Below are 57,671 nucleotides of genomic sequence, written 5' to 3' on the forward strand. Positions count from 1 at the left end.
CGGCACCTGGCCTTTTTTAGTTCAAGATGGCTTGCGTGGTGAACTACGGTTGGTTTCCTTCCTGTTAGAAGAAATAAAATTGTTTTTGTTTACGCAATTGTGCAATATTGAATGACGAAAATTAAGGTTCTAAGAACCATATATTTCATTACATATTGTAACTTTTTGTAACTATTTATATAATCTTGATTAAAAATAGATTCAAAGAACTACGCAGAAAGCGCTAAACCAGGTGCTTGAACAAAGGCAAACCCGTACGAAAGTCGGGGACGCAAAGCCACGGGTCTTACTCCATGAAGCCTATTCATGGACTGACAGCCGGGTTGCTCATGGTGCTTGGTTTTTTGCTGTCTTAAGGAGGAAAAACATGAGGGGTAGCACTAAAAAATGGATGGCAGCTCTGCTTGCGGCAGGACTGCTGGGGGGAGTTATTCCGGAGGTACAGCGGGTCTCAGCGGAAACCGTATTCACCTATCAGGACGAAACGTCCCCGTTATCGATTAGCGGCGCAAACATCCGGATTTCGGGTGAACATGCGGTGTGGCGCGGAAACAGCGCCAAGCTGAAAGGGCAAATTTTTTACGGGAATACGAAAACCGGACAAAGCCAAGCGGTCACGACCCATGGAAAATTGACCGATTCTCCTTCCGTCGGGATCAACGGCAAAGGGGAAGCGGTCGTCGTTTGGATCGATAAGCGGAATGACAGCGGCACCGACGACAATTTGAACTGGGACGTATACAGCTACAATGTCAGCACGAAAACCGAAACCAAGCTGAACAAAAATACGGGACAAAACAGCGCGCCGCTGGCGGACGGCGATTTCGTGGTCTGGCAGACCTTTCCTTCCTATACCATGACCTTGTACAACTTGGCAACTGGAGAGTTAACCGATTTGGGGCGAGGCCGGGATCCTGTGATAAAGAACGGACGCGTTGTCTACAAAGGCGGCGAAGACGGAGATTTATACGAATATAACGTCGCCACGGGCAAACATAACAAAATCGTCGACCTGCCATATACCGAATATGTGGAGCGTTTTGTATATAACGGCGAAGAAATTTTATGGAAACAAAAAGATTTGGACGGAAACGGGAAGTACGTCTACATAGATCTCAGCAACAGCCCGCAGCCGGTCGATCTGACGAAGCCGGCCAAGGAAGGGCAACGCGAATATAAAGAAATGAGTATCTCCCATGGAACGGCCGTCTGGCTGGAAGCTTCCGGCGATGCGGCGATCATGCGGGCAGCCGATCTGAAAAGCGGGCAAATCTTCAGTTTGGGCCTGACGAAACCTACCGCTTTTATCGGCTTTAATGGGGAGAAGCTGACATTCGTCAACAACGGAACGTTGGTTAGCCGTGATATTATCCGGACCGAAAAAACGGAAGCCACGCCGGCAAACGGCAGCGGAACCGGAAGCATACCGGCTGATGGCATCGTTATCGGGCCGAAAGGAGGCGTGGCGGCGAAGGGACAAGCGTTCCAGCTTGAATTCGGCCAGGGAGCGTTCGCTTCTGATACCCGGATTACGCTTAAAAAAATTGGCAGCCTTCCGTCCGACCGTCTCGCGAGCGGCATGACCTGGACCGGCGTGGCGTGGAAGTGGACCGCGGACACGAAACCTTTGAAATCCGCTGCGCTAACCTTCCAGCTGGATGAGCCGCTGAAATATGCCGATGCGGCAAACCGCGCAGGCATTTACCGCTTTGACGAAAGCGCGGGACGCTGGGTATACAGCGGGGGAACGGTCGACGCGTTATGGAAAACGGTACGCGCGAAGGTTCAAGAGCCGGGCTTATACGGCATTTTCCTGTATGCGCCATCCTTTAAGGACATGAACGGCCATTGGGCGAAAGCGGAAGTGGAAGTGCTGGCCTCCCGGTGGATCGTGAACGGCATGGAAAACGGAGCGTTTGCGCCCGGGCAGCCGGTGACGCGCGCGCAATTCGCCAAGATGCTCGTTCAAGCCGCCGGGCTGGATGCGCAGCAGCCTGAGAATCGCCGCTCCTTCCGCGACGTCCCTGAGGGGCATTGGGCGGCCGACTCGGTCGAGCAGGCGGCGGCAGCGGGATGGATCAAAGGGTATGAAGGCGGCCTGTTCAAGCCGAATGCGCCGATCACCCGGGCGGAAATGATGGTCATGCTGGCGAATGCGGCAGGCCTTCGTAAAGACGAACAAAGCGATCTCCTCGCCGGATACAAGGACGCCGGATCGGTTCGGGATTGGGCCAAGCCGTCCGTACAGGCCGCGATTCAAAGCGGGTTGATCAAGGGCGACGGGGATCGTCTGAATCCGGGAGCAACATCGACACGGGCCGAGGCCGCAATGGTCATTTACCGCTGGCTGGCGATGAAGGGAGTGGTGTTCCATGATTAATCGGCTGAAACCCCGGGCGCTAAAGGGCTGCTTCGACAAGCTTGGGACCGTCGGCAAAACGCTGCTGGCGTTCATTATTTTGATCGCTGGGTTTCCTTTGTTCCCGTCCCAGCAATTGCCGAAGGCTTTTGCGGAAACGTCGCTGCAAATCGACCCGTATTCTTTTAGTTCCGTGTACGGAGGACAGACGGAGGTCAGTTTCAGCTTCGACAATCCCGATCCGAACGATACGACGCAGCAGTCGCATGAAACGGTCATCAGTCTGGAACAAAACGGTTCTACCGTTGCCGTACTGCACGAAGGAACCTATCCGACCCTGAATAAAAACAAGTACGTATGGGACGGAAAAGTCAACGGAAAGCCTGCGGCGGAAGGCAAATACGAGATTAAAGTGACGCCGAAACGATTTCCGAAAAACGGAAAAGCGGGCGAAGTCCAAATTTCGAACGCCAATCCGCCGGCGCCGAAGGGCATGGAAATCGTGCCCGATCCGGCAAGCGAGGAGCATGTCATCCGCGGAATCGCGGAAATCGGCACCAAGGTCGAGCTGAAGATGAAACGGATCCGCCGGGTGGGCGACGACACGACCGTAGACGACGGCAAAGTGGACACCCTCGCTTCGGGAATTCCGGTTCGTCCGCTCACATCGGATTGGGCGAAAAAAATCGCGGTGGACAAAACCTATTTTACCGATTTTCCCGAAAGAGCCGACAACAAGCCGCAGAAATACGTCGGCGAGTGGGAGATCAAGGTCAAACTCCCGGCATACGAAATTGCCGAAATTCAGGCGTTTGCGACGAGGGATCTGGACAAAAAGCGTTCGAATGCGTCGGACACGCTCAGCGTGCTGCGCTATAAAACGCCTTCATGGGGCGTCAATTGGGCGGTCGTCGCCAGCTATTATTATAATGTCATCGAAAAGGACGCCATCGTTCAGAAGATTGCCGACATCGCCGAATTTAACGGCTTCCCCGTGCAGGATTGCAGCGGCCAGGTTTGTTACGGGACCCTCGAAAAGGACATCAACCTGCTCATTCTGAATCCGCGGCAAGCCGGCGAAATCGGCAGGGATGACGACGAGAGAATTCAGGAGGAATTCGCGAACCGCAACGGATTTCCGCTTGCCGCCGCGTTTGACCCGATCAACCTTGCAACAGGGGATTTCACTTTTTATCAAACGAATATCGACGTCCCGGCGTTGATGCCGCTCGACATGACCCTTACCTACCACAGCCGCGACAGATACGACGGGGATTTCGGGGTCGGATGGCATCATACGTACGAACGGAAGCTGGAATTCCGCGAAGGCGGAATCCTGTACGCCGTGTCACCGGAAGGCGCAAGCTTCCGCTTTGAGCCGATCGGCGGCGGACGTTATCAAGGCATGGACGGCCAGTACGATACGCTCGTTCAACAACCGGACGGCACCTTCACCCAGGAGACGCCGCAGAAGTGGAAATACACTTACCGGAAAGACGGCAAGCTGCTGCGGATCGCCGATGCCAACGGGAATACCGTTCAGCTGTCGTATGCCGGCAGCCTGCTGACGGAGATTTCGACGGAAGGCGCGAAGCTGACGCTCACCTACGGGGACGGCGGCAAAGTGGTCCGGGTTACGGATCAATCGGGCCGGTATGCGGCTTACGAATACGATGCCGTGAATCACGACCTGAAGGCGATGATTTTGCCGGACGGCGCGCGGATCACTTACAAGTACGATGAAAAGCACCGGATGACAGAGATCGGCAACCCGAACGAGACGATGTCCCTCGTCAATGAATATGACGATCAGGACCGGGTCGTGCGCCAGCGCGATTTTTCCGGAGCTTGGGGGGATATCGAATACTTCCCGAATGAGAAGAAGACAGTGACTACCGATGCGCTGGGACGTAAAACCGTCCATTTCTACGATGATCGCTATCGCCAAACGGCCATCACGTACCCGGATGGAACGACCGAACGTTTCCTTTACGACGCGAACGACAATGTCATTCAAAAAACGGACCGTAACGGCAACGTATGGGAGTATATGTACGACGGCAGCGGCAACCTGATCCGGGCGAAGGACCCTGAGGGATACCAGACCGAAATCCGGTACAATGCCTTCAATCTTCCGGAGGAAGTGGTCGACCCGCTCGGGAATAAAACGGTGTTCGGTTACGACGGAAAAGGCAACCTGACAAGCATGACCGATCCGCTTGGCGGCGTCTCCAAAATCGTCGTCAACGACCGCGGCATCGCGGAAGCGGTGGTAAACCCTAACGGCGAAACGACGACGATCGAAAATGACGCGTCCGGTTTTGCCCGTTCCTTGAAGGACCCGCTCGGCAACCGGATGGAAATGGTCCGGGATCCTCTGCACCGGGTCACCGACATCATCGATGCGCTTGGACAGCGGACAAGCTTCGAATACGATCCGCGCGACCGGGTGACGAAACGAATCGACGCTTTGGGGCAGGCGGAACAGTTCGAATATGACAAGGACAGCAACCTGACCGCTTATACGGATACGGCAGGCTCCAAAACGAAATACGAATATGACAGTTATGCGCGGTTAGCCAAAGAAACGGACGCTTTGGGTGGCGTCACCCGTTACGAATACGACGGAGTGGGCAATCTCGTCAAAATAACCGACCCGAAAGGGGGCGAGACGGTATATGCCTACGACGACAACAATCGGATCGCGGCGGCGACCGATCCTGAAGGCAGCGTCACCCATTATGAATATGACGGCAACGGGAACCTGACCCTCCAGGTGGAAGCCAGCGGCGCGGAAACCCGGATCGCTTATGACCGGCGTAACCTTCCGGTTGAGATCAGGGATGCGGAAGGCGGCGTGACCCGATTCAGCTATGACGGCGCCGGACGTTTGACGCAGGAAACCGATCCGCTGGGCCATGCGGTTGTGTATGCGTATGATGCCTTGGGCCGACTGACTTCGCAGACGGATGCACTGGGACAGGTAACCGCCTATGCCTATGACGGTTCGGGCCGCCTTACTCGGATCACCGGTCCGAACGGCGCAGAATGGAAGATGGAATACGACGCACGCGGTTTGCTCGTGAAGACGATCGATCCGCTTGGCGGAGAGTCGACGGTAACCCGGGATGCGCTTGGGCGCGTCGTTCAGTCTGCCGACGAAGCCGGAAAAACGACGACCTACGCCTACGACCCGCTGAACCGGGTTACCCGCATGGTCGATCCGTTGGGCCAAGCCACGCAGTTTGCCTACAATGCCCACGACCTGGTGACCGGTTTGACGGATGCCAAGGGGCAGACGACGGCCTATGCTTATGACGCGCTTGGACGGCTTACGCAGGTCATGAACGCTTTGGGCAACAAGACGGCTTATGCCTACGATGCTTTAGGCAACATCGTCTCCAAGACGGACGCGCTCGGTCGCGCGACAGGGTATCAGTATAACCGCCGCGGCGACTTGATCCGGGAGATCGCTCCGGATCAGCGGATTACCGAGTTTGCGTATGACAGCGTCGGCAATGTGACGGGCATGACCGCTCCGGACGGCACCGAAACCAGCTACGCTTACGATTTGCTCAGCCGTTTGACCGGCATCCGGTACCCGGACGGCAAACATGTCGGCTATCAATATGACGCCGCCGGCCGCAGAACACAGATGACGGACAGTCTGGGCACGACGACGTACGCCTACGACGCGCTGAACCGGCTCATATCGGTCAAGGATCCGAATGCGCGCATGATTCGTTACGAATGGACGCCTACCGGCCAGCGCAGCCGCGTGGAATACCCGGATGGAACATCCGTCAGCTACCAATACGATCTGTTGGACCGCATGACGTCCGTGACCGACGCGGCGGGCCGAACCACTTCCTATGATTATGATGCCAGAGGGTTGCTTGTATCCAAGCATCTTCCGACGCTTGGGGAAAGCACGTATCGCTATGACGATGCCGGACAGCTCGTCAATCTGACCCATCGGAATCAATTCGGCAAGGTCCTGGAGAAGCTGTCGTATGCTTACGACCCGGCAGGAAACCTGGTCCGGACGGAGCGTATGTCGGACGGCAACGACGAAGACGATGCCGACGCAAACGACAAAGAGAAACGTATTATTACAGATTACGCATACGACGCCTTGAACCAACTCATTCAGGTGCAAAGACAGAACGCGGAAGCGGGTCTGCCATCCATCACGACCTACCAATATGACGCCGTCGGCAACCGGACGGCCAAGAGCAGCCATTGGGGCGACCTGGCCGATACGGAAAATTACACGTACGACGCAGCGGATCGGTTGCTTCAAATGACCAGCGGCACGGAAATCAACGATTACCGTTATGATCCGCGGGGCAACTTACTGGAGGTCATCCGGCAGCAGCTGAGGCTTCCGGAAACATTCTCGGTGACCGGGATTACGTACGCAGATCCAAGCGTTACAACGGACGTATACGATCCGGCGACAATGGATCCTGCAGGAGTTGATCCTACAGCAGTGGATCCTGCAGCAGGGCTTCCGACTCCTGGGCCGGGCGCGCCATTAAATCTGCTGGATTCCATCGGAAAATGGTCCGCTCCGGAGATCGTTCAGCAATATGTTTGGGACGGAGCAAATCGCCTGATCAAGCAGACGAACGAGCGTGGAGACGTCACGAAATATGCTTATGACGGCGATGGCAACCGGATGAAGATGACGATTGACTATGCCCATGGGGGCAGAGGCAACGGCAACGGTAACGGTAATAACGGAAATGGTAATGGTAACAGAAATGGCAATGGTAATGGTAACGGAAATGGCAATAACGGAAACGGAAATGGTAATGGTAATGGAAACGGCAATGGAAATGGCAACGGCAACGGGAACGGCAACAACGGCAATGGTAACGGTAACGGGAAGGACAAGTGTCATGTTGTACCGCCGGGCTTCATTCCGCCGGGACTAGCCAAAAAATGCGGCCAATACGACGAAGAATACCCGGATATGCATCCAGGCGGCCCACGGGACGGCTGGGAGAAACAGTACAAGAAAAAGCACTGGGAGCTGAACTTCACCAATGACGTCAGCCTGGAGCTTCCAGAGCCGCTGCAGGTCGCTGAAACGGATGACAGCAAGTGGAAGCAATCTTACGTATACGGAGCAGGCGGAGAACGGCTGAGCATGACCTACCTGCCGGCCTATGACCCGAACAACGGCTGGGAGCCGGTTCCGGGTGATGGCGGAGCCAAGCCGGGAACGCAGTCGAAGACGCTCTGGTATATGGAGGATGCGCTCGGCAGCGCCCTGGGCCTCGTAGAAAAAGACGGCCGCGTGTCGGCACGCTACCACTACGACGAATTCGGCATCCCGCTGGACGGCAAGAAGTTCGACCTGAACTGGCCGGGACCGGACAATTTGTTTGGATACACCGGTTTGGGATATGGTTATACTGACGGCCTGACATACGCACGAGCTCGCTATTATCAGCCGGAAATTGGACGGTTTATTAGCGAGGATACGTATAAAGGGGATCTAAACGATCCGTTGAGTTTAAATCTTTATACGTATGTAAAAAATAATCCATTAAGGTATACTGACCCTACTGGACATATTCCAACACCTTTGGAAGCTGCGTATATGGCGCAACAGATTTATGTAGTAACTGATGACGATATTAGTAAAGCTTCTGTTTCTGGTAACTGGACACTCATTGACATTAAACATGGGACTGACAGCATGAAAATGGGCGTATACTCAAGAGTAAAAGGCGATAGAACAACTGAATATGCGTTGATCAATAAAGGAACTACACCCACAAGCGTAAGAAATTGGGTAAATAATTTTCAGCAACCTTTCGGGTGGTCTGATGATATGAGAGACTCAATTAAAGAAGCCAAGTATTTTGTGGCAAAACATATGAACTCTGAAGTGACGATGGTTGGTCATTCTAAGGGAGGAGCAGAAGCAATTGTAAATGCAGTTGCTACTAATAAAAATGCCATTACATTTAATCCTGCTGATCCAAATCTAATTCAATATGATTTTAGTAAGGCAGGATATAAAGGCAATGTAACAAACTATGTGGTATCGGGTGAAATATTAAATTTTCTTTTTGGAGAAGCATCCGTAGGGAAAACAGAATATTTACCAAATCAACACAAGTGGACCACATGGGAATTTTTCACAAAAGGGGCTGATGCGATCATGAATAAGCGTCTTGAAAATCATTCAATGGAATCAGTAATTAGTGCCCTTAAGAAAAAAGGATATTTATGAAAAAAATATCAATTATTATAACAATTTGGCTAAGTTTTTCGGCGCTAGTGATATTTGTTATTTTTAGTTGGCCTTGGTTACTTTTGCATAATAGAATCGATTCACTACCGAATCCACCACAACCATCCATCACATATGGAGAATTTCCATTTCGATTGGAATATGAGTTAAACGGGCAACGAAAGGTTATTCAAGATACTTTAATATGTGAATTTGATGGAACTGGATGGGATGAGGGGCAAGGAAAGTATCGGAAATGGAAAGGATATTTAGCCAGTGGGAAAGAGAGACTATTACTATTGGAAGTCGATAATCCTGTTGCTCTAAGGAGTGATGGAAAAGTTGTGAAACAAGAAATCTATTATTCAGTAGGAAGTGCACGATATTACATGGGCGATATGAAAGAGTATGAAAAATATAAACAGTCTTTTCCTGATGCAAGTTATTTTGAACAATATGAGGACGGAAGTACTAGTAGCGGCGTTATTCAGTCCGATGAGTTGCTTAGAAAGTACAATATCAAATTAATAAGTTGGGATTATACGCAACCAATAAAGAACAATTTCGTCGCATCTAAGAAGTAATGGTAGTCCTAGTGCCACAATACGACTAACTCTCGTATTGTGGCTTCTTTTTGCCGTAAAATCGTCAACTATACAAATAACTACTCAAAGAGTATGAGTGGCAGCTGTTCAAGAGACCCCACCTAGTCACGATAGAAACGGGCGAGAGTCGTTATTACCAGCCGGAAATTGGACGGTTTATTAGCCAGGATACGTACAGAGGAACTTTAGGAAATCCGCTTAGTCAGAATTTGTATGCTTATGTGGAGAATAACCCCCTGATTTATGTGGATCCAAGCGGGCATGCGGGGCGCCTCTTTGACTTTCGTGGAGGTTCTGGAGGAGCCAGAAACTTTGGCGGTGGTGTTGAACGCGGCGGGGGCGTTGGATCAATAAGGGCTACAAATATAACCACCAAGCTTTCATCCGGACCTTATAAAGTTAGCGGTCCAAGTAAAGTTGTAGTCAAATATAGTTTGAACAATTTCCCTATTAAGGCTACCCCGAATAAAAGTTACTTTACTCCGAAGTATTTGAAGGTAGGTGAAGTAGCGAATAAGGGGACTATCCCTAAACTTGTTTATACAAGAGTTAATGTTCGTAATGGTGATGCCAATGTAAAAGGCTCTGGTCTAAATTATGCTCTTGGGAAACATGGTGGGGTAAATAAGCCTAACAAATCACAATGCTCTATTTCTCGTGACGAGTTAAAGAAACTTTTGCAATCGAAACAGGTTGTAAATTCTCCAGTAACTGTATCGCCGACTTCGGGAAATTTTGTACGTCAGGTTGATGTAGGTTACAAAGTTGGTAATTTACCAGTTAACAGGGGTGGTGCGCCGACGAGTACGATAACAGTTATTACTGATATAAAAGGTAATCTTGTAAATACTTTTCCAGGTGGGCTGGGATTCGGGGAGGATAGTATGTTTAAAATTATTTTAGAATTAGCTACTGGTGAACAGCTAGGGAAGGTGTATGAAGTTAGTAATGTGGAATATTTACAGCAAGATGAGGATGAATTTGAACTGTTGGGTGAGCTATCTACCTGTAGTTATGATGTTTTTTCAAGTAAAGACATGGATAAATTATTAAATGAACTTGAAAGATTGAAGGATAAGTTAGTTGACTCTAATGCAATAAAGCACATAGAAGAAATTAAATCATTAGCCCAAAAGTGCAAAGTGATTACTTGTAGCAGGTTAATTATCACACCTTTTTAATTTAATTAATCTGTTATATGACACTGATAAGCAAACAGGTTCTCACTTTTTTGGCGAGACTACCCAGTGCAGAATGAATCCAATATTAAACTAACAACACATCTAACCCATCTAATAATACATTTATTTTATAACCTAAATAACGTTATTACGGTACCTCAAACAGGTCGATTATGGTCAGATCCACCATGATTGACCTGTTTTTTTAGATAATGCCGCCGCTTTTACCAGCCGGAAATTGGACGGTTTATTAGCGAGGATACTTATAAGGGGACATTAGGAAATCCGAAGAGTCAGAATTTGTATGCGTATGTGGAGAAAGATGATTCAGACATCAACCAAATATGACGATTATTGGCAGTATCGCGTTTATTTTGGCAATATATTTAAACCTATATATAACGATCGAAACAATAATAGGGTGGCGATGGTTGGAAGATAATAAATATTACCAATCCCCTATCCAAGAATCAGCCAATAATGGTGCGAGTTATGAACGCAGGTTTAGGAGGGAGAGACAAAGCTTATTTTAGGGTTTCTGTTGGGAACAAAGGGGCTCTTACTTTAGATGGTAAACTGTCCAACGATATGGCTACAACGCATATTGATTTATCTGATAACTATATGGACCAAATTCTAAAAATGATTGATAATTATGTGAAGTCAGGTGGAAAGTAGGTGAAAGGAAATATGGAAGATATTCAAAACTACTTAAACTGTCTGTGGTCAGGCATTATTGAAAGACATGTTTTCGATATATTTAACCACTCAATCTTATTTAATATTAAGGTTATTAATAATGGGGAGCAATTTCATCATCAGCTGAAGTTTAACAATGTTAAGGCGTTCTACTATTTGAATGACCAATCCCCGTTTGACCCGGAAGGCGATGACTGTCTAGAACTCACATCCGTTACGTTTCTTAAAGAAAAATCAAAACAAATAAAAGTGAGTTGTGTTTCTGACGAATATCCCCATCTAACAACTAGGACAAACTTTTGCTTGGAAATTTGGGGAAGAGAGCTGATAATTGAAGCATCGGCTGTAGATATTGATGGAAAGTTGTTTGATGTAGGATTATCACATTAAAACTATCAAATGTCTTGAGGGGGCTTACCCTTTAAGGCATTTCTTTTACCCCCGCCCAGTGCCGAATAATAAATCCACTGGATAAGTCCAAAGGAACTTAACCCTCATCACCCCCTTAAGATATTCTAATATGCCTGTACGCTGTACGTACAGCCCTGTCTCGATATAGAGAGTGAAAAGGTCAGATGTCGCATATTCTAGGATACGGATTCTCGTGGGAATAAGGTTGTGACCAACGAAAGTGGAGGAATTGTATCAGTTCATTCTCCTGCTTAGGGTGGGGTTTACATTCCAAAACCCAAAAAATAAAATTTGGAGATGATAAAACGAAATGACTAAGGATGTTCTGCTAGAATTATCTAAAACATTAAATACAGAATATGAAATAGGGGTATGGTCTGAAACGAAGGATTTTTTTGAAAGACAAGATAATATCGAAAATTTTTCTGTCAAGTATAATGAAGGTCCCAATTCCGGCAGATAGTGCACAAAGGTTTGTATAAAGGAATGGTCAAGTTCCAACAACTTGGGGTGAAGCAGTCACCAATAGAATTAACAATCAAAATTCATCCTATAGAACAACTAATCCAAATGGCTCAAATATTACAGGATGGGATGGTAATTAACATGGAGATTAGGTTACCCGAAAAATCAGTGTTGCCAAATGGGTTTCGCTATCCGGAATCGTTATTTAAGGTGGTAAGGCTTAATTTAATAAACCTTGACCCATGGATTATTATGAACGGTGACCAAGTTGTCTCAAGGATAGAGGGGTTAAAGGAGCGGTATCCTAATAGAACACTTATTCCATTTGCGAGAAGATTAGATAACGATGATTTAGCTTGCTTTGAACCAATGAAAGGGGAAGGAGTGCAAGTAATTCATGACTTTGCTTCCTCTGGTTACGAGCAGAGGAAAGAGTACGCCGATTTTTGGGATTGGTTTAGGGATGCTATGAACGAAATGATTGAATTTGATTAAGGAAGAAGATGAACTATGGACTTTCCTAAACTTAGCAAAGAGGTTTCTTGTGCTTTAAGACATGCCCCTTGGGAGTATGAATTAGGGCTAGATAATGAGGGTTGGGTAAGCATAGAACAATTATTAATGGCATTACGCCTTGCTAAAACGTAAAGATTCAAACCCAGTACTGCTCAAGATAGAAGCTGAAAAGGCTTCAAATGAGGGGGTGAAGTTTTACCAAGGCAATAATTCTGTATGGTTGGCAGATTCTATTCCATCTATGTTTATTAAAGTAGAATCGTATCGTTAAAGATATTAAAACCTTGATTGGCTCTTTAGCCCGTCAAGGTTTTTCTTTGTTTTGGTGGGCGCTACCAAGTGCCGAATGACTCCATCATTCAACCAATAACTCATATAACCCATGTAAGACCCGTATAAAGATTTTGTCAGTTTGCTTGTACGCACATCAATGCTTGAATTTTATAACCCGAATAACGCTACTCCGTTACACCGAACAGGTCGATTATGGTCAGATACCACCATGATTGACCTGTTTTTTTAGCCGACGATAAATGTTCGTATGTCACATTTGACGTTATTTCAACGCCATTCACTTGATTTCGGACATGGCTCAATCCCTTATCCAATGCGTCTTCCGACGATTTCTAATGCAATTATGCGAATTTGCGAAAGCGGACATTATCGACGGCAATCCCTTGGAATTTTCAACGTCCTACCAGCAATATCCTCTCCTTCAAATTAGACGTTATGGTATCGCCGTATTTCCGCTTTTCTGTCCTATATCGCGGCGACCTCTGGGGAACATTTCGGCGACTACTCTTCTGTTGTATTCCATTAATAATACCGTCACATCTACGGCGATTATGGCGACATATCCGAGCGTCAAGGATATCGCTGATTATGTTGACTAAATATCGTGGGGGTAATACTACCCCCGGCGTTAGTCATCGTATTATTCGCATGAACTATGCCGTTTTAGGGAAGAAATTTCAAAAAAAGTTTGGGGGAACGTGAAATGTCGCGGACTAAGGATGCGCTGATTAAGCCGCGAAAACGGAGGGGACGGCAAGGGAATGCCATTAAACGACCTATTACGCAAGATTCGCCGCCAAGCCGTTTTACTGCCACAGTAATTTTATCGCGGGGGAAGGAGCGGCGACCAGAGTATTACCGTTATAACCTGTCTTATGAACGGTTATTAAATATGAAAACATGGTATGGTGTAGGAAAGGACGGGCAAATTTACAGATATTTTGATGACAATGCAGGAGGAGTTCACTTTGGTACTGTATCAAAAGAATCTGTGCCAAAGGACGTACTTAATCAACTGGGAGTTAAAAAGTAGTGGGGGAATAATATATGGTTTTCGGTGATCGTTCGCTTTTTGCTGTGGAGTTTGAACTTGACCAAGAATACAATGGCGTTTGGTTATTCGGCAAATTCTGCTATTGGATAAGGGGAAAGCGTATAGGTGATTATGAATTGGGAACTTCACTTCGTGACGTATTATTCTCGTTGGATACTTTAGTTCAAGATAATGGGAATAGAACACAGGTAAATCTATTTGAACTATCTCGAAGTGATTTGTTTACAAGATTGGATGGGGAGCTATTTGGTTATGAAAAAACACTGTATGATGAGGTGGCTATAAAAGAAAGTTGGGCCCGTTTTAATGTTGTTTTGCCTGTTGATATTTTTGATGGGTGTAAGGTATATCTTGTTGAGAATTTAGAAATGTCAAGAATGTTATTCAGGAATCTTAATGAAGTGGAAGTGCAAGAGGGGAATTTTGAGAAGGGTCTGTTTGATGAGGTTATATCACGAGCCCATCAGGAGCTAGCCATTCTTTACAACAATATAATTAAAAAATAGTTAATTCATCATCACTCATCACATTGTAAAACCTTGATTGGCCGAATGCTTTTCAAGGTTTCTTTTTTTAGTGGGCGTTACCCAGTGTGGAATGAACCCATCATTCAACCAATAATACATCTAACCTATGCAAATCGGCAGGGACTAGCCAAAAAATGCGGCCAATACGACGAAGAATACCCGGATATGCATCCAGGCGGCCCACGGGGCGGATGGGAGAAGCAGTACAAGAAAAAGCATTGGGAGTTGCACTTCACCAATGACGTCAGCTTGGAGCTTCCGGAGCCGCTGCAAGTTGCTGAAACCGACGACAGCAAATGGAAACAATCTTACGTATACGGAGCAGGCGGAGAACGGCTGAGCATGACCTACCTGCCGGCCTATGACCCGAACAACGGCTGGGAGCCGGTGCCGGGTGATGGCGGAGCCAAGCCGGGAACGCAGCCGAAGACGATTTGGTATATGGAGGATGCGCTCGGCAGCGCCCTGGGCCTCGTAGAAAAAGATGGCCGCGTGTCGGCGCGCTACCACTACGACGAATTCGGCATCCCGCTGGACGGCAAGAAGTTCGACCTGAACTGGCCGGGACCAGACAATTTGTTTGGATACACCGGTTTGGGATATGGTTATACTGACGGCCTGACATACGCACGTGCTCGTTATTACCAGCCGGAAATTGGACGGTTTATTAGCGAGGATACGTATAAGGGGGAACTGACGAATCCGTTAAGTCTTAACTTGTATACGTATGTTCTGAACAACCCATTAATCTATGTTGACCCGACAGGACACTGGAATGAGAAGTTAGGATTTAACTACGTAATAAACGAGATGAAAAATAAATGGGCTGTTGCACCTACTGGGGATGAAAGGGATTATTGGGCTCAGCAAGCAGAGGATTTAAGAAATCAGATTAGAGGATCACAATATTTCAAAAGCGGTTATTATACAGAAGCAGACATAATGCAATCCACTGATGTTATGATACCTATGGATAAAATCATGAAACGGGCACATGATATGTTTCCTGCTTTAAGTGCAATTCAAGGATTCACAGAAAGTGCCGCCCTATACATTGAGAATCATCCCGGTGAAGGAATTGCAGTTTCAGCAGGTATGGGTATTATGGAGATGGAATGACAGACCCTCAAGGGACTAAAGCAATAATTTACTACACAGTCATGTATAAAAATAATCAAGCGTATAACCTAGAGGTTCTATATGATAAGGCTTAAAATACTGTATTGCACTTTATGTATACTAGAGACCCCCTTGGCAACCTTCCGGCTATACCAAAGAAATGAGGTGGTGCGAAATGTCCGAACTAAGCCCTAAGGAACGACTTTATTGGCTTATGGAACTACTGATTAGAAAAGAAATAGAAACATCAAAATTCTGCGATGAGTTCTATCAAACTTATGAGCATGACCTTAACGAAGATTTAAGTGATATCGAGAAAACCTTATTTATGGAAATCTCTCATAAGGGTTCTAGATTCTCAGAATTCCATGAAGACCATTTGCAGTATCCCGGTGTTTATGTTACCGATTTGGACATTCGATCCTTGGTACTTGATTCTTGGACTAAGTTGAAAGGACGATAGGTTTTGATTAGCCATGTGGAGCAAATAATCCTCCATATGGCTTTTCTTATTTACTCCCTTCCCACCCAGTGCCGAATGAATCGGGCGGCATAGCTTGAAAGAACTTAACCCTCATCTTACCCGTATGATATTCCCTAAATATGATTGTACGCACGTAAATGCTTTAATTTTATAACCGAATCAGCGTTACTTCTAACTGGTTCATTATGGTCAGATACCACCATGATTGACCTGTTTTTTGTTATCTTCGCTTTCGCACGGTTTTTTCAAAAATGAATAGAATCTGTATACGTATGAATTGGGAGGATCTATCCCAACTAAATTTGCCGTTGAAGCGGATGACAGCAAATAGCTCCAGATGGAACTATTTCGCATTAAAGAAAGGAGGTTCAAATGTTTCAACTTAGCTTGTTTATAAAATGTAAAACTAATACTGAAGCATTAAGCGTGCTAAATGAAGTAATACGCAGATTGAGTGATGAAGTAACATCATTTAATCTGATTGAAAACGAACCTTACTGGAAGGTGGATGGTTGGTTCAAAACCACGTGTAATTTTGAGTTGATAGGCCCGTTCGATTATCAAAGGGCGGATAAAATACTGAGATTAATATCGGATAAGTGGTTGTGGGATAAGGGGAAAGCATCCGCCCATTCCAGTGTTAAAGAAATGTTAGCTGTTTTTTGCGATCCTATGATACAATTTTCAACTTGTTGGTTCGAAGATTTTGAGTAACCTTTTCAGGCGATTGCTTTAAAACCATGGGGTGAACAGCCCTATTCATTTAATCCATCCACTAACTAAGGGCGTGAATCTGGACCTTGATCGGTTTTTTGCCTTTCAAGAATCTTTTTTGGTGGTAGATTGACTCTTAATGAATGGAAAGTCTTACAGGAGAAGGGTGGTAAATGGGGACCGACGGTTTCCAACCGACAAAATGCACGTGAGACTTCAGCTATCGGCATAGCCGAATGACCGGGTATCGGCTGCTCATTTCTCTTGAATGGACTGGCAGCCGGTATCTATGTCCAACTTCTCTCCCCGTGCAAGCGGCAGCGCCCTGGGCCTCGTAGAAAAAGATGGCCGCGTGTCGGCGCGCTACCACTACGACGAATTCGGCATCCCGCTGGACGGCAAGAAGTTCGACCTGAACTGGCCGGGACCAGACAATTTGTTTGGATACACCGGTTTGGGATATGGTTATACTGACGGCCTGACATACGCACGTGCTCGTTATTACCAGCCGGAGATTGGACGGTTTATTAGCGAGGATACGTATAAAGGGACATTAGGAAATCCGCTAAGTCAGAATTTGTATGCGTATGTGGAGAATAATCCGCTGATTTATGTGGATCCGAGCGGGCATGCGGGGCGCCTCTTTGACTTTCGTGGAGGTTCTGGAGGAGCCAGAAACTTTGGCGGTGGTGTTGGATCAATAAGGGTTACAAATATAACCCCCAAGCTTTCGTCCGGACCTTATAAAGTTAGCAGTCCAAGTAAAGTTGTAGTCAAATATAGTTTGAACAATTTCCCTATTAAGGCTACCCCGAATAAAAGTTACTTTGCTCCGAAGTATTTGAAGGTAGGTGAAGTAGCGAATAAGGGGACGGGTGAAGTTGCCCAAAAGTCTGGCTCATTAAAACTGATTTGCAACTGTTTGGTGGTGGAAAAGGAAAGAACAATCTTAAACCTGACCCCAATGCAACCGGAGACCATACAGTCTTTAAGCGTGACCCTGCTACTGGCAATATTACAAATTATGAGACGTATAAAAACTCAGACTAATCCTATAAATCCAAATCCATTTGAATTTGAAAAGCGTTATGATGGGGTTGGTGGAAGCCACTATGATAAAGCAACAGGACAAGATGTTCCAACGCCGCATGTTCATGAGGCAACTAATCCTGGAGGGGCTAGAGCACCATATCCTGATGAAATACCAATAAGGAGATGAGTGAGTGGATTTATTGAAGTGGATAGAAGAATGGTTTGCAAATAATTGTGATGGTGATTGGGAACATTCACGAGGGATAAGAATATCTACCCTCGATAACCCAGGATGGTCAATTTACATCAATCTAGAGGGAACTTCATTAGAAGAAGCGGTTTTTCAACCAGTAGTAATTGAGCGTAGTGAGATTGATTGGGTTCATTGTAATATTCAAGAAATGATATTTCGAGGATTTGGTGGAAGTCGAAATCTGAATGAGTTGCTAAGTATATTCAAGCATTGGACTGAGACTTTTAGAAAGTAAGTTATATGATGACCACAGTGCGATTGCTCACTGTGGTCTTTTTTCGGTGGGGCTACCCAGTGCCGAATGAATACATCATTCAACTAATAATACAAATAACCCATGTAATACCCGTATAAAGATTTCTTCATTTCGGTTGTACGCACATCAAATGCTTTAATTTTATAACGAATCAGCGTTACTTCTAACTGGTTCATTATGGTCAGATACTACCATGATTGACCTGTTTTTTGTAATCTTCGCTTTCGCACGGTTTTTTCAAAAATGAATAGAATCTGTATACGTATGTGGGAAATAATCCGCTGATTTATGTGGATCCGAGCGGGCATGATGCCATAGTGCTTACTACCAGATTTAGCAATGGGTTTTGGGCATACCTCCCTATTACTCCAAAATAATAAAGGTGAATGGTCATATTTTTACTATGGTGATTACAGCGTCGATTTTTCTAAGGTTGATTCTAATGCACTTAAGAATTTGAAAAATCTAAAATCATGGGGCAAAAAAATCGACTTTCTGGAGTTGGTGGAAACGGATATCAATTCTCTACTTATATACAGGGGGATTTTAACAAATCCTATTTTGCTGCAACAAACATGGTCAATACCTACGAAAGCCTGAAGGAACTAGACGGTAAGAATCCCCAGTATAATTTGATAACATGCAGTTGTTTTACTAATTCAAAAGAGCTTTTATCCATAGGAACCCTGTATAATGGTGTCAGTATGGAGAAATTTATGGCCACAGTGACTTCGAAAGAACTGGAGTTTGCCGGTATTGCTGGGACCAAGGTACCTAATGTGGGTAATGCTGCTTTTGCAATGACTTTCTATAATGATGCTTTCACAAAAGATGATTATGCGCAGCAACTAAGCAGCGAAATGGAACGATACGAAAATATGAATTGGTTTATGAAGACAGCGCATCGTGCTAACTATCATATTTTCAGGCTAAATATACTTTTCGGCCAAAATCCTTAGAAAGGTGGTTCCTGTAATTGCTAAAAAGTATTTAATGCTTATAATTATTCTTGCCATATTAATTGGGGCTTTCTTACTTAGTTTCAAGATAAATGGCAATCCGTGGGAGAGAAGATCTTTTAAAAAGGATGTAGAATCATACATTAAGTCGAAATACCCTGATATTGAGATTAAAAATCAAAAGGTTTCGTATTCTTTCAAAGAAATGAAGTATCGTTCTTTGATTGTTACTGATTCTGATGTTTATTTTTTAGTTTGGCTTGATTATAATGATCATTTTGTTGATAACTACTACGTTTCAACGTGGGAACAACAAGCTGGACATCAAATTTCTAGAAAACTACAGAAGGTTGTTAATCTTAGTGCACCTATAACTTTAAAAATTTCCCTAAATAATGAACAGATGGTACCCTTTAAAGATCTAAATTCCTTTACACAATTCAAGGATCGAATGCATGACAAGGTACAGTTAATCGTTAACTATAGTGAAAGGGAAATTAGCGACGACTTATTAAAAGAGGGTTTTAAGGTAGTAGAATGGATAACTTCACAGAATTACGGAATGCAAATAGTCTTCATGTTCAAAGGTGAAAAATCAATACAAGTTAAGGAGGAGGATCTTCATAAAATCAGGGTATGGAAGGACCTCAGTAAATATATAATGTGAAATTCTTAAACATTCTTAACTGAAAAGTTCAGTCTAAGTTTGTCAGACACTGAATTACAATTGATATTTATAATGAGGCCTTGAGGGGGGCAATCCTCAAGGTTCTTTTTTATACTACGGTGCCAAATGAATTGGGAGGATCTATCCCAACTAAATTTGCCGTTGAAGCGGATGACAGCAAATAGCTCCAGATGGAACTATTTCGCATTAAAGAAAGGAGGTTCAAATGTTTCAACTTAGCTTGTTTATAGAATGTAAAACTAATACTGAAGCATTAAGCGTGCTAAATGAAGTAATACGCAGATTGAGTGATGAAGTAACATCATTTAATCTGATTGAAAACGAACCTTACTGGAAGGTGGATGGTTGGTTCAAAACCACGTGTAATTTTGAGTTGATAGGCCCGTTCGATTATCAAAGGGCGGATAAAATACTGAGATTAATATCGGATAAGTGGTTGTGGGATAAGGGGAAAACATCCGCCCATTCCAGTGTTAAAGAAATGTTAGCTGTTTTTTGTGATCCTATGATACAATTTTCAACTTGTTGGTTCGAGGATTTTGAGTAACCTTTTCAGGGGATTGCTTTAAAACCATGGGATGAAAGCCCGATTCATTTAATCCATCCACAAACTTAGGCGTGAATCTGAGCCTTGATTGGTTTTTTGCCTTTCAAGGATCTTTTTTGGTGGTAGATTGACTCTTAATGAGTGGAAAGTCTTACAGGACAAGGGTGGTAAATGGGGGCGGACGGTTTCCAACCGACAAAATCATCATCCCTGTATAATATTCCTCTAATATGCCTGTACGTACATGCAATGCTTGAATTTATACCCTAATGCATGGCTTGTTAAGAAGGAGAAGGGTGATGTAAGCGCAGAAGATTATCTGCTCCAAATTCCGGTGTAACGAAAACTATGATTTATCGAACGAATCAAAGAACAGGACAAATTGAAAATATGATTATATTATTGACACTAGTGGTTATTTGCCTGTTAGTGTACGGCCTTGGGAGGTGTACAAATGAGAGATTCAAATAAAATTATTCTTTTATTTCTCATTTTGAGTGTAGTGGTTGTCGTTACTCTTATAGGCCAACTTAATCTGGTTAACATTGTAATTGTTATTTTCTATTTCGGACTTCTTGCTTTCTTTTCTCGATATGTATCCAGCAAAAAATCAAAAAAATTAATAATTGGATTAAACTGCGTTACAATAGCGATTTTATTGCTTAAACACATATTATTTCCATAATGATTAGCACATGCACCGGCCACAATACGACTGATCATCGATTTCTTGTACTACAATGTAGCTAGAAAATTTTTCGAAAAAAATATATGGGGGGTGCTACATGTCAATTACAAAAGAGATTAAAACTTATGGTTTGTACCAAATTCCGCCGGGACTAGCCAAAAAATGGGGCCAATACATACTGACAATAAAACGAGGAATACCCGGATATTAAGATTATCGTTGCTATAGCAGAGGAGATAATACCCTGAAAAAAGAGGTGCAATATGGACTACTTCCCGTTTAACGAAGGCGAACAATGGGGATATATCGGTCGGGAGTGGGACGTTCTGATTCCTCCGATCTTTGAGGAAGCCGATTATTTTTCTGATGGATTAGCAGCTGTATTAAAAAATGGTTTATGGGGTTATATCGATATGGGTGGGAACGTGATCATAGACTATCAGTTTCAATCCGCAGAGAGGTTTGTTGAGGGAAAAGCCTGGGTAATGGCAGAAGAGAAATTCACATTACTGAATAAAAAAGGGGACGTGCTCAACCAGCTTCCAAAAGGTATTGCGGATCATATCGATGGTCTTTCCTCAAACTTGTATAGATTTAGCAGAGAAGATAAGTTTGGTTTCCTTGGCCCTGACGGAGAATTGCGTCTCGATGCTGTGTATGACGAAGCAAGTTCATTCATTGATGGGATAGCGCTTGTGTCAAGAGAAGGCAAATCCTATTTTATCAATACCGGGGGTTCAGTCATACTTGAAAGCCCGAAGTATAGACCTGTTGAAGGGTTCTCTGAAGGCTTGGCTCAGGTTCTTTTTGAAAATAGGCAGTATGGATATATCAATACGGAGGGGGAAGTCACTATACCTCCAAGCATGAGAATTGGCAGCAGATTTTCAGAAGGAATGGCATTCTTTTTTGATCCCCAGACGATGAAATATGGATATATGAACACAACGGGGGATACGCTTATTGTGGCAAAGTATGATGCTGCTCTTCCCTTTATCAGAGGGCTTGCTTTGGTTAAAAAGGGGAAACAGGTGGAACTGATTAATGACCGGGGAGAAATGGTGTACCCTTTGCCAAAGGAGTCCAACGTAGATGTTGAGTCTTATCTTCAAGGGGCAGGATATTTCATGGTGAATGTAAATGGGGAAGAGAAGCTCTTTAATCGAGAACTGGGTGAAATGAGATAACAATTGGTACATTAAAAATAAGGACGCTTGTGGCGTCCTTATTTTTATGATTTGACAATGCTTAAAGGCAAGGGCAATTGCGACGTAGCTGCTGAAACCGACGACAGAAAATGGAAGCAAAGTATTAGCCAAAGACGAGGAGACAGGCGAGATGGCTTATAAGGAAGTTGAGTGGCTCTCTTCCAACGTGATGTTGAAGAAACGTATAATATTACTGTTGGCGGCGAAGTCATAACGACAACCGATGAACATCCGTTTTAGATTGTCGGCAGAGGCTGGGTGGAAGCACAGCATCTTGCGGTGGACCTAACGGATTTATTCCAAAATGCTTCATAATTCACCACGCAGGATTGGCGTAAGCAATGGAGAAGTCGTTCTATTAGATAGAACAGAAGTTAGAGAAGGATTAGGACCAATTTGGCATGGTCATGTTAGAAGTTGGGACTCTCTGGATGACAAACTAAAAAAGATGTTAATAAATGCAGGATTAGTTGATAAAAAAGGGAGGCAGATTAATCCCTAATGGAGAAGGTATTTACATTTCACGTGTCTAGTGAAGAAGATATTAAGATAATCCTAGAGCGAACAGGTTCACCATTAGACCTTGTAAAAGTTAATTATGAGAGCCCCGCTTTAACGTTAGTTCTGCATGAGGATGAGATTGCTTTTGGTGCAATCGAGACATTTGGTGTAATGCTTAATAAAGCAATTCAGGGGAAACTTCAACTTGACCCTGTATATCAACTATTAGGTGCAGGTTACCACTGGAATGTTCTGACTCATCAACTTCCCGATTGTGGGTCATCTGATGAGAATCCATTAGAAAAATTTTGGTTATGGTCAACTCCAAGTTCTAATGGTATTCAAACATGGATGTACAACATAAATGATAATATCTGTTTTGAATGTAGCCCTAATTATTCATGGCACTTCACTGAACCAAAGGTAACCGATGAATATCATTCCTTTGAAAGTTTCATGGAAAACTTTGGTATAGTAAAGAGATTTAATATTGATCTTGATAAAGCTAAAGTGTGGCTTAATAAATATGAAGAGATATTGGAGTCACTATCTTAAAATTAATTTTGAGACCTTGGGGCGAACGTTCCCAGGCTTCATACTCGTGCCGCTGCTTTTAACTTATCCTGCTCGATGGCCGATAAAGCGATCTTTTGTATAGTAGCGTCATCCATAGGCGGATTATGTAAGCCGGCTCTTACATCCCGATAGTATCGCTGCAATGGATTGCTTCGGTGGATGCTTTTGATTCCCAGGATTCTCATCGCTTTGTCCACAACAGCAATCGCCGAATTGGTGACTGCATGTTTGGCAGCGCCGAGCTCGTTCGTGAGGAGCGGTCTTCGCGATACATCATCGTAGGCTTCGGCAGCACTATATAAAAAATGCCTTACTTTCATCAGCTCAAGATCCATTTCGCCTATAAGCTGTTGAATGTTGGCCAGCTGACTGATCGGCCCGCTTATGCTATTAGGCGAATATTGATTGGCAAACCGGACCGCGTAATCTCTCGCAGCCTGAGCGACGCCCAGATAACAAGCCGGAATGTGGAGCAGCCAACCGTTCACTTCTTTTCCTCTGCCAAGAATATCCGGCTCAACAAGCAGATCCTCATGAACGGTGACTTGCTCCAGGACAAGATCATGGCTGCCAGTTCCCCGCAACGAAATGGTATCCCAAGTTTCATCGATGCTAAGTCCCTCTAAATCCTTATGTACCAGGAAATACCCGATCGTCTCTGTCTCCTCTATCCATGCCGAAACCAGAAAATAAGTTAACATAGGAGCAAGCGATGTAAACACCTTACGTCCTGAGAGCACCCAATGGCTTCCTTTTTTTATAGCCTTGGTCTCGGGACGGCCGCCTCTTGTCGGGCTTCCTGTCTGGGCCTCAGAGGCAGCTCGATTGATTAAGGCCCCCTTGGCAATTTCTTCAGCTATAAAATTCAGGTCTCGATCCGACCATAATTTTTTCTCAAACAGCTCCCCGATCACGGACAAGTGCCAGCCAATAGCTAGGGCAGTAGAGGCATCGAAGCTCGCGACCGTTTCCTGAAGCAGCACCATATCATATACGTTTAGCCCGCCCCCGCCATAGACCTTTGGAAGCGTCGACCGGGTGTAGCCCAGTTCAATTAAATCGACTATATTTTCGGTAGGGAAGAGCCCCTCTTCATCGATACGCGAGGCTCTATTTTTGAAATCAGCCTCCTTTTCGTAAAGCTTGTTCAGCCACTCCTGTTGAATATCCCGCCTTATAAATAAATTCATCCGGATTTCCCCTCCATGCGATAATAATGCCCTCTTGCCTAACCATTCAAGATATCATATAATTCCGATTGGATTTATTTAGTATCATGTTATTTCCAATGCCTGTTATTTGTCAAGAAAAGAAATCTCCCTCGATCAACTTTAAATCATACTTTACTGATTGGTTTACTTATGTTAATATTTGGTTCATCCAAAAATGGTTCACGATCAGATCAAAGGAGGTTTGCGTTATGAGAAAAAAATGGTTATCCATGGCTGTCGCTAGTTTGGCGCTGGTCACTTTCCTGGCCGGATGCGGTTCAAGCACAACGGCTTCCACAGACGCGTCAAAGGATTCTTCGGATGGTAAGGATTCCAAAGCCAGAGTTGTCAAAATAGCGTATGATCAAGCTTCCAAGCCGATAAGTTACACGGACGACAATGGCAATCCAACGGGATATGATGTGGAAGCTATGAAGTTAGTAAGCCAATTACTCCCTCAATACAAATTCGAATTCGTTGGAACATCCAGCGACGACTTATTGTTAGGCGTTGAGCAGGGCAAGTATCAAGTGGGGATTAAAAATGCCTTTTGGACAGAGGAGCGAACCAAAAAATTTATTTTCCCCAAAGAATTCCTGGGCTTAAGCAGCACCGGACTTGTGTTGAAGAAAAAGAATGAAAACATCAAAAACCTGTCGGATTTTGCTTCAGCCGGACTTACCTTAGCGCCAATTGCCGCAAATAACGCGCAATATACCATTATTGACGAATACAACAAGGCGAATCCTAGTAACAAAGTAAAATTGCAAGCCGGCGATTCGTTCACAGTGGATGTAGTTCAATGGGTAAATGAAGGACGCGTGGACGGAGGAGTCATGATTGAAGGTCCTTTTCAAAAGCAGGTCACTGAACCGGACGGCCCCTATTATAAATTCAAGGATCAGATTGTCTACAACGAGTTCGCCGTAATCAAAACCTGGCCGTTGTTCAATAAGAAGGAACAGGAATTCGCAGATGCTTACGATGAGGCTATTCAAAAGCTGAAAAATGACAAGAAGCTCAATGAATTGAGCATCAAATTTTATGGACGGGATTTATTCGAGGTATTAAATTCTGTTAAAAGGTAACAGCCTGTTGCCTAACCGGTTTTTCCAAAGTCAAATAAAAGCTTGTCACTTGAGTGGCAAGTTTTTTCGATTAATGCTTTTACCTATTCCTAAGCCAGAATGAAGGTGAGCCATGAACCAGTATTTCGATGCAAAATATATCTTTGATTCCATTCCCGTGTTAATTCCTTTTTTAAAAGTAACCTTTATGGTTACCGGTTTCTCTGTACTGTTCGGCACCCTTTTTGGGTTCCTTTTAGCGGCATCAAAAATAGGGAAGAATCGCTGGGCTAATAAAATGGCTCATGGGTACACCACTATGATCAGATGTACGCCGTCCATTGTACTTCTATTTCTGACGTATTACGGAATACCATACCTATTCAATCAGTTTGGCATCGACTTGAACAGCATTGATAAATCTGTATTTGTGGTTATTACGTTCTCGCTTCAATTCGCGGCAGCGATGTCCGAGGTCATCAGGACCGCCTACGAATCTGTAGATAAAGGGCAGTATGAAGCTGCCGTAAGTGTAGGATTGAGCAGCACGCAGGCTTACAGGAGAATCGTTTTTCCCCAGGCTGTTGTAGTGGCGCTGCCCAATTTCGGCAACAGCTTGCTAGCGCTGATTAAGGAAGGCGCCTTGGCGTATACGATCGGATTGATCGATGTCATCGGGAAAGCAAGTTTAATTATTTCCAGCAATTACAACGCTCACGCGTTAGAAATTTATCTGGCCTTGTCCCTGATTTACTGGGTGGTTTCCATTGCTATTGAGCAGCTCTTCTCGAAGCTGGAACGAATATTCGGCAAAGGAAAACAAGCACTAAAAACCGTATGAGGAGGTGGGAAACGTGTCGGAGGGGCTCGATTGGGGATTTTTGGTGAAAACCTTTTTTATAGCATTGTCCGGTGCTCCTACTGCTTTGGCCATTACGGTGGTTGCGCTGCTGATTGCGGCTCCGCTCGGCTTTCTGGGAGCGTTAACGAGAATAAACAAAATCCCGGTTTTACACCGGCTCGCTCAGATCTATGTTTCTTTTGTAAGAGGAACACCTATCATCGTGCAAATTTTTATTATCTATAGCAGCGTGCCCTTATTGCTAACTTCTCTATTTGCGAAATTTCATATTCAAGCTGACGTTTACAAGGTGAATCCGATCTGGTACGCATTCATCGTATTTTCCTTGTACACGACAGCGACGCTGATCGAGGTATTCCGTTCGGCCATTAACACGGTCAACAAAGGGCAGCTGGAGGCCGCTTTGTCTGTCGGATTAACTACCGTCCAGGCTTTTAGAAGGATTATCATTCCGCAAGCGTTAGTCGTGGCATTACCCAATATTTGTACGGCAACAACCAACTTAATTAAAGCTACCTCTTTGGGCTATGCGATGTCCCTGCAAGAAATCACTTTAAAAGCCAAAGTGGCTGCCAACGTCGGCTACAATTACGTAGAGGCTTATATCGATATTTTTCTTATCTATTTGATCATTTGCAGCCTGGTGGAATATGGATTCAAGCGGTATGAGAAATATTTGAGGACCTACAAGACGGTCAATGCCTAAGAATGAGCAAGGGGGGCCACACACATGTTAGAGATTCGGGATGTCTATAAATCATTTGGTAAGCAGGAGATTTTAAAGGGAGTCAGCTTAAAAATAGATAAGGGTGACGTGGTCGTCATCCTTGGCCCCAGCGGTTCGGGTAAAACCACCTTACTTCGATGCATTAATTTCTTGGAAAGATCCGACCACGGGCATGCGGTGTTTGGCAATGTCGATGTAAACCTTCGAACAGCAACGAAAAAACAAGTTCACGCGATTCGGCAAAAGGTCGCTTTTGTATTCCAAAATTATAATTTGTTCAACAATAAAACAGCGTTAGAAAATGTGACCGAAGGGCTTATCATCGGAAGAAAAGTACCTAAACAGGAAGCGGATGAAATCGGCAGAACCATGCTGGACAAAGTGGGGCTTTCAGACAAGTACCACGCGTATCCCAGCCAATTATCAGGAGGACAGCAGCAAAGGGTTGGCATTGCGAGGGCTCTTGCATTAAATCCTGACATCATTTTATTTGATGAGCCTACTTCTGCGCTTGATCCGGAATTAGTCGGGGAAGTGTTAACCGTCATGAGAAACATTGCGAAGGAAGGGACAACCATGCTGGTGGTTACTCACGAAATGTCCTTTGCCAGGGATGTGGCTAACACGGTTATTTTTATGGATGGCGGAAGCATCGTGGAGCAAGGAACGCCGAAGGACATATTTACCAACCCGAAAGAAGAGCGCACCCAACAGTTCTTAAGGAGGGTTTTGCCGGCGGATTACTCTTATGACATTTAGGTGAGCTACAGATTCGGATAGGTTGGCAGCTTCCGTTGATCAGGAAAAAACGCCACAATGCAACTCATCTTGTAGAATGAGCCTAAACAGAAAGTGATAACTAGTTTGGCGTTTCCAGGGCATTAGCTCGGTCTTTGTACCAGGCTCATGCCCTTTGATTTTGCCTCGATCCGTCTACGGTTATGGCCGAAATACATTTATGTACGGTTGAAAATCATTTATTGAATGGATCCGGATTAATGCCGTACTCTTTTTCAATACTTATTAAACCCTCGATATATTTTTTTGTTTCCTCGTAACTTTTATGGGTGTATATGTTAAGATCTTTTATTACTTCTTCTTTGCTTAATTGTCCAGAGGTATCGTTTTTCAGAGATAGTATTAAAGCTTGAGCTTCTATTAAATAACTTATTGATTTTTGCATGTGTTCATGAATTGAAATGATTTTAGGATATTCTTTATATTTCGAGGCGATCTCATCGATTTCTTTTTTTACATCCAACAAATTATTATATTTTTGCTCATGAAATTCAAGATTTTGCTTTATTATCCCAGGTATTTGTCGTATAACCAAAAGTCGTATACCTAATTTAGCCGTATCCTGCCTGTACGATTTTATTTTATCTTTCATTTCCAGTTCGATTCTCTGAGTCCTTGCTTGTTCAAATAAAGTTTTAGCATCCTTATTCCGAGGGTCATCCATAAGAACGTCATTAAAAAGCTTCTCGGCATCCTTGTAACGTTCTTCTTTTAATGCAGCTTTCCCCTCTCTCATGGCCTTATCAAAGGGTGAACCGCATGCACTTAAAAACAAATACAACGCTGCCAAAACTAAGCATAACTTTTTCATGGTTACTGTTCCCTTCGTGATAAAATATGTACAGAATTATTTTAGTGAGTATTTTCCGATATGGCTACAGAAATCAACACGACAATGACTGCTAGAGAAGAGGGGGGGATCACCGTTATAAATAAAAAAATTTCAATCGAAAAAAAGGACGCCGCCAGCGCCCTTTTTTCATCCATACAAACACCTCTTTTACTCCCCACCAGGATACGTCTCCCGCAAAAACTTCACCGACTGGCGAATCAGCTCCTTCAGAACTTCCACGTCAATGTCCGCCACCTTGTTGATGTAGACGCAGCCTTTGCCTGACGTATGTTTTCCAAAATCCTTGAGCAGCGCCTCACGCTGATCGTCTCCCGGGGCCAAATACAGGCTGATTTTCGCTTTTCGCGGGGAAAACGAGACGAGCGGCGCATCTCCCTCATGGCCCGAAGCGTATTTGTAATGGTACGAACCAAAGCCGATGATGCTGGGTCCCCACATTTTTGCCGGATAACCCGTCGTTTCCGTAAAAAGATCCAGCAGCTTGTACGCATCCTCGCGTTTGCCGGGGTGGTAGATTTGCTCGATGAATTCGATGACGCTGTTTTCGGTTTCCTTCGTTTTCAGCTCATACATGAACCGGCACTCCTTTGCGGGGCATTCGCCTGTTTGCCAATCATCATACCTTATTTCGGACGGGATTTCAGCTCGTCGCTGTTCCGGGGTTATCCGTTACTTTACGGAGTAAATTCCATCTTTGTAGACCAGCGTGTAGATCATGCCCTCGTCCGTCAGGAAGGCGTCGCGAATGCGGTCGTTCACCAATCGGACGTTGCTGCCTTTGGCATCGACCTTGTACAATCCGGGTTCATACCCGTTCGATACATAATACAGGCCTGTTTTGCCCGCGTAAAATGATGTGACCGATTTGTCGCTTCGTTTGAATTCTTTTCCCGCCGACGGATCGTATTGATACAAGTCCCCAGGGACGGAATCCTTGCCTGCCTCATTTGAGGTGTAGTAAAAGCTTCCGTTTGCAAATTGAAAGTTCAGCATTTTTCTAGACACAACGGTTTCGGGGGTTGCTCCGTTCAGGTTGGTTTTGCTCAGGTAACCCGATTCGGCGTCGATATAATAAACATCGCTGCCGATCATCCAAAAGTGGCTGGCCGGAGGCGTCAGTTTCGTCTGCGTCGAGTCTGTCGGATTAATTTTGTACACCGCGCTTTGGTCGTTCGGATCGGCTTCTTTATAACCTAACGTATACAGGTAGCCGTCTTTTACGTACATGGTGTTGTTCGATGCATAACCTATTCCGCCATCCGGGCTAAGCATCCGGTTAACCCCGTAAGCAAACTCCGGTTGGCCGATCGGCTTTTGTTCCCCTGTTTTCAGGTTGACGCGAGCCAAATTGCCTGACATGTCGGTCATGAAATTAAAGTTGGCCTTGTACAGATAGTCCCCGGACTTCACGTATCCGGCAAAACTTTTGGCACCGGCTACCGGTTTTAACACGCCTTTTTCGACTTTGTACAAGTCCACCCGGCCCAAAGTGAGTTCCCCGTTATTCAATGTGACAAACAAATCGTTATCGATCGATTCGACGCTGCCCAGAAAAAGCCCTTGATCCGGTCCCATCGGCTTCAGCGAACTAACTTTTTGCGATTTCTGAGTTTTTAAATCCAGTGCATGCAGTTCGGCCTGGTTGTTGATGTATGTCGCATAATAAAGCTTGCCGTTAAGAACTTGAAGCGATGTTATTTGCGGTTTCCCCGGCAGTTGAATTTGAACCTCTTTTTGCCCGTCCGTTTTTTTGAAGATTTGCTCGATCGTATCGTTTTTTGTATAAGTTCGTTTGATATAATAGATCGTATTTCCATACCGGGTTAACGGCGAGATATCTGCCGACATTTTCAAAGGCTTCCGCGGATCGGACAGCTGCGTTTTGATGCGGTCTTTGAGGGCGGCAGACTGCGTATCCTGCAAATCCACGGGAGCGCTTCCCATCAGGAGGAGTCCGTCGGACCATTGAATGTTTTTTCCGAGCGCTTCGGCTGTGCTTTTTAATGGAAGCATGATCTGGCCGTCTATTTTTTGCGGCGCGGCGTCTATCTCGCGGGGTTCGTTGTTGATCCGCATCGTGGTGCTGTTCACCTTCAGCTTGATGGTCTTCTTTGTCTCGTAGTTTACGAGCATCACATCGTCGGGACTTTTCGGCTCCCAAATGGCCTGCCAGGTTCCTTGGCCCTTGTCCAGCTCGTTGGCGAGGGTGCTCATCAAGCGGATCGGGACGTACACGCGTCCTTCGCGCTGAACGATCCGGTAATCGCTGAAGTAGTTGGCCATTTGCCCGTTAATATAGGCTTTTCCTTGAAAGTTTTGCGGGATGATCACGATGTGGTCGAATGCCTTGCTTAAAGATTCCGGGGTGGTGCTTTCAGCCGCGTAAGCGGGAATGCTGCCAAATGCGAGCCAGGCAGACAACAACAGGGCGATGCTTTTGGATTTGTTCATTTGTTCCTCTCCTTGTGAATGGTTTGCTGGAAAACGAAAGTTGAAATAGCAGGCTTAGGGGGAGATGTACACAGAAGATGTTTAAAAGTATAGACGCAAAAAGGAGGGGAGAGGTTACCTTCTGATTTTCGAACGTGAAAAGAAAAGCCCTTCCGCACCCGGAAAGGCTTTAACGACCAATCAGCTTCGGACCGTCTTTAACGCCGTTGCCCATTTATTGTTAGTTAGTTATAACTAACATCCCGTTCGAAAAAAACTTCGCCTTAAGATGAAAGATCGCTATTCCCCGATAGCTCCTCCTTTCCTCGCAGTATGGTTCTTCTGACAAAAACAGCGAAAATGAGCAAAGAAAGAAGTCCGGACACCGCGCATGCGGCAAACAAGAAAGGGTAACCCAGGTACTGGGAAATCAGGCCGAGCACCATCGACCCTAGGCCGATCCCCAAATCCATGGCGGTGAAAAAGGAAGCGTTGGCCACGCCTTTTTTCGTTGGGGCGACGAGGTTGACGGTTGCCGTCTGCAGCGTGGGCTGCGCCGATCCGAAGCCGATTCCGTACAACACCGCGGAGCACATTACGCCCACGTAACCGGTGGATATGCTTAACACAGCCAGCGCAATGACCGCTATGATCACGGCCGGGATAACGACTGCCCCTTCGTTGTACCGATCCGCCAGTTTTCCGGCAAAGGGACGGGTGATCGTCAGGACGATGGCGTAAACCAAAAAGAACGTGCCTGCATTGACTTGAATGGATTCGGCAAACAGGGGGAGGAACGTGGTGATCCCGCCGTACGTCAGCGCCAGAAAAAATATCGATGCCGATATAGGCAGCACGGATTTGTCGAAAAACACCATTTTGTTTTTGCGGTCCGGCCGGAAGGCGGGGACCCTGATAAACAATGCAATCGCGATGGCGGCGGCAGACAGGCAGGAGGCAAGCAGAATGGTGCGGTCAAAGGCGTAATGGCCGATCATCCACACCCCGACGATGGGGCCGATGGCCATCGATACCGTCATGGACAGCCCATACCATCCCATACCTTCGCCCCGGCGCTCCTCCGGTATGACGTCGGTGATCGAGGTTCCGATCGACGTCGTGGAAAGGGCCCAGCCGAAGCCGTGCAAAATCCGCAGCAGCAGCAACAGGATGAGTCCGCTGGCCCAGTTGTACAAAAACATCGAGACGGCAAACAAAACAAGTCCCGCCAGGATAAACGGACGTCTGCCAAAACGGTCCAGAAGTCCGCCGACGATGGGGCGGGCAACCACCGCGGATAACGTAAACCCGCCGATGATGAGTCCCAGCTGTGCTTCGTTGGCGCCGAGTTCCTTGATATGCAGCGGCAGCGTCGGAAGCAGGATATAAAAACCGAAACATAAGAAAAACAACGTCACCATCAATCCGACAAACGTTTTGGTCCACAATCGGTCCATAAAGCAGCCTCCTCTATGAGCATGGTAATGATATATATGTTAGTTACTAGTAACTAACATTCAATCCAAAAAAAATTACGTCTTTAACCCTCTGGCCAATATGGATATCGATTCTTCGATGTGGTCTTCCCGTACTTCAGGAACGATACCCTCCAGCATCGTGCTTGCCACGAACTTCCCGTAATTGAACTTCATGACCGTCAGAGCCTGGATTTCAGGGTCGCCTTGAACGACTTTGCCCTTTTCCTGCATGGTTTTGAGATATTCGGCGACGATGCTTAGGAACCTCACAGCATTGTTGTGCACACCCCGATGGATTTCAGGCATCGTTTTTCGTTCCATGACGGAAATCAAATAGATTTTTTTATCTCTTTTTAGTACGTCATGGTACAGTTTGCTGATCATCAATAAATCGGCTTCGAGCTCATACGTGATGTTCTGCTTAATGATCTGCTCGATCGGGGTGGAGAACATGTAATGCTCCAAAATAGCTTCCAAAATCGCCTTCTTAGAGCCAAACGTCCGAAAAACGGTCATCTCGCTGACGGATGCGGCGGCGGCAATTTCCTTGATCGTAACGGCTTTATAGCCTTTTTCGGACATGAGTTCGACGGTGGCTGCCAATATTCGGTCGGCCGTGTTTTCGGTTTTGGTACTCAGACGGTATCACCTCGCTGTTGCGTTAGTTAGCGACAACTAACATTTTTACTTTGATCATATAATTCCAGGCCTTGGATGTCAAGGGGGTCAGGAGCCCGACCGACGAAACGATCGGAGCTCCTGCTTTTTTTTGATGATGATCGATGCAAACTAAAACGCCCAATTACCGTTCCGGAACACCGGCTCGATGGCGCCGTCGGCGGTAATGCCGTCAATGTCCATGTCCGCCGAGCCGATCATGAAGTCGACGTGAATCAGGCTGTGGTTCAGCCCGGCTTGGTCCAGCTCTTCGCGGGACATTGCCAATCCGCCTTCCACGCAGGTTGGGAATGCATCGCCCAGAGCCAGGTGGTTGGAGGCATTTTCGTCGTACAACGTGTTGAAAAAAATCAAATCCGATTCGGAAATCGGCGAGCGATGCGGCACCAGCGCCACTTCGCCCAAATAACGGGCGGCTTCGTCGATGCTGAGCATCGTTTGTAACGATTCATAACCCGTTTCCGCGGAAAAATCGACGACCTTGCCGTTTTCGAACGTCAGGCTGAAATTTTCGATCAGGTTGCCCTGGTAGCTAAGAGGTTTGGTGCTGCGCACGACGCCGCGGGTTCCTTCCTTGCGCGGCGACGTAAACACCTCTTCGGTTGGCACGTTCGGGTTAAACGGGTTGTTCTGCGCGTTGACCGCGGTGCCGCCGTTCCAAATATGATGATCCGGAAGCTCGACCGTCAGGTCGGTGCCCGGGGCGCGATAATGCAGCTTTTTGTATTGTTTGCGGTTGAGGTAAGCTCTTTTGTCATGAAGGGTTTCGTTATGCTCATGCCAAGCCTGTACCGGCTGCTCCCGGTCGGCGCGGGACGCCTTGAAAATGGCCTCCCACAGCGCTTGGATCGCCGCTTCCTTGTCGAGGTCCGGGAATACGAGCTTCGCCCAGCCTTCGGACGGCACGCCGATGATCGACCACGTGAATCTGCTGGCGGACATGTCCGCCCTCCATTTGGCCAGCGCTGCTCCGGCGGCTTTGGAACTGGCTGCAATCCGTTTCGGATCGATGCCTTTCAGCAGTTCCGGGTTGCTGGATTCGAGAAACAAAAAGGCCCCGCCTTCCTCGCCGAACTGCTGCACCGCTTGCGCTCTCCATGCCGGATAGGTTTCAAAAGCTTCGTCCGGCGCGAGGCGGTATTTGATCTGCGTGCTGATCTCATCTTGCCATTCGATATGGACGAGTTTGGCACCGGCTTTATAGGCCTGCTCCGTCACCAGACGAACGAATTCGGGCTGATGGATCGGCGCGCTGATCCACAGCGATTGGCCCGGCTGAATGTTCACCGCGATTTTGACGGCCAGCTCGGCGTATTTTTCTAAACAGCTTTGGAAATGTATCATGATTTCCTCCTTCGGAATCGGGTTCAGGATATATCCATTCGTCTTTGTTGGTTCGATTTCCTTTTTTGGAGGCCGAGAAGACGCCATGCAAAAAAAGAGGCAACCCCTTTGTAAGCAAATGGGCTGCCTCTTTCCGATTTGTCAGGATCTTTCATCCGGGCGGCGAGTCCGGTTAAAGGGGGCCGGGAACGTCCGGACGGGTTATGCGGTTTTGGCTTCGAGCCGCCGGGCAATGATGGATAGGGTATAGTTGACGGCAAAATACAATACGGCGGCCAAAAGCAGGGACGGGATGACATAGTTCGGGCTGTGCCCTTGCAAGATCTGGATGTTATGCATCATTTCCGGGAGCAAAATAATGACGCAAAGCGAGGTATCCTTGAGCAGGGAGATGAACTGGCTGACGATCGGCGGCACCATGCGGCGCAGCGCGAGCGGGAGAATGATGTAGCGCATCGTCTGCATGTAGCCGAGCCCGGAGGAACGGGCGGCTTCGATCTGGCCGCGGTCCACGGAGTTGAGGCCGCCGCGGACGATTTCGGAGATCATCGCGCCTTCGAAAATGGTCAGGGCGGAGACGGCCGCCCACAACAGCGGGAGCTTGACCCCGACTAACGGAAGAACGATATAAATGAAATAGATGATCAACAGCAAAGGTAAATTGCGGATCAGATCGATGATGACGGCTAAAACACGATACAGGATCGGAATGCGGGCATAACGAATGGCGCCGAGCAGCGTGCCGAGCACGAAGCTGAACGCGATCGAAAGGGCAGCCACGAGAAGGGTGACGCCGAATCCCTGCAAAATGAAGGAAAGGTTCGGCCAGGAGTACGCTCCCGCAAAATCCATGCTTTAAGCCTCCTTTCGCAAAAGTGATGCGTTTCCCCGGTCTAACGGTCCGCGGCGCGGAACCTCCGTTCCATGTAATGCACCGCCATGCTCAACGGCAGGGTCAGGATAAGGTAAAATAAAGCCACGATCGTGTAGACGGTTAACGGCAGGAAGGTGTCGGCATTGATCAGGTCGGCATAATACATCAAATCGAAGCCGGAGACGACGGCGAGAATGGACGAGTTTTTCACCAGGTTAATAAACTGATTGCTGATTGAAGGCAGCACGATTTTGATCGCTTGCGGCAGGATGATATGCACCATCGTCTGCATATAGGAAAGCCCCGTTGCCCGGGCCGCTTCGCTCTGGCCGGATGGCACGGACTGGATCCCTGCGCGGATGGCCTCGGCGATGAAGGATGCGGTATATACCATCAGGCCGAGGGTGCCGGACGTAAAACCGTCCAGCGGCACGCCAAGCGTCGGCAGCCCGAGGAAAAAGACGAATACGACGAGCAACAGGGGGATATTGCGGATGAATTCGACGTAAGCGGTACCGATCCAGTTCAGCGGCTTCAGCGGCGCGATGCGCATGACGGCGATGATCGTCCCGAGAATGAAGCTGCCGACAAGGGCAAGGGCGCTGGAACCGATCGTATGCAAAAAACCTGCGGAAAACCGGTCCCAATGGTCAAAAAGGATGTGGATGTCGAACTTTCCCTCCATGCTTAAACTCTCCTTTCCCTAAAGATAAGCCCGAAGGAGGACGGGGGGAGGCCGAAGCCTCCGATGGATGCCGCAACTTTCCCTTACTCCGGCTTCACGCCCATCCATTGCTCGTATAACTTGTCGTATTCGCCGCTTTCTTTCATTTCCTTCAACAGGTCGTTGACGACGCTGACGAATTCCGAGTCCCCTTTTTTGATGGCGATGCCGTAAGGCTCGTCGGTGAAGTTGCCTCCGACCAGCTCATAATTTGGATCCTGCTTCTGCATGCCGAGCAAAATGGCGTTGTCGGTCGTCAGGGCGTCCCCTTGGCCGGCTTTCAGCGCGGTGAACGCATCCTGGTAGTTTTCGAATTCCAGCACGGTGGCGTCCGGCGCTTTTTCGCGGATGTTTTTCGCCGAAGTCGAACCTTTTACGGCCAACACTTTGGTTCCTTTTTTCAAATCCTCCAAGCCTTTGATAGGGCTGCCCTTTTTGACGAGAAGGGATTGGCCCGCCTTAAAATAGACATCGCTGAAGTCGACCTGCTTCTTGCGGTCTTCCGTGATGGTCATCGTCGCGATGATCAGGTCGATATCGCCGTTTTGCAGCAGCGGAATCCGGGTTTTGGAGGTAACCTCCTTCAGCTCCACCTTGTTTTCGTCGCCGAGGATCTTTTTGGCGAGCGCTTTGGCGATATCGATATCGAAACCTTCGACCTTGCCCGTAGCCGGGTCCTTCAGCCCGAACAGCTTCGTGTCGTATTTCACGCCGGCGATGACCTTGCCGCGCTCCTTGATGGCCGCCAGGGTGCCTCCCTCGGCGTTCTTTTTCCCGCCGCCGCAGCCGGCAAGCGCCAGGCAGGCGGCAAGCAGGATCAGCAGCAGGCTGACATAAGATCTTTTTTTCATTCGTTTTTACCCCTTTCTTTTTGCGTGTTCCCGAAGCATATGTAAGCCGCAGTGATCAATCATCAATCAATGCCGGATCAGGCGGCTGAGGAACAGTCTGGCCCGCTCCTCGCGCGGCTCCCGGAAAAAATCGGCGGCCGTCGCTTCCTCGAGGATTTGGCCGTTGTCCATGAATACGATCCGGTCCGCGGCTTCCCGGGCAAATCCCATCTCATGCGTGACGATGACCATCGTCATGCCCTCATGGGCCAGGTCCCGCATGACGTCCAGCACTTCGCCGATCATTTCCGGATCGAGGGCGGAGGTGGGTTCGTCGAACAGCATGATTTTCGGCTTCATGGCGAGCCCTCTGGCAATCGCTACCCGCTGCTGCTGGCCCCCGGAGAGCTGGGAAGGATAACTTTCGGCCTTGTCGGCGATGCCGACCCGCTTCAAATACGCAAGGGCTCTTTCCTCCGCCTCCGCCTTGCTTAAGCCGAGCACCTTCATGGGAGCGAGCGTGATATTGTCGATCACTTTTTTATGGGGATACAGGTTAAAATGCTGGAATACGATGCCGATGTCGCGGCGGAACCGGTTAATGTCGATTTTTTTATCGTGCAGCGGCGTGCCGGCCACAACGAGCTCGCCGGAGGATATCGTTTCCAAGCGATTGATGCAGCGGAGCAGCGTACTTTTGCCGGAGCCGGAGGGACCGATGATGACGACAACCTCGCCTTCTTCGATCCGCAGATTGATATTTTGCAGAACCTGAAAGCTGCCATAAGCTTTGTCGACCTTGCGAAACTCGATCATATCGATGACCTCCCTTCGTAAATGGTTGCGCCCGGCTTCCAAATTGGACGCCATACATCTTTACAATATATGGCCGGGCTACGGGCATCATGCTAAATATTGCGACCTGCATGTCCGCTTCCGGTGAACATGAAAAAGCCCGAGCCTATCCTAGGCACGGGCTTTGCGTATCTAATAACTACCGTTTTTTCTTGGCTAGTGCGGCAACAAGAGAAATGATGGACAACACGAGCGCGGCAATCGAGACGACCAGCGTAGCGGTTTGTACGCCACTGGAGGACGAGTTGTCGGAGGCGGCGGGAGTCTTAGCGGCGTTTTCCGCGCTGCCCGCGTTCCCTTGCGTCTGGTCTTGCTGTCCTCCGGCCGCGGCATTATGGCCGTGATCGGCCGGTGCAGCGGCCTGACCGGCAGCGGTCGTGATTTTCGTGATCGAATGCGGGGATTCGGAGCCTTCGTCGCCGCTCCATTCCACGATGCTTCCGTCTTTGTAATACTGGAACGCATCCCAGGCGACTTCCGTTTCTTTGCCGGGATTATGGGCCACGAAATTGAACTGCTGGAATTCGCCGGCTTGAATGCCTGCGCCGGTCGCTTCCCAGGTGATGCTGCTGATTTTGCCGGAGCCGTCCTTTTCGGTGGCGACTTTCCAGTCCGGAACCGGCTGATAGTTCATCAGTTCGACGCCTTCCGGCACTTTCAAGGTGACTTTGGTCGTCGGGATTTCTTTTTCGGACGGAATTTTGATCGTATAGGTTTCCCAGGCATCGGGCTGGGAAACGGCGGGCTTGACGGTGACATGCGCGCTGGCGATCCCCGAAAAGAGCAGGAATCCCGCTGCGGCGGTCGCAATAAACGGAAGACGTTTAAACAGTTTCATCATCGTTTCTCTCCTTATTTGCATTTTGGATTTGTTTCAACTTTTTCATTTCATGGCCTTAATGATTACCGACATGAATGACGATATCGGTGTCCCAGGACTCGAGCTTGTCGGTCAGGACGTGCACATGGACGTTCCATTTGCCGGCCATCGTGATCAGATTGCTTGCTTTGAAGCCTTCCGGCTTGCCGCCCGGCATCACGATTTCGTATTTGCCCATGTCCATGTCAAGATGCGTCAGCGTGAGCTTCACCTGCTGAATCGCCGTCACGGGCTGCCCTTGACCGTCTTTGATTTGCACCTCGAATTCGTTCGTGCCTGTTACGTTCGGAGTGATTTTCAGCGCGACGACTGCTTTGTTTTCCAGCGTCTGCTGCACGTCGACCGGCCCGGGCGAAGAAGCCGCCGTAGGCATGTTGGTCAGGGCCGCTGCCAGTACCAGGGCCAATACGCCTGCTGTAAGTTCAAACCACACGCCCGCCCCCAAGGATTGTTTGCCTTCTTTGCCGCGCAGCCAGTTCATGGCGGCGCAGCCGACCATGACGAGAAGCAGGGCGCTTTTGCCGTATAGGATCTTTCCGTACGCCGTGTGGAAAAGCGAATACCACGTCGGCACGTTTTGCAGGCTGGCATATACTCCGCTGATCAGAATCAGGACCACGAAGACCGTGCCCCATAAGCTGAATCTCCGGATGACGGCAAAATATCCCTGTTTTCGTTCCTCGGCCCCGGACGGCAGGGCCGCTTCTTTCGGCAGCAGCGCCCCGAAGGCCAGCAGGCTGCCGAGCCACAGGGAAGCGGCGCCCAAATGAAGGAAGTCCATCGCGATGCCGAGCGCTTTTTGCGAAGAAGCGGCCGGATGGCCGATAAAAGCTTTGGCCAGCAGCAGGACCATCACGAGCAGAAAGGCGACCGTACCCGCGATGTAGGCGTTGTCCTTGTCCTTGATTTTCGGCAGGGCGTAGGCGAGACCTATAAGAATCGCCAGCAGCAGCAGCTGCACCAGCCAGACTTCGCCGAAGCTCGTAATCCGCAGCATTTTGAGCAGCAGGGACGGGTCGGCCGCAACGCCGCTCCAGCCGACGCCGGCATCGATCCCCGTTTGCAGCGGCAGACTGATCAGGAAGCTTGCGGCGAACACGGCGATGCTGATCCACATTAGCCATAAGCTCCGGCGCGACCACGGCGGACGGATTCCCGCACCGGCCGGAAGCAGGTACAGCTGGTAGAAATAAACGCCTGCAAGGAAGGCCAGGCTGATGTAAATAAGCCAGCGAATGGCGATCAGGTCGGCGCCGGGCCAACCGGCGGACACGACCGTTTCGGACCCGGCCGCACCGCTGCCGCCTTCACCGATCCGGAACGAATAGGTTCCTTCGATGGGGTGCCCGTCGGCGGATACCGCTTTCCACTGCACGGCATAAATGCCGTTGGGAAGATTCGGCTGCAGGTCGGCCTCGAGCGCCGAGTTTTCCCCTTCGGGGAAACGGCTTTCGCTCGCGTTGACCGTCTTGCCGGCGGAGTCCGTCACTTTGATTGCGTGGAAAGCCTTTTGCAGCGGTTCGTTGAAATAAATGTCAATTTTGGCCGGAGGCTTTTGCAGCGCCTCGTTTTCGGCCGGAGACGACTTGACGATATACGCATGGGCCGAAACCGTTCCGGGATACAGCAGCAGGACGGCAAGGATCACCGTCATCAAACCGGAAAGCAGCCGCGTTTTTGTGTTCAATGGATCACCTTCGATCTGGGGATTTGCAAAAAGGCGTTGGCGTGGAAAGCCTGTTTGCAAACCACCGGATTGTTGTTCTTTGGGAAGAGGATTTTGCAAAATGTGATGAAATATACGCCTGAACGGCAATGAAGGACAAAGGTTCGCCCCTTCCGTCACGTTTCCTTTAGCCCAGAAATCATTGTATAGCCGGACTTTCCGGAAGGAAATGACCCGTGTGGGCTATAAGGACCACGGACAAACTTCCGCCCGAAACCGAAAATGCCTCAAACCCGCGGCGCAGCGGGGAAAGACGGGCATGTGGCAAAATTCCGAAAAGTGCAGGAAAACGAAGCATTTGGTGGAAGGGAAGCGCTGCGGTTTCCAACTGGATCAAGCTCAGGGATTTTTTGTGAACGTCCAAGCCGGCGATGCCCTTCATCTGGAAGGAAGAGCGGCATCGCTTCCGGTACATGGAGGCGCATCGGCTCTCTAACGGGGGATAACGGAGGAAATCGGAGCATCTTTCCGGCTGGCACCGTTTATGGCGGGCTCCCGCGGGCTCAGCTGTCTCAGGGAAGTTTCTGGTTTTTTCTGAACGTTTTCAATCTGTTTCACATCGTTTTATAATAAATGAATAAGAAAAACTTCCCGAGCAGGGGAAATCATTTATCAGGAGTGATGACATGAGCCAGGCCGTATTGGAGCGTCGCAGCGAGATGCTGAAAAAACACATTCAACAACTGCTTATCCGGGATAACCAGCACGGAATCAGCCGGCAGCAGAGCTTGTTTCTGCAGCAAATGATCAAGGAGCTTCATCAGACTTCGCATGAAATGAACGGCAGCAAATAAGACTTAGGCAACGTGTGCAGGAACCGGAATCATTTTGGATGTTCATAAGATCAGAATAAGGCTGTTCCCCAGAACCGCACCCCATGTAGACGAAAACAAAACTACGATGGGGGGCCGGGTTCAGGGAACAGCCTTTTTGTTCATTGTATTAACCCAAGGTTGGGTGCTCTTCTCCGTTTGTGTCCCAGACGCCCACGCCTTTTTCTTCAATGTATCCGATGAACAGTCCGGCAAGCTCGGGATCGAACTGGGTCCCCGAACAGCGGCGAAGTTCCTCCACGGCTTCCTGGACGGATTTGGTCGGCTGGTAAGGCCGTTCCGAGGTCATCGCGTCGAAGGAATCAATGATGGTCAGCATCCGGCATAATAGCGGAATTTCGGCCCCTTTATAGCCGTGGGGATACCCGGTACCGTCAAACCGTTCATGATGCAGCTCGATGTACGGCGCGAGATCCTTGAACTTGTCGCTTGTGATCGCCATTTCCTTGCCCCAGTTGACGTGTTTCCGGACCGCTGCCCATTCTTCGGGAGTTAGCTTGCCTTTTTTGTTCAAAATTTCCCACGGAATTTCCAATTTGCCGATGTCGTGGATCAGGGCGCCGAGCACGAACTGCCTGCGGGCACTCGGATCGAGCTTCAATAGCAGGCTCATGTCCATGGCATAGCGGAATACCCGCTTGGAATGTTTAAACGTATTGATGTCTTTATACAAAAAAAGATTCAGTAGCTGCTCGATGTCCCGCACATCCTGCGCGATTTCGATTTCTTGCTCGAGCGGGACGGAGCTGCCGTAGATGTACGCGACATTTTTGCCCTGCTTTTTGGCGTCGTACAGCGCCTGATCCGCCTGCAGGACAAGCATGGATTTGTCGTGGATGTCGATATGGTAACCGGAAATGCCCGCCGAAAAGGAAAGGCATGCATGCGGCAAAATTTCCACTCCGGCAAAGGGCGTATCGTTGACCTTTTTGCGCAGCCGGTCCACGAACACGAGCGCCTCCTGTTCGGTAAACCCGGGCATCAGCAGCGTAAATTCCTCTCCGCCGTACCGGGAAGCGGTGATGTTCGCCTGCTCGGCTTCCTCTTTCAAGATGGACCCGAGCAGCCCCAGCAGCTTATCTCCTTCCAAATGGCCGAAATGGTCGTTATACCGTTTGAAATCGTCGATATCGATCATGACCAGGGAAAGGGGGGAGCCCTCGGTCCGGGCCTGCCGGATTTCGTCCTCGAGAAGGCTTTCGAAATAGCTGTGATTGAACAGCCCCGTGCGCTGATCCCGGATCGCCCGTTCCTGAAGCTGCAAATACATATCGAACAGCTTTTTGAAGAGGTGGGACAAAAAAATGCTGATGCCGAGGAACAATATGAGCCCGGTCACCCCATTGTTTTCGATCAGAATGGTAAGAACGAGCGACAAAATCAGGATGCACGTGTACACAAGCGCCGACTCCTGCAGCAGCCCCCTGACGGTGGCGCCGATCCGGCTCCGGTCGGTGAGATAATAATAGATTCCGATGCAGAGGACATTGACGGCGAAGTATATAATCAGGGCGCCTACATAAGATAGTAAATACCGGTTTTCCAATTGTCCCAGCCGGCCTCCAAGCCCGCCGAAAACGGCGCCGGCCGCGCTGATCATAATCGCGTAAATGGAGAAATTGGTAAAATGCTTCCATCCCGACACCTTCCGCTCGACAAGGGCGAACAGAAGCGAGCTCAGGAAAAGGAGGGCAAGCGCCGCCGGCGTCCCGTAAATAAAGAGGCAGGCAAGGTACACCGCCGAATCCATCGACTGTTTATTGCCTTCCGGGGGAATCTGAAAAGTATAAAAATATAGGACAAGAGACGCCGCGAACATCGACGCCGGCACCGCCCACTGTCCGGACGCAAAATCCCAAGAAAGACGGCTGATTTGCAGCCCAAACAGGAAGGTGCCGAGGACGCAGAACAAAAGGGCATTCATGTTTGCCGTAAACCAGGATCGCATGATCGGGTATTTTTTTACCATGGATATTTCCCCTGTTCAATCAGATTGTTCTGAAAGTTGAAGCATGAAGCAAATCCTATCAAAACAACATTGCTTGTTAAATCAATATAAGGGAATCGTTTTTAGTTCGCAAATATTGTTTCGCATTCCATGCAGCGGGTTGGCAAAAAAAACGAAAACCGGGCCAGGGGAAATCGGATGCGACGATGCCGATGAATGCCGCTTGCATACCTAGAGGGGGTATAGTATAATGATCTCGAAGGCTTCGATATAAAGGAGGTGGAGTGAGATGATTGCCCAGACTGAACTTAAGGAGAAAGATCCAGCCGGAAACGATGCCGGGCTTCGGAGCGATGCCTGTTCGGAAGGGTGCAGCGAGCGGCACAGCCACCATTCAAGTCAAACGAAAAATAATCTCATCACCCGCCTGAACCGCATCGAAGGACAGATTCGCGGCGTCAAGGGCTTGATCGAAAAGGACACCTATTGCGACGACGTCCTGAATCAGATCGCTGCGATCCAGGCCGCTCTCAACGGGGTCGGCAAACTGCTGCTGGAAGGCCACATGAGAAGCTGCGTGGTCGAACGGATTGAATCCGGGGAATACGAAGTCATCGACGAACTGCTCGTCACCGTCAAGAAGTTAATGAAATAACATCCCGCTGCCGGGATGAACCAAAATCCGAGGAGGAAATATACCATGAAAAGCGTAACTTTGAATGTTCAAGGAATGTCCTGCAGCCATTGCGTCAATGCGATCGAAGGCGCCATGAAGGAAATCGGCGCAACAGGCAAAGTCGATTTGGCCGACAACAAAGTAACGGTGGATTTTGACGAAAATAAATTAAGCCTCGAGAAAATCAAGGAAGCCATCGAAGAGCAAGGCTACGATGTAGTTTAAGATTTTCGGCGGGGAATCTCTGGCGGCGGCTGACCTTTTGACAGGTCGGCCGCCGCCTTTTTGTTTTTTATTTTGCGCCGGCGCCAAGGTTTGTCCTTCTGAGAATGAGCCATTCTGCATATAATACGCCAACAGGGTATGACTTGCGGAAAGGAGCCGGGACTATGGAACGGAATACGGGGAACCGGGAGCACGAAAGGCAAGCGACGCTGCTAATTACCGGGATGACGTGCGCCGCCTGCGCGGCCCGGATCGAAAAGGGCCTCGGCCGGATGGAGGGCGTCGTGCGGGCCCATGTCAACTTGGCTTTGGAGCAGGCGACCGTCTCCTACGACCCGAAATATACGGATCTGGGAAAAATGGAGGAAAAGATCGGATCGCTTGGCTACGGGATGATGAAGGAGACGATGGATTTCGATATTTCCGGGATGACGTGCGCCGCTTGCGCGGCCCGGATCGAAAAGGGGCTCGGCCGAATGCCCGGGGTTACGCGGGTAAACGTAAACCTGGCGCTGGAGACGGCCCGCGTGGAATATGCGGCAGGCATGGTCACCGTAAAAGACATGGAGAAAAAAGTGGAGCAGCTCGGCTATAAAGCCGTGCCGAAACGGGAAGCGAAGGACAGCGCCGAGCTCCGCCGGCAGGAGATCGGCCATAAACGCTTCAAATGGATGATGGCGGCCATTCTTTCCCTGCCGCTCTTGTGGGCGATGACCCAGCACTTCCCCATGACGTCTTGGATTCCGGTGCCTTCGCCGTTTCTAAATCCATGGTTTCAGCTGGCGCTGGCCACGCCGGTCCAATTCCTGATCGGCGGGCAGTTTTATGCGGGCGCCTATAAATCGCTGCGGGGCGGAAGCGCCAATATGGACGTGCTGGTGGCGCTCGGAACATCCTCAGCCTACTTTTACAGCTTGTTCCTGACCATCCGCTCCCTCGGATCGGACATGCACCACCCGGCGGAGCTGTATTACGAAACGAGCAGCGTTCTGATTACGCTGATTCTGGTAGGCAAATGGTTCGAAGCCTTGGCCAAAGGCCGCTCTTCCGAAGCCATCAAGAGCCTCATGGGGCTGCAGGCAAAAAGCGCGCTTGTGCTCCGCGACGGGCGCGAGACGAGCATTCCGATCGACGAGGTGAAGACCGGGGATACGGTCATCGTGAGGCCGGGTGAAAAAATACCGGTAGACGGATGGGTGCTTCAGGGCGTGTCCTCGGTCGATGAATCGATGCTGACGGGGGAAAGCCTTCCTGTCGCTAAACGCGAGGGCGATGCCGTCGTCGGCGCCACGATGAACAAAAACGGCATGCTGCGCATCCAGGCCGCCAAGGTCGGCGGCGATACGGCCTTGGCCCGGATTATCAAGGTCGTGGAAGAAGCCCAGGGCTCGAAGGCGCCGATCCAGCGGATCGCCGACGTCATCTCGGGCATTTTCGTCCCGATTGTCGTCACGATCGCCATCGCCGCGTTTCTGGTTTGGTATTTCTACATTCTTCCCGGACAGTTCCCGGCCGCGCTCGAAAAAGCGATCGCCGTGCTGGTCATTGCCTGCCCGTGCGCGCTTGGACTGGCGACGCCGACATCGATCATGGCCGGCTCAGGCCGGTCCGCCGAGCTCGGCATCCTGTTCAAGGGCGGGGAGCATCTGGAAGCGGCCCAGGGGATCGAAGTCGTCGTGCTGGATAAAACGGGGACGGTCACCAGTGGCAAGCCGGTGCTGACCGACGTCATCCCGGCGCCGCTTATGACGCAGCAATCGCTGCTCCGGACGGCGGCGGCCGTCGAGCGCAAGTCCGAGCATCCGCTTGCCGATGCCATCGTGGCCGGAGCGCTCGAGCGGAGCAAGGCGCTGCCGCTGCCGGAAGCGAAGGACTTCGAAAATTTGCCGGGATACGGCGTTTCCGCCCGAGTGGACGGGAGGCCCGTACTTGTGGGCACCCGCAAGCTGATGGAAGAGCGGGGCATCCGTATCGACCCGGCCATACATCCGATGAGGCTGCTTGAGGATGCAGGCAAAACGGCGATGCTTGTCGCCGTGGACGGCAAATACGCAGGGATGGTCGCCGTGGCGGATACGATCAAAGACACCTCCCGTGAGGCGGTATCCCGTCTGCATCAATTGGGCATCGAAGTTATCATGGTTACCGGCGATAACGAGCGTACGGCCAAAGCGATCGCCGACCAGGCGGGGATCCGCCGCGTGCTGGCCGAGGTGCTGCCGGAAGCCAAAGCCGATGAGGTCAAAAAGCTGCAGCAGGCGGGCAAACGCGTCGCCATGGTCGGCGACGGCATCAATGACGCGCCCGCGCTTGCCACGGCCGATATCGGCATGGCGATCGGCACCGGAACGGACGTCGCGATGGAGGCGGCGGACGTCACGCTGATGCGCGGGGACCTGAACGGCATCGCCGACGCCATCTTGATGAGCCGCCGGACGATGGGGAACATCAAACAGAACATGTTCTGGGCACTCGCCTATAACACGATCGGCATCCCGATCGCTGCTGCAGGTTTTCTCGAGCCGTGGCTGGCGGGAGCGGCCATGGCTTTCAGCTCCGTATCGGTCGTCCTGAACGCGCTGCGCCTGCAGCGGGCGAATCCGTAAATATCCGATGGAAGAGGTTGACAACAAAAAGTTTCATGCCCTATAATAGCCAATAATTTATAAAACCAAATGTAGGGATTAGAAATAGTAGAGGTGAAAGGACCTTTCAGAGAGCCGTTGGTTGGTGCGAAACGGCAGCGTCGATCACTTTGAACTCGTCTATGAACAGCTGCCCGACAATGTAGGGTTAGACGGCTTCCCCCGTTACAGGGATAGATGGTGATGGCCATCGAAAGAGATCATTTCGTTATGGAATGAATTAGAGTGGTACCGCGGGTTCAACCTCGTCTCTATACAGAGACGGGGTTTTTTTGTTGGTTAAAGTCCGGGTTTAACCAATAATCCTTCACTATATATCAAATAACCTTTGGGAGGAATGAACAATGAACCGTAACATTATCGTTTTGGACACGACGCTGCGCGACGGGGAGCAGGTGCCCGGCGCAAAACTGAACGTGCAGCAAAAGATCGAGTTTGCCCAGCAGCTGAAGCGGCTGAACGTCGACATCATCGAAGCGGGGTTCCCTGCGTCTTCCGCGGGCGATTTTCAAGCGGTCCAGGAGATTGTGCGCACGGTCGGCGACAGGGTATCGATTACGGCGCTGGCGCGCGCGGTGAAAAACGACATCGATGCCGTATATGAAAGCATCAAGCTTGCGCAGCATCCGTTCATCCATATCGTGCTCGGCACCTCGAACATCCATGTGGACAAAAAATTCAACCGTTCGAAGGAAGCCGTCATGCAGATGGGCGTCGACGCGGTCAAATATGCCAAAACGCTGCTGCCTGAAGTGCAGTACTCCACCGAGGACGCTTCCAGGTCGGACTTCGAATATTTGTGGCAAACGATCGAGGCCGTCGTCAAAGCCGGCGCAACCATCATCAACGTGCCCGATACGGTCGGGTACGCCGTGCCGGAGGAGTTCGGCGAGCTGATCAGCAAAATCAACGAGCGGCTGAAAAACTTGAACGACAAGGTCATCCTGAGCGTCCACTGCCATAACGACCTGGGGCTGGCCACGGCCAATACGCTGAGCGCGATCCATAACGGCGCCGACAAAATCGAGGTGACGATCAACGGCCTGGGCGAACGGGCGGGCAATACCTCGCTGGAGGAAGTGGTCATGGGCCTGAAGGTCAGAGAAAACTATTACGGCTGCAAGACCAACATCCAAACGACCGAGCTGCTCAAAACGTCCAGATTGCTGACCCATTTGACGGGGCTGGACGTGCAGGTCAACAAGGCCATCACGGGCGAAAATGCTTTTGCCCATTCCTCCGGCATCCATCAGGACGGACTGCTGAAAGACCGCCAAGTGTACGAAATCATGACCCCGGAAGAGGTCGGCGGGGAAAGCATGGAATTGATTTTGACCGCCCGCTCGGGCCGCCATGCCTTCAAAAACGCGGTGGAGAAAATGGGTTTCGACGTCAGCAACGCGGAGGATTTCGAATTGCTGTTCGGCAAGTTCCTCGCGCTGGCGGACGCCAAAAAAGAAGTGTACGACCACGACGTCTTTTACCTGGTGACCAATCACCGTATGTTGGATGAAAGCGCAAGCGGCCATTTGTATGAGCTGGAATCGTTCCAGGTCGTCACCAACGATCTGTATCCAACGGCCACCGTCAAATTGAAAAAAGGCTCCGAAATATACAAAGACAGCGCGGTGGGCGACGGCCCGATCGATGCTTTGTACAGCGTGATTAAATCGCTCGTCGGGCTGGACGTGCAGCTGAAGGACTACAAAATCAACAGCCTGTCCCGAGGCAAAGAAGCCGTAGGCCGCGTCAACATCCGGGTCGAATACCAGGGCAAAATCTACTCCGGACGCGCCATGGACACGGACATCATCAAAGCAAGCGCGCTGGCGTTCCTGAACGGCATCAATGCCGTGCTGCTGGACGCTTCGGCGGACGCTTCCGGGTCGGCGCCGGCAGCCAAGTAAAAATCATTGAAGGAACATACGAAACAAGGAGGAACAGACATGGGCGAAATTCATGAAGGGGTGCAGCAGGTGCAAGCCCTGCTGTCCGAAATGGGGTACGGCCATACCGTCGTTTGGCTGCCGGATAGCGCCAGAACCGCCCAGGAGGCGGCCGAGGCGATCGGGTGCGAGGTGGCGCAAATCGCGAAATCGATCATTTTCCGCCTGCAAAGCTCCGGTCAGCCGCTGCTGGTTGTCGCAAGCGGAGCGAACCGCGTCAACGAAAAACGAATCGCGGATTATGTACACGATACATTAGGCAAAGCCGATGCCGATTTCGTACGCGAGCGGACGGGGTTTGTCATCGGCGGGGTCGCCCCGGTCGGGCACCGGGAAAAGATGATCACCATCATCGACGAGGATTTGCTGCAATTCCGGACGATATGGGCTGCGGCCGGGCATCCGAAAACCGTGTTTCAGCTGACGCCGGGCGAGCTCGTCGCGATGACGAAAGGGCAAGTGATGCCCGTAAAATAAAACGAAGGATCAAATTGGCACAAAAGGCAAGGCTTCCGCAGCATTGAGACGAGGGTACGAGGGGATTATCATAGAAGATGAACCGTACAGATACGATCAGGAGGAGATTATTCAACATGAACGATACGATATCTTTATTGATGAATCATCGCTCGATCCGAAAATTTAAGGACCAGCCGGTCACCGAGGAGCAGCTCCGAACCATCGTTTCCGCGGCCCAAATGGCTTCCACCTCTAGCAATGTGCAGGCGTACACCGTCATTGCGGCGACGGACCCGGAACTCAAAAAAAGATTGGCGGAGCTGGCGGGGAACCAGGCTTACGTGGAGCAATGCCCGGTATTTCTCGTCTGGTGCGCCGATTTGTACCGGCTCAAGCAGGTGACGGCAGAGCCGCTGCAGGGCCGGGAGTCGCATGAGGATACCACGGAAAACTTTATCGTCGCGACGGTGGACGCCGCGCTGGCGGCCCAAAACGCGGCCATTGCGGCGGAATCGCTCGGCCTGGGCATCGTTTACATCGGGGGCGTCCGCAACCGGATTGCCGAACTGTCCGAGCTGCTCGGTCTGCCAGAGTTGGTATACCCGGTGTTCGGCATGTGCGTCGGCGTTCCCGACCAGGAGCCGGGACAGCGCCCGCGCCTGCCGCTGCCGTCCGTGCTGCACTATAACGGCTATTCCAAGGAACAAAGCGTGGCCCCGGTCCGGGAATATGACGTGACGATGGCCGCATACCTGAAGGAGCGGACCGGCGGCAAAAGGGATGCGACTTGGTCGCAAGTGATGGCCGACCGATTGGGCGAGCCGACTCGCCTGCACATGAAGCCGTTTCTGGACGGGAAAGGGTTCATGAAGAAATAAGCCGCCTGGCGCGCGGCCCGGTTAAATTCCGTAAAAACGCCTTGCGTTCGAATATAAGTGCTGCCGGGCTTCTTGCAGGGAAAAGCCTTGGATCCGGCTCCATTCTTCCGCTACCGCGGCGGTCATCCGCGGATGGGTCATCTGCCCGTCGAACGGACCTTCAAACGGCCACGGGCCGTCGGTTTCGGACATGACCTGACCGGGAGGATAGACGCGGGCGAGTTCGCGGATTTCCGGCTCATATGCGATATCCGGCGTGAAAGAAACGTAGTAGCCGTTTTCTGCCATACGCCGCACCGTAGCGGGCGAGCCTTTGAACCAATGGAAATGGGCCCGCTTCACGCCGTACCGTTCAAGCAGACGGCAGGCGACGTCGGCATCCTCGTATACCGCATGAAGCACGACCGGCTTGTCATGTTCCTTGGCGAAGGCGATAAACCGTTCCAGCAGCTCCTCGTAAGGTTTGCCGTCGAACGGCCGGCCGGCTTCTTCGGCTTCCTTGCGCGTATAATACGGTAGACCGACTTCGCCGACGGCGACCATGTCATCGGCATGCCTCCGCATCCAGGCCAGCAGCTCGTCCACGTCGCTTGGCGCCGGGACGGGCTGTTCCGGGTGGTATCCGAAGGCCGGATAGACCAGGGAAGGGTATTGCCGGGCGAGCCGCAGATTGCTGCGTGCGGATTCCAGGTGCATGGAAACGGTAATGACGCCTGCGATGCCGGCAGCCGGCAAGCCGGATAGGATGTCCCGCTGCTGGGCAGGGTCGTAAGCATCCAGATGGATGTGGGCGTCGATCAGCGGAGCCGCCTTTTCGTTCCGAGAAGGTTCGGCTTGAACGCTGTCGGCCGGGCGGGCTGCAAACTGAGGATTCGAATTCGGTTCAGGAGCAAAATTCACGGGTAAAATCCCTCCTTATTTGTCGTTCATCATGCGAATTATTCATTGTATGAACATGATTATAACAAATAGGCTTCGAGGGCACCCGAAAAGGTGCGTTTTTCCGGTGTCAGCGATTTTCCGCGCCGACCTTCAGCATATGCTGATAATTCGGAGGCAGCTCGTAGGTTTGCAGATGGCGGAAAGCCGCCAGCTTGACTTTGTCGGGGAACAGCGGAGAAATTTCAATCGTCATCCGGTCTTTTCCGACGCCGATATGCGGTCCTAGAACAGGGGAGACCTCAAGCGTGACGGAGAAGTGAAAGCCCCGGTCTCCCGGACCGCCGTTGACCCGTGTGGCCTGAAGGATTTCGATTTCGTAGGGATAAACGAGCGGATTCGCCGTCAGCAGGTTTTGGTAATAATCGTTTACGGCGTTTTGGATTTCGGGAAGAAGCAGCTCCAGCATCATGTCTTGGTACAGCTGCAGCTTCGGCTCTTTCGGCTGAAGCTCCTCCGCGGCGGCAACGGCGGGGCAAGAAGACAGGAAAACGGACAAGAGCAGCACGGCCGATCGTAGTTGGGATTTCATCGTTTCACCTCGTATACAACGTTCCCCTGATTTGGATGAAAATATTCGGCTTGTAAAACGATTCGAACATGATCGGAGATCAAGAACATCATCGGGGATCTATACAAAACGGCCCGTGCATGGGTTCCTTCGCGGAACGGCAAGCACGGGCCGTTTTTTATGCGGCCGAATCTTAAGTGGCTCCTTGCATTTTCAGCTGCTCTTCGCGCAGCCAGCCGGACAGCTCGCGTCTGAGCCGGATGAAATCGGGATGCTCGATGATGTCCTCGCGGCGCGGCCGTTGGAACGGCACGTCGATCTCGTGAAGCACCGAGGCGGGACGGCTCGAAAACACATAAATACGGCTGGATAGCAGCAGCGCCTCTTCGATATTATGCGTAATAAAGAGCACCGAGCGGCGGCTCTCCTCCCAAATATCGAGCAGCCAGCGCTGCATGTCGCTGCGGGTCAGGGCATCGAGCGCGCTGAACGGCTCGTCGAGGCACATCAGCTCCTGCGGGCTGAGCAGGGCGCGCAGGAAAGCGGCCCGCTGCTGCATGCCGCCGGACAGCGTATGCGGATGGTTTTTCTCGAATCCGCCAAGCCCGACCTTACCGAGCCATCGGCGGGCATTTTCGCGGGCTTCCCGATCAACCTTCCCTTGGACCTCCTGGGACAGCAGAACGTTGTCTTCGATCGTCCGCCATGGGAACAAGGCCGGCTGCTGCGGCATGTAGCTGATATGTCCCTGCTGGCCGGTTACGTCCGCGCCGTTCATGCGTATGCTGCCCGCATCCGGTTTGACGAGGCCGCCGATGATATGGAACAGCGTGCTTTTGCCGCTGCCGGAGGGTCCGAGGATGGAGACGAATTCGCCTTTGCCCACGGTCAGCGTCACGTCGTCCAGCACCTGCAGCCGGCTTCGCTTGGACCGGAAGGTTTTGCTGATGCCGGCCGCTTCGAGGGCGGGAACGGTTTGATTATCGCCGGTTTCCAGGGCAGCCGGCTTTTGTTCCAGCGTTGACATAGGTTTAGCAGCTCCTTTCTTTTCCGGTATCAGTTTTCCTGTTTCGGTTTCCACCGTACAAGCCATTTTTCAAGCAGGGCGATGATGCCGAACAGGAGCAGGCTTAGCGCCACGATGATCATGATGGCGACAAACATGCGATCGGTGCGGTAGCCCGATTTTTGCAGCATCATATAGTATCCGATCCCCTTGTCGGCACCGATCCACTCCGCAATGACCGCTCCCATCACGCTGTACGTCGCCGCGATTTTGACGCCCGAAAAGATCGCGGGCAGCGCGTGCGGCAGCTCCAGCTTGGCGAAAATTTGCCGCTTGTTCGCGCCGATCATCCGCATGTAATTCAGCATGACCCGGTCGGTCTGCTTCAGTCCGCCCATCGTGGCGACGGCAACGGGGAAAAAGCAGACCAGGGTAATGACGATCAGCTTGGGCAGCAGCCCGAAGCCGAACCAGATCATCAGGAGCGGGGCAAGCGCGATGGTCGGAATGTTTTGGCTCAAAATGAGCAGCGGGTACAAGGCCGACTTAAGAAACGGGACCAGGTGCAGGATCAGCGCGATGATCATCCCGACCGCCGTTCCGATGATAAATCCTTCGAGCGTCAGCCTCACCGTTGCCCCGACATGGCCCCACAGATCCCCGGCCCCAACTGCGGTTTCCTTGGCGATATCCACCGGGGAGGGGAGGATCCATTTTTCGATATGAAACAGCGAGGTGCTCAGTTCCCATGCGACCAAAAAGAAGAGGACCGCCACAAAGGGCGGCCATACGCTATTCCACCAACGTCTCATGGACGGTATTTCTCCGTAAGCCGCTCCATGCTGATGCCGCCGGGACGATGGGCGATTTTGATCTGGGAAATGATGCTTGGGCTGCCCGCCTCCACAAGAGCTTCATGCATGCGGCGCACGACGTCGAGCAATTCCTCGAGTTCGCCTTCCATCGTCGTTTCAAGCGGGTGCACCTCGTATTTGACGCCAGACTTTTGGATCACTTCGATGGCGCGGTCGACGTAATCGTAGGAATCCTCGTTGTTCGGCGTTTTTGGAATGACCTGTATGCTGAGCAGGGTATGAGCCATATCAATCACGTCCTTTTAAAATTTGATGATTGCTGTAATCACGCAGCGGGTTCGCTTGGTACAGCGATCCTTACCTATTGCTGCGGCAAAAAGTCGTTCGTAAACGCGTTTTCGACGTCCAGCGGCTTGTCGAGCAGCTTATGCTCGTACATCCAATCCGAATATCCTTTCCATACCTGTTCCTTCTGCTCGCCCCAGCGCTTGGCATCGTCCTGGTATTTCGGGCTGAGCCACTTCTGGCTGGCCATGACGAGATCCTTGTCGAGCTCGGGCACGGCTTTGATCAAGATGTTGGCTGCATCCTCGGGATGCTCAATCGCGAATTGATAACCTTTGGAGGTAGCGCGCATAAACGCTTTGACCAGCTCCGGATCTTCCTTGATCTGCTTTTCATTGGTGACGAGGACCGGCGTGTAATAATCCAGCTTGTCGGAGAAGTCTTTGACGTACAGCATATCGAGCGGCTCCTTGCGGAGCTCGGCTTCGATGCCGGTCCAGCCGTAGAAAATCCAGGCGAAATCGATGTCGCGTTTCACCGCCGTAAAATAATCCGCTTCGCCCATGTTGACGATTTTCAGCTTGCTGACGTCGGCCTTGTCGATGTCCATGATCGAATCGATCACGGCTTTTTCCACCGGGGAGCCCCAGCCGCCGTACGTTTTGCCTTCAAAATCCTTCGGCCGTTTGATGTTCCGGTCCACGGGCGCGGCAAAACCGGAAGTGTTATGCTGGATCACCGCCGCGATCGACACGAGCGGAACGCCTTGCGTGCGCGCTTGGGTGACGTTTTCCTGCACGCTGACGCCAAACGGCACCTTGCCCGATGCCACCATCGCCTCCGCGCCGCCGGCTCCCGGCTGCACGATGTCGACGTTCAGGCCTTCTTCTTCGTAGTACCCCTTTTCTTTGGCGACGTAGAGTCCTGTATGGTTCGTGTTCGGCGTCCAGTCCAGCACGACTTTGACATCCTTCAGCTTTTTGGGCTCGCCGCCGCCGGCCGAGGAGGTTTCCCCGGATGGCGTCCCCTGGCCCGTCGTTTGGGCGTTTCTGCTTCCGCAAGCGGCCGGAACCAGCACAAGCAGGAATGCCAGCAAAAACAGTCCGATTTTTTTCGTTTTCATTGTGTTTCTCTCTCCCTTGTCCATTTAATCCCCTTCATTTTGCAAAAGAATCGCGTTTCCATATCTGGAGGCGAATCACGGGACCGCGGCCGTCTTTATTTTCGCCGGAAGGTCCGATCATTCAACAAAAAAAGCGCCCCGGATGCGGGACGCTTAAGGCGCAAGGATGACATGGCGAACGCCATGACGATGGCTTTTCCTACGCTGGCATTACCCAGATCAGGTTTAAGGGTCAGTATCTTGGAGGGATACAATCTCAGCCGGCCGATTCCAGCACCCCGGATTCTTATGAAGTTAACGGGTTATTACATTGGTATTATAGTCCTAAGCTCGGAATAATTCAACGCTTTCGGCCGCGCGGCTGGACAAGCCAGCGTATAAATGACCGTAGAAATGCCACTATAAGGATGAAAGGAGTCTGGTTTTTACAGGGGGCTGAGGAAAATCAAAACAAGCATTTCGTTCATTCAAACGGTCATGATTTTGATGCTGAGCACCGGCCTGCTGAATCATGTCATCATCATTCCTATTTTGCTTGACGCGGCAAAACGGGACGCCTGGATTTCGGTGCTGCTGGCATGCGGACTCACGCTCGTATGGGCGGCATTTCTTTATGCGGGCATGGCGAAACTCAATAAACGCCATCTGTTCGATTGGTTGGCCAAAGCCTATCATCCGATCGTGGGCCGCGTTTTGGCCGTTTTCATTGGTTTGTACCTGTTTGCCATTTGCGCGGTAACGACCCGGGATACCATATATTGGATTCATTCGACCTTCTCTCCCGAAACGCCCATTATGATCTTTTCGTTTCTGTTCCTTCTGATCTCGGCTTTAAACGCTTTTTTGGGCATTCAATCCGTTGCCAATACCGCGAGTTTATTGCTGCCGATGGTGATTGTGCTTGGCTTTTTTGTCATGTCGTTTAATATGCCCCACAAGGACTACTCCTTGCTGAAGCCGATGCTTGAACTTGGCATGGGGCCCGTGTGGAAGGGGACGCTTTATGCGGGGGCCGGCTTTGCCGAAGTCATCATGATCTTCTTTTTGCAGCATCATATCCGAACGCGCATAACCTATGTTTCCTTGGCCGTCACGGTTTTGCTTTTTTTAGGACTCACTCTGGGGCCCGTCATGGGCGCCATCGTCGAATTCGGGGCGGACGAAGCGGGCAAGCTCCGGTTTCCTGCTTACGAGCAATGGAGGCTCCTGAACATTGGCCGATACGTCGAGCATCTGGACTTTTTTAGCGTCTACCAATGGTTCTGCGGCGCATTTTTGAGAATTTCGCTCGCTTTGTTCCTCATTCTCGACGTTTTTCGGGTGAAGGGCAAAAAAGCGAAAGCGTGGGTGCTGGGGGGCATTTTTATCGCCATATTAATCATCATGGCCGTTCCTTTCAGCGACCGGTATTTTATGAAGGCCCTGTCCGTCTATGTGCTTCCCGTATCGGTGTGGGGAATAGCGGCTTTTTCGGTGATCATCACGGGGCTGATCGGCTTGGCCCGGCGAAGGGGGAGAATATCGTGAAAAGCCGTGAACGAAAGGAAGCCCAGGCCGTCGAAGGTATCGTTACGGAGCTGTTTGGATCAAGCTCGGATATCCGAAGAAAAACGATTCCGTTATCGGTACCGGGTTATTCGGTTCAGCTGATTTACTGCCAGGGATTGTCCGATACGGCAAGAGTGGAGCAATGGGTCGTGCCCGAACTGATGAATATACCGGAGCAGATCCTGCTGTCGGACGAGATGGATTGGCCGCGCAAAATTCCGTTCCCCATGGACCCGATCCCCGAGGACCAAAGGGAGGCGGCAATGAAAGAGACCGTGCTCGCGGGAGACCTTCTGCTAATCTTCGCGCCGTCGAACAGCTGCTACTCGATGATTATGACCAATGCGCCCAAACGGCAGCCGGAGGAGCCGAACACGGAGGTTTCGACGAGGGGGCCGAGGGACGGTTTTATCGAGGACTCGTACACCAATATCGCTTTGATCCGAAGACGGCTGAAGACCCATCTCCTTGCCGTCGAGGAGTTTACGATCGGTTCCGAAACGTCGACGAAAGTTCATCTTCTGTACCATAAGGAGACGATCCAGGAGCATGTGCTGCAGGAGATCCGAACGAAACTTTCCCGCGTGAACGTCAAAGGCCTTGTGAGCAACAGCCAACTCGAAGAGATATTGACTGGCTTCTCGCTTTTTCCGCTGATGACTTATACGGGAAGGCCGGACTATGCCGTCAACGCGCTGCTTCACGGGAAATTTGCGATCGTCATGGGCGGCGCTCCGACGGTGCTCATCGCCCCGGCGAGCTTCAACTTCCTGCTCAACTCCTCGGAGGACGCGCACCTCGTTAATGTCGTGGTTGCTTTTACGCGTTTTTTGCGGATTTGCGGCGTGCTGCTTTCCCTGTTCCTGCCGGGGTTTTGGATTGCGCTGACGACGTACCATCAGGACCAAATCCCTTTTACGCTGCTGGCGACCTTGGTGAATTCCAGGCAGGGCGTGCCGCTCCCGGCTCCTCTGGAGGCGATGGTGATGCTGCTGTTGTTCGAGATTTTCCGCGAAGCGGGCATGCGGCTTCCTTCCGCGTTTGGGCAGACCTTATCGGTCGTTGGCGGGCTGATCATCGGCCAAGCTGCTATCAGCGCAGGAATTGCGGG

51 protein-coding genes, 3 pseudogenes, 2 riboswitches and 1 other annotated feature (1 of these 57 running past the window's edge) are annotated in these 57,671 nt (G+C 49.7%); of the genes and pseudogenes, 34 read left to right on the forward strand and 20 right to left on the reverse strand.

Features of this window, described 5'->3' with window-relative positions:
* The first annotated feature begins 235 nt into the window (after positions 1-235).
* A riboswitch (cyclic di-GMP riboswitch) is annotated at positions 236-331 on the forward strand.
* Positions 332-367: 36 nt separating this feature from the next.
* From MKY58_RS01120 to MKY58_RS01215, 20 genes and pseudogenes are all read left to right on the forward strand, one after another.
* Complete coding sequence (locus MKY58_RS01120; RefSeq protein ID WP_339323095.1) at positions 368-2,380, forward strand: S-layer homology domain-containing protein; 2,013 nt, start codon at positions 368-370, stop codon at positions 2,378-2,380.
* Complete coding sequence (locus MKY58_RS01125; protein ID WP_339323096.1) at positions 2,373-8,609, forward strand: DUF6531 domain-containing protein; 6,237 nt, start codon at positions 2,373-2,375, stop codon at positions 8,607-8,609. The genes MKY58_RS01120 and MKY58_RS01125 overlap by 8 nt, the downstream gene beginning before the upstream one ends.
* A complete protein-coding gene (locus tag MKY58_RS01130; protein ID WP_339323097.1) occupies positions 8,606-9,193 on the forward strand; it encodes a hypothetical protein in 588 nt (195 codons plus the stop codon). Before MKY58_RS01125 ends, MKY58_RS01130 begins: the two co-directional genes overlap by 4 nt.
* Before the next feature lie 131 nt (positions 9,194-9,324).
* Positions 9,325-10,395: an RHS repeat-associated core domain-containing protein gene (locus MKY58_RS01135; protein ID WP_339325011.1), complete on the forward strand. Its 1,071-nt coding sequence runs from the start codon at positions 9,325-9,327 to the stop codon at positions 10,393-10,395.
* Positions 10,396-10,887: 492 nt separating this feature from the next.
* Positions 10,888-11,073 (forward strand): hypothetical protein, encoded by a 186-nt coding sequence (locus MKY58_RS01140; protein WP_339323098.1) that lies wholly within the window; start codon positions 10,888-10,890, stop codon positions 11,071-11,073.
* Positions 11,074-11,484, forward strand: a complete 411-nt coding sequence (locus tag MKY58_RS01145) for a hypothetical protein (RefSeq protein ID WP_339323099.1) — start codon at positions 11,074-11,076, stop codon at positions 11,482-11,484.
* A 507-nt stretch (positions 11,485-11,991) separates the two neighbouring features.
* Positions 11,992-12,465: a hypothetical protein gene (locus MKY58_RS01150; protein WP_339323100.1), complete on the forward strand. Its 474-nt coding sequence runs from the start codon at positions 11,992-11,994 to the stop codon at positions 12,463-12,465.
* A 15-nt stretch (positions 12,466-12,480) separates the two neighbouring features.
* Positions 12,481-12,757 (forward strand): annotated as a pseudogene (locus MKY58_RS01155) (RNA 2'-phosphotransferase).
* Positions 12,758-13,483: 726 nt separating this feature from the next.
* A complete protein-coding gene (locus tag MKY58_RS01160; RefSeq protein WP_339323101.1) occupies positions 13,484-13,813 on the forward strand; it encodes a hypothetical protein in 330 nt (109 codons plus the stop codon).
* Positions 13,814-13,827: 14 nt separating this feature from the next.
* Positions 13,828-14,340, forward strand: coding sequence for an immunity 42 family protein (locus MKY58_RS01165; protein ID WP_339323102.1), 513 nt, complete (start codon positions 13,828-13,830; stop codon positions 14,338-14,340).
* A 522-nt stretch (positions 14,341-14,862) separates the two neighbouring features.
* A pseudogene (locus tag MKY58_RS01170) lies at positions 14,863-15,132 on the forward strand (RHS repeat-associated core domain-containing protein); the annotation flags it as partial.
* A gap of 523 nt (positions 15,133-15,655) precedes the next feature.
* On the forward strand, positions 15,656-15,943 hold the full coding sequence (locus MKY58_RS01175; RefSeq protein ID WP_339323103.1) for a magnesium and cobalt transport protein CorA: 288 nt from the start codon (positions 15,656-15,658) through the stop codon (positions 15,941-15,943).
* Positions 15,944-16,336: 393 nt separating this feature from the next.
* The gene (locus MKY58_RS01180; RefSeq protein ID WP_339323104.1) at positions 16,337-16,678 is read left to right on the forward strand and encodes a hypothetical protein; all 342 of its coding nucleotides are present in this window, start codon (positions 16,337-16,339) and stop codon (positions 16,676-16,678) included.
* Positions 16,679-17,039: 361 nt separating this feature from the next.
* Positions 17,040-17,309, forward strand: a pseudogene (locus MKY58_RS01185) (RHS repeat-associated core domain-containing protein); the annotation flags it as partial.
* Between the two features lie 592 nt (positions 17,310-17,901).
* Positions 17,902-18,198: an immunity 53 family protein gene (locus tag MKY58_RS01190; protein ID WP_339323105.1), complete on the forward strand. Its 297-nt coding sequence runs from the start codon at positions 17,902-17,904 to the stop codon at positions 18,196-18,198.
* Between the two features lie 494 nt (positions 18,199-18,692).
* Positions 18,693-19,178 carry a hypothetical protein gene (locus tag MKY58_RS01195; protein WP_339323106.1) on the forward strand — a complete coding sequence of 162 codons (486 nt, stop codon included), beginning with the start codon at positions 18,693-18,695 and terminating at the stop codon, positions 19,176-19,178.
* Between the two features lie 4 nt (positions 19,179-19,182).
* Complete coding sequence (locus MKY58_RS01200; protein ID WP_339323107.1) at positions 19,183-19,845, forward strand: hypothetical protein; 663 nt, start codon at positions 19,183-19,185, stop codon at positions 19,843-19,845.
* Positions 19,846-20,071: 226 nt separating this feature from the next.
* Complete coding sequence (locus tag MKY58_RS01205; protein WP_339323108.1) at positions 20,072-20,413, forward strand: hypothetical protein; 342 nt, start codon at positions 20,072-20,074, stop codon at positions 20,411-20,413.
* Positions 20,414-21,364: 951 nt separating this feature from the next.
* Entirely contained in the window at positions 21,365-22,288 is a 924-nt protein-coding gene (locus tag MKY58_RS01210) for a WG repeat-containing protein (RefSeq protein ID WP_339323109.1), read from the forward strand.
* Between the two features lie 522 nt (positions 22,289-22,810).
* A complete protein-coding gene (locus MKY58_RS01215) occupies positions 22,811-23,365 on the forward strand; it encodes a hypothetical protein (protein ID WP_339323110.1) in 555 nt (184 codons plus the stop codon).
* 38 nt (positions 23,366-23,403) lie between these two features.
* Here the strand turns inward: MKY58_RS01215 and MKY58_RS01220 are convergent, their stop codons facing one another.
* Entirely contained in the window at positions 23,404-24,576 is a 1,173-nt protein-coding gene (locus MKY58_RS01220) for an acyl-CoA dehydrogenase family protein (protein ID WP_339323111.1), read from the reverse strand.
* A 230-nt stretch (positions 24,577-24,806) separates the two neighbouring features.
* On the opposite strand from MKY58_RS01220, the gene MKY58_RS01225 reads away from it, so the two are divergent.
* The 4 genes from MKY58_RS01225 to MKY58_RS01240 all read left to right on the forward strand — a co-directional run bounded on the left by MKY58_RS01225 (position 24,807) and on the right by MKY58_RS01240 (position 28,012).
* Positions 24,807-25,685 carry a transporter substrate-binding domain-containing protein gene (locus MKY58_RS01225; RefSeq protein ID WP_339323112.1) on the forward strand — a complete coding sequence of 293 codons (879 nt, stop codon included), beginning with the start codon at positions 24,807-24,809 and terminating at the stop codon, positions 25,683-25,685.
* 112 nt (positions 25,686-25,797) lie between these two features.
* Positions 25,798-26,505 (forward strand): amino acid ABC transporter permease, encoded by a 708-nt coding sequence (locus tag MKY58_RS01230; RefSeq protein WP_339323113.1) that lies wholly within the window; start codon positions 25,798-25,800, stop codon positions 26,503-26,505.
* Positions 26,506-26,518: 13 nt separating this feature from the next.
* Positions 26,519-27,232, forward strand: coding sequence for an amino acid ABC transporter permease (locus MKY58_RS01235; RefSeq protein WP_339323114.1), 714 nt, complete (start codon positions 26,519-26,521; stop codon positions 27,230-27,232).
* Between the two features lie 24 nt (positions 27,233-27,256).
* Positions 27,257-28,012 (forward strand): amino acid ABC transporter ATP-binding protein, encoded by a 756-nt coding sequence (locus MKY58_RS01240; protein WP_339323115.1) that lies wholly within the window; start codon positions 27,257-27,259, stop codon positions 28,010-28,012.
* A gap of 214 nt (positions 28,013-28,226) precedes the next feature.
* On the opposite strand, the gene MKY58_RS01245 is transcribed toward MKY58_RS01240, so the two are convergent.
* The 12 genes from MKY58_RS01245 to MKY58_RS01300 form a co-directional block, all read right to left on the reverse strand.
* The gene (locus tag MKY58_RS01245; protein WP_339323116.1) at positions 28,227-28,862 is read right to left on the reverse strand and encodes a hypothetical protein; all 636 of its coding nucleotides are present in this window, start codon (positions 28,860-28,862) and stop codon (positions 28,227-28,229) included.
* Between the two features lie 189 nt (positions 28,863-29,051).
* Positions 29,052-29,477, reverse strand: a complete 426-nt coding sequence (locus MKY58_RS01250; protein WP_339323117.1) for a DUF1801 domain-containing protein — start codon at positions 29,475-29,477, stop codon at positions 29,052-29,054.
* Between the two features lie 96 nt (positions 29,478-29,573).
* A complete protein-coding gene (locus MKY58_RS01255; protein WP_339323118.1) occupies positions 29,574-31,355 on the reverse strand; it encodes a DUF5050 domain-containing protein in 1,782 nt (593 codons plus the stop codon).
* A 263-nt stretch (positions 31,356-31,618) separates the two neighbouring features.
* Positions 31,619-32,791 (reverse strand): MFS transporter, encoded by a 1,173-nt coding sequence (locus tag MKY58_RS01260; protein ID WP_339323119.1) that lies wholly within the window; start codon positions 32,789-32,791, stop codon positions 31,619-31,621.
* Between the two features lie 75 nt (positions 32,792-32,866).
* Positions 32,867-33,415, reverse strand: a complete 549-nt coding sequence (locus MKY58_RS01265) for a TetR/AcrR family transcriptional regulator (RefSeq protein ID WP_339323120.1) — start codon at positions 33,413-33,415, stop codon at positions 32,867-32,869.
* A 186-nt stretch (positions 33,416-33,601) separates the two neighbouring features.
* Complete coding sequence (locus MKY58_RS01270) at positions 33,602-34,834, reverse strand: aminopeptidase (protein ID WP_339323121.1); 1,233 nt, start codon at positions 34,832-34,834, stop codon at positions 33,602-33,604.
* A 201-nt stretch (positions 34,835-35,035) separates the two neighbouring features.
* On the reverse strand, positions 35,036-35,686 hold the full coding sequence (locus tag MKY58_RS01275; protein WP_339323122.1) for an amino acid ABC transporter permease: 651 nt from the start codon (positions 35,684-35,686) through the stop codon (positions 35,036-35,038).
* A gap of 41 nt (positions 35,687-35,727) precedes the next feature.
* Complete coding sequence (locus MKY58_RS01280; RefSeq protein ID WP_212948664.1) at positions 35,728-36,393, reverse strand: amino acid ABC transporter permease; 666 nt, start codon at positions 36,391-36,393, stop codon at positions 35,728-35,730.
* Between the two features lie 83 nt (positions 36,394-36,476).
* Positions 36,477-37,283 (reverse strand): glutamate ABC transporter substrate-binding protein, encoded by an 807-nt coding sequence (locus MKY58_RS01285; protein WP_339323123.1) that lies wholly within the window; start codon positions 37,281-37,283, stop codon positions 36,477-36,479.
* 66 nt (positions 37,284-37,349) lie between these two features.
* Entirely contained in the window at positions 37,350-38,078 is a 729-nt protein-coding gene (locus tag MKY58_RS01290) for an amino acid ABC transporter ATP-binding protein (protein ID WP_036713440.1), read from the reverse strand.
* 178 nt (positions 38,079-38,256) lie between these two features.
* Positions 38,257-38,958: a DUF1775 domain-containing protein gene (locus tag MKY58_RS01295; protein WP_339323124.1), complete on the reverse strand. Its 702-nt coding sequence runs from the start codon at positions 38,956-38,958 to the stop codon at positions 38,257-38,259.
* Positions 38,959-39,013: 55 nt separating this feature from the next.
* Positions 39,014-40,684, reverse strand: a complete 1,671-nt coding sequence (locus MKY58_RS01300; RefSeq protein WP_339323125.1) for a copper resistance protein CopC — start codon at positions 40,682-40,684, stop codon at positions 39,014-39,016.
* Between the two features lie 298 nt (positions 40,685-40,982).
* Between MKY58_RS01300 and MKY58_RS01305 the strand changes: the two genes are divergently transcribed.
* Positions 40,983-41,159, forward strand: a complete 177-nt coding sequence (locus tag MKY58_RS01305; protein ID WP_339323126.1) for a hypothetical protein — start codon at positions 40,983-40,985, stop codon at positions 41,157-41,159.
* Between the two features lie 190 nt (positions 41,160-41,349).
* Positions 41,350-41,517, forward strand: a complete 168-nt coding sequence (locus MKY58_RS01310) for a hypothetical protein (protein ID WP_197070030.1) — start codon at positions 41,350-41,352, stop codon at positions 41,515-41,517.
* 148 nt (positions 41,518-41,665) lie between these two features.
* Here the strand turns inward: MKY58_RS01310 and MKY58_RS01315 are convergent, their stop codons facing one another.
* Positions 41,666-43,525, reverse strand: a complete 1,860-nt coding sequence (locus MKY58_RS01315) for a diguanylate cyclase (RefSeq protein WP_339323127.1) — start codon at positions 43,523-43,525, stop codon at positions 41,666-41,668.
* Between the two features lie 268 nt (positions 43,526-43,793).
* On the opposite strand from MKY58_RS01315, the gene MKY58_RS01320 reads away from it, so the two are divergent.
* The 6 genes from MKY58_RS01320 (at position 43,794) to nfsA (ending at position 50,333) form a co-directional block, all read left to right on the forward strand.
* The gene (locus tag MKY58_RS01320) at positions 43,794-44,159 is read left to right on the forward strand and encodes a metal-sensitive transcriptional regulator (RefSeq protein WP_339323128.1); all 366 of its coding nucleotides are present in this window, start codon (positions 43,794-43,796) and stop codon (positions 44,157-44,159) included.
* A gap of 45 nt (positions 44,160-44,204) precedes the next feature.
* Positions 44,205-44,405, forward strand: coding sequence for a copper ion binding protein (locus MKY58_RS01325; protein ID WP_036713454.1), 201 nt, complete (start codon positions 44,205-44,207; stop codon positions 44,403-44,405).
* 164 nt (positions 44,406-44,569) lie between these two features.
* Positions 44,570-47,011 (forward strand): heavy metal translocating P-type ATPase, encoded by a 2,442-nt coding sequence (locus MKY58_RS01330; RefSeq protein WP_339323129.1) that lies wholly within the window; start codon positions 44,570-44,572, stop codon positions 47,009-47,011.
* A gap of 65 nt (positions 47,012-47,076) precedes the next feature.
* Positions 47,077-47,306: a binding site (T-box leader), on the forward strand.
* Between the two features lie 88 nt (positions 47,307-47,394).
* Positions 47,395-48,957 (forward strand): 2-isopropylmalate synthase, encoded by a 1,563-nt coding sequence (locus MKY58_RS01335; protein ID WP_339323130.1) that lies wholly within the window; start codon positions 47,395-47,397, stop codon positions 48,955-48,957.
* A 39-nt stretch (positions 48,958-48,996) separates the two neighbouring features.
* Complete coding sequence (locus tag MKY58_RS01340) at positions 48,997-49,473, forward strand: YbaK/EbsC family protein (protein WP_339323131.1); 477 nt, start codon at positions 48,997-48,999, stop codon at positions 49,471-49,473.
* Between the two features lie 116 nt (positions 49,474-49,589).
* Positions 49,590-50,333, forward strand: a complete 744-nt coding sequence (gene nfsA / locus MKY58_RS01345) for an oxygen-insensitive NADPH nitroreductase (RefSeq protein ID WP_339323132.1) — start codon at positions 49,590-49,592, stop codon at positions 50,331-50,333.
* A gap of 21 nt (positions 50,334-50,354) precedes the next feature.
* Here nfsA and MKY58_RS01350 read toward each other — a convergent pair whose 3' ends face one another.
* The 6 genes from MKY58_RS01350 to MKY58_RS01375 form a co-directional block, all read right to left on the reverse strand.
* Positions 50,355-51,134 (reverse strand): TatD family hydrolase, encoded by a 780-nt coding sequence (locus MKY58_RS01350; RefSeq protein WP_339325012.1) that lies wholly within the window; start codon positions 51,132-51,134, stop codon positions 50,355-50,357.
* 208 nt (positions 51,135-51,342) lie between these two features.
* Entirely contained in the window at positions 51,343-51,804 is a 462-nt protein-coding gene (locus MKY58_RS01355; protein ID WP_339323133.1) for a DUF3888 domain-containing protein, read from the reverse strand.
* Positions 51,805-51,976: 172 nt separating this feature from the next.
* Complete coding sequence (locus MKY58_RS01360) at positions 51,977-52,810, reverse strand: ABC transporter ATP-binding protein (RefSeq protein WP_339323134.1); 834 nt, start codon at positions 52,808-52,810, stop codon at positions 51,977-51,979.
* A gap of 29 nt (positions 52,811-52,839) precedes the next feature.
* Entirely contained in the window at positions 52,840-53,601 is a 762-nt protein-coding gene (locus MKY58_RS01365; RefSeq protein ID WP_339323135.1) for an ABC transporter permease, read from the reverse strand.
* On the reverse strand, positions 53,598-53,891 hold the full coding sequence (locus tag MKY58_RS01370) for an MTH1187 family thiamine-binding protein (RefSeq protein WP_339323136.1): 294 nt from the start codon (positions 53,889-53,891) through the stop codon (positions 53,598-53,600). The genes MKY58_RS01365 and MKY58_RS01370 overlap by 4 nt, the downstream gene beginning before the upstream one ends.
* A 74-nt stretch (positions 53,892-53,965) precedes the next feature.
* Positions 53,966-55,012 carry an ABC transporter substrate-binding protein gene (locus MKY58_RS01375; RefSeq protein ID WP_339323137.1) on the reverse strand — a complete coding sequence of 349 codons (1,047 nt, stop codon included), beginning with the start codon at positions 55,010-55,012 and terminating at the stop codon, positions 53,966-53,968.
* A 179-nt stretch (positions 55,013-55,191) separates the two neighbouring features.
* Positions 55,192-55,303, reverse strand: a riboswitch (TPP riboswitch).
* 174 nt (positions 55,304-55,477) lie between these two features.
* Between MKY58_RS01375 and MKY58_RS01380 the strand changes: the two genes are divergently transcribed.
* On the forward strand, positions 55,478-56,539 hold the full coding sequence (locus tag MKY58_RS01380; RefSeq protein WP_339325013.1) for an endospore germination permease: 1,062 nt from the start codon (positions 55,478-55,480) through the stop codon (positions 56,537-56,539).
* On the forward strand, positions 56,536-57,671 hold the 5' portion of the coding sequence (locus MKY58_RS01385) for a spore germination protein (protein ID WP_339323138.1). 304 nt of this gene lie beyond the right edge of the window; only the first 1,136 of its 1,440 coding nucleotides appear in the window; the start codon lies at positions 56,536-56,538; its stop codon lies off the right edge, out of view. Before MKY58_RS01380 ends, MKY58_RS01385 begins: the two co-directional genes overlap by 4 nt.

The organism is Paenibacillus sp. FSL W8-0194, from assembly GCF_037969745.1.
Lineage (GTDB): Bacteria > Bacillota > Bacilli > Paenibacillales > Paenibacillaceae > Paenibacillus_AQ > Paenibacillus_AQ cookii.

Excerpts from the sequence above, each read along its gene's own strand:
- MKY58_RS01120 (WP_339323095.1), top strand. The coding sequence starts at position 368 with ATGAGGGGTAGCACTAAAAAATGGATGGCAGCTCTGCTTGCGGCAGGA.
- MKY58_RS01125 (WP_339323096.1), top strand. The coding sequence starts at position 2,373 with ATGATTAATCGGCTGAAACCCCGGGCGCTAAAGGGCTGCTTCGACAAG.
- MKY58_RS01130 (WP_339323097.1), top strand. The coding sequence starts at position 8,606 with ATGAAAAAAATATCAATTATTATAACAATTTGGCTAAGTTTTTCGGCG.
- MKY58_RS01140 (WP_339323098.1), top strand. The coding sequence starts at position 10,888 with ATGAACGCAGGTTTAGGAGGGAGAGACAAAGCTTATTTTAGGGTTTCT.
- MKY58_RS01150 (WP_339323100.1), top strand. The coding sequence starts at position 11,992 with ATGGTCAAGTTCCAACAACTTGGGGTGAAGCAGTCACCAATAGAATTA.
- MKY58_RS01160 (WP_339323101.1), top strand. The coding sequence starts at position 13,484 with ATGTCGCGGACTAAGGATGCGCTGATTAAGCCGCGAAAACGGAGGGGA.
- MKY58_RS01165 (WP_339323102.1), top strand. The coding sequence starts at position 13,828 with ATGGTTTTCGGTGATCGTTCGCTTTTTGCTGTGGAGTTTGAACTTGAC.
- MKY58_RS01175 (WP_339323103.1), top strand. The coding sequence starts at position 15,656 with ATGTCCGAACTAAGCCCTAAGGAACGACTTTATTGGCTTATGGAACTA.
- MKY58_RS01180 (WP_339323104.1), top strand. The coding sequence starts at position 16,337 with ATGTTTCAACTTAGCTTGTTTATAAAATGTAAAACTAATACTGAAGCA.
- MKY58_RS01195 (WP_339323106.1), top strand. The coding sequence starts at position 18,693 with ATGGGGCAAAAAAATCGACTTTCTGGAGTTGGTGGAAACGGATATCAA.
- MKY58_RS01205 (WP_339323108.1), top strand. The coding sequence starts at position 20,072 with ATGTTTCAACTTAGCTTGTTTATAGAATGTAAAACTAATACTGAAGCA.
- MKY58_RS01210 (WP_339323109.1), top strand. The coding sequence starts at position 21,365 with ATGGACTACTTCCCGTTTAACGAAGGCGAACAATGGGGATATATCGGT.
- MKY58_RS01215 (WP_339323110.1), top strand. The coding sequence starts at position 22,811 with ATGGAGAAGGTATTTACATTTCACGTGTCTAGTGAAGAAGATATTAAG.
- MKY58_RS01220 (WP_339323111.1), bottom strand. The coding sequence starts at position 24,576 with ATGAATTTATTTATAAGGCGGGATATTCAACAGGAGTGGCTGAACAAG.
- MKY58_RS01225 (WP_339323112.1), top strand. The coding sequence starts at position 24,807 with ATGAGAAAAAAATGGTTATCCATGGCTGTCGCTAGTTTGGCGCTGGTC.
- MKY58_RS01230 (WP_339323113.1), top strand. The coding sequence starts at position 25,798 with ATGAACCAGTATTTCGATGCAAAATATATCTTTGATTCCATTCCCGTG.
- MKY58_RS01240 (WP_339323115.1), top strand. The coding sequence starts at position 27,257 with ATGTTAGAGATTCGGGATGTCTATAAATCATTTGGTAAGCAGGAGATT.
- MKY58_RS01245 (WP_339323116.1), bottom strand. The coding sequence starts at position 28,862 with ATGAAAAAGTTATGCTTAGTTTTGGCAGCGTTGTATTTGTTTTTAAGT.
- MKY58_RS01250 (WP_339323117.1), bottom strand. The coding sequence starts at position 29,477 with ATGTATGAGCTGAAAACGAAGGAAACCGAAAACAGCGTCATCGAATTC.
- MKY58_RS01255 (WP_339323118.1), bottom strand. The coding sequence starts at position 31,355 with ATGAACAAATCCAAAAGCATCGCCCTGTTGTTGTCTGCCTGGCTCGCA.
- MKY58_RS01260 (WP_339323119.1), bottom strand. The coding sequence starts at position 32,791 with ATGGACCGATTGTGGACCAAAACGTTTGTCGGATTGATGGTGACGTTG.
- MKY58_RS01270 (WP_339323121.1), bottom strand. The coding sequence starts at position 34,834 with ATGATACATTTCCAAAGCTGTTTAGAAAAATACGCCGAGCTGGCCGTC.
- MKY58_RS01275 (WP_339323122.1), bottom strand. The coding sequence starts at position 35,686 with ATGGATTTTGCGGGAGCGTACTCCTGGCCGAACCTTTCCTTCATTTTG.
- MKY58_RS01280 (WP_212948664.1), bottom strand. The coding sequence starts at position 36,393 with ATGGAGGGAAAGTTCGACATCCACATCCTTTTTGACCATTGGGACCGG.
- MKY58_RS01285 (WP_339323123.1), bottom strand. The coding sequence starts at position 37,283 with ATGAAAAAAAGATCTTATGTCAGCCTGCTGCTGATCCTGCTTGCCGCC.
- MKY58_RS01290 (WP_036713440.1), bottom strand. The coding sequence starts at position 38,078 with ATGATCGAGTTTCGCAAGGTCGACAAAGCTTATGGCAGCTTTCAGGTT.
- MKY58_RS01295 (WP_339323124.1), bottom strand. The coding sequence starts at position 38,958 with ATGATGAAACTGTTTAAACGTCTTCCGTTTATTGCGACCGCCGCAGCG.
- MKY58_RS01305 (WP_339323126.1), top strand. The coding sequence starts at position 40,983 with ATGTGGCAAAATTCCGAAAAGTGCAGGAAAACGAAGCATTTGGTGGAA.
- MKY58_RS01310 (WP_197070030.1), top strand. The coding sequence starts at position 41,350 with ATGAGCCAGGCCGTATTGGAGCGTCGCAGCGAGATGCTGAAAAAACAC.
- MKY58_RS01315 (WP_339323127.1), bottom strand. The coding sequence starts at position 43,525 with ATGGTAAAAAAATACCCGATCATGCGATCCTGGTTTACGGCAAACATG.
- MKY58_RS01320 (WP_339323128.1), top strand. The coding sequence starts at position 43,794 with ATGATTGCCCAGACTGAACTTAAGGAGAAAGATCCAGCCGGAAACGAT.
- MKY58_RS01325 (WP_036713454.1), top strand. The coding sequence starts at position 44,205 with ATGAAAAGCGTAACTTTGAATGTTCAAGGAATGTCCTGCAGCCATTGC.
- MKY58_RS01330 (WP_339323129.1), top strand. The coding sequence starts at position 44,570 with ATGGAACGGAATACGGGGAACCGGGAGCACGAAAGGCAAGCGACGCTG.
- MKY58_RS01335 (WP_339323130.1), top strand. The coding sequence starts at position 47,395 with ATGAACCGTAACATTATCGTTTTGGACACGACGCTGCGCGACGGGGAG.
- MKY58_RS01340 (WP_339323131.1), top strand. The coding sequence starts at position 48,997 with ATGGGCGAAATTCATGAAGGGGTGCAGCAGGTGCAAGCCCTGCTGTCC.
- nfsA (WP_339323132.1), top strand. The coding sequence starts at position 49,590 with ATGAACGATACGATATCTTTATTGATGAATCATCGCTCGATCCGAAAA.
- MKY58_RS01355 (WP_339323133.1), bottom strand. The coding sequence starts at position 51,804 with ATGAAATCCCAACTACGATCGGCCGTGCTGCTCTTGTCCGTTTTCCTG.
- MKY58_RS01360 (WP_339323134.1), bottom strand. The coding sequence starts at position 52,810 with ATGTCAACGCTGGAACAAAAGCCGGCTGCCCTGGAAACCGGCGATAAT.
- MKY58_RS01365 (WP_339323135.1), bottom strand. The coding sequence starts at position 53,601 with ATGAGACGTTGGTGGAATAGCGTATGGCCGCCCTTTGTGGCGGTCCTC.
- MKY58_RS01370 (WP_339323136.1), bottom strand. The coding sequence starts at position 53,891 with ATGGCTCATACCCTGCTCAGCATACAGGTCATTCCAAAAACGCCGAAC.
- MKY58_RS01375 (WP_339323137.1), bottom strand. The coding sequence starts at position 55,012 with ATGAAAACGAAAAAAATCGGACTGTTTTTGCTGGCATTCCTGCTTGTG.